This is a genomic window from Chryseobacterium sp. (assembly GCF_045629545.1).
In the GTDB taxonomy this organism is placed as follows: domain Bacteria; phylum Bacteroidota; class Bacteroidia; order Flavobacteriales; family Weeksellaceae; genus Chryseobacterium.
Map to the genome: position 1 here is coordinate 1 of NZ_JAZQRK010000018.1, position 47,501 is coordinate 47,501.

Sequence of the window (47,501 nt, forward strand, 5' to 3'; positions counted from 1 at the left end):
CGTTCAGTAGTAAACTTTATGAGCAATCTTGTAGCTGGAATTATTGCTTATAATTTTCTGCCAAAAAAACCATCACTAAAATATGAAACATTGAAAAATAATCAGTTAGCAATGTTTTATTAATCGAACTCAGGTTAATAATAAAAAAATAAAGCTTAGATATTGATTTTTTTTCATGTAATAAATATTTGGTTATAGAATAAGACAATAAAAATTGCAATTTGTTCATTATAAAACAAAAAAAGACTGATTACGAATAATCAGTCTTTTTAGTATTGAATTTACAAGTCCTTAGAAAGGATACTCATATATTTCAGATTCGTGAAGGTAAGGGTTACCTGTCGGAATTAATTTTAATTTGCTAAGTGCAGACATTACTGTAAAGATAAATAATCCTAATACGAATAATACCGCTCCTAAAATCAGTAATGCAACTTCTAGAGTATTCCAGTAAGGTCCCACAGTTCCTGGCATTACCATATTGAAATAATCTAATAAGTGACCTAAAATCACGATTACTGCCATCGTAGTTACTACTTTATAGTTTCTTTTAATGCTAGAACTTACTAATACTATTAGAGGTAAGAAGAAGTTGAAAATAAGCATTGGTAAGAATGTTGCAGAATAATGTTCGAATCTTCCGAAGAAGTAATTTACTTCTTCCGGAATATTAGCATACCAGTACAACATAAATTGTGCAAACCAAGTATATGTCCATAGTAAACTTGTAGCGAAAAGGAATACACCTAAATCATGCAAGTGGTTATCATTGAACTGAGGTAAATAACCATTTTTCTTTAAATATACACTTAGGATAATTATTACTGCTACACCACTAGACAAACAACTTACCATAGAATACCAGATATACATTGTAGAGTACCAGTGAGGATCAATAGACATCAACCAGTCCCAAGCCCACGCTGCAGATGCAAATCCGAAGAATGCGATATAACCTACCGCCCATCTGTAAAGATATTGATATTCTACTAATGATTTTGTATCATCTACTTTCTTAGACTGAGCTTTCAATTTCCAAGCGAAGAAAGAGGCTCCAATTACATAGATTAATGTTCTGATTGCGTAGAAAGGAATATTTAAGAATATTCTTTTTTCAAATAGAATTACATCAAAATGTGCAGAATTTGGATCTGTCAATTCTGGATCCATCCAGTGAAATAGATGTCCTTGGTGAGTAATATTAAGAATCATAATGATAATTAAAATAGCACCACCATAAGGCATGTACGAAGCAATAGCTTCCATTACTCTTGTGATAATAATAGGCCAACCTGCGTGAGCAGCGTGTTGAATACAATAAAAGAACAATACACAAGCACTGACTCCGAAGAAAAATACCGCAACAAAGTGGATTGAAGCTAAAGGCGAGTTGTGTACTTGCATAGTAGCATGCTCCAAGTGTGCTGCATGATCTTGAGGTCCTACCATTTCACTAGAGTGAGTAGGGGTATGATGACCTGGAGAATGTACTTCTTCCATCATGTGTTCTATTCTCTCAGTGGTAATTCCACTATTCATGAAATAACCAACTGCGAAAAGCACTAAACCTACAACAAGAAGTATTATAGAAGCTGATTTTAATTTTGGTGAAAAACTATACATTTCTTTTCTTATTTTTTAGTTACGGTAGATTCTGTTTGAGCAACTGTTGCTGCAGGGATTGCACCTTTTTTGAATGCACTCATGACGTACATTGCAACTCTCCATCTGTCTCCAGCATCAAGTTGTCCTGCATATGATCCCATCGCATTTCTACCGTTAGTTAATACATAATGAACAGAACCTACAGTGATTTCTCTGTCTGCATAATTGGGTACACCAGAATATGCTCCACTTTGAACAATTGGTCCCTGTCCATCACCTCCCGTACCATGACAAGCTGCACAAGTATGATCATATAAAACCTTACCTCTCTCAATATCTTTCGCTGCATTTGCAGGATTCAAAGGGGTAGAAGAAATAGTTTTCGATGCATCATAACCAGCGTTATACTCATCTGGAGTTCTTGGAAGTTTGTTTTCAGCAAAAACTCCATCTTTATTCTGAGCTACTGACCCTTCTACTGGAGAAAGACCTGTAGCTCCATTATTTTTTACAAATGCTGGGATTTCGTTTTCATGATCCGAATAAGCATCCTGAGCTTTCATCAAAGGATCATATGCTACTGGGAAGTACATATCTGGGAAATATACCAAAGGAGCATTTTCGTTAGGTCCGCAAGAATTAAGTAGAACTGTAGTAATACCTAAAACCGCCGTGATTTTTAATATACTCTTTTTCATTTTAAGCATCTTTAACAGTTATTTCTTCTACTCCTGTATCTACAAGAAGTTGCTTAATAGATTCAACGTCATTGGTAATAAACTCCATCAAGAATTTATCATCAGTAGTTCTAGGATCTGGGTTTTGTGCTGGAGCTCCTGGATACATCTTATTTCTAATAAAGAAAGTAAGAGACATCATGTGAGCTGTACAAAAAACCATCAATTCAAACATAGGATCAATGAATGCTGGGAAGTTATTAATCCATCCAAATGCTGGCTTACCTCCAATATTCTGAGCCCAATCATGATTCATTATATACCAAGTAACCGTGAATCCAATACTTAACCCATAAAGAGCGAAGATAAATGCAGCATCAGAAATTCTTGTTTTCTTCAAGCCTAAAGCTTTATCTAGTCCGTGTACTGGGAATGGAGTATACACTTCGTGAATCTTAATTCCCTTATCGTTGAATGCTTTAACGCCGTTCATTAGATCGTCGTCATCGGCATATAGTCCGTATACAATTTTAGTGGTGCTCATCTCCTTCTTTTACTTTATATGTTTCACCTGAGATTTTCAAGATTGATTTTAATTCTGCTTGTGCAATTACTGGGAAAGTTCTTGCATACAATAAGAATAATACTCCAAAGAATCCAATAGTACCTAAGTAAACTCCAACGTCTATGATAGTTGGCTTAAACATAGTCCAAGATCCAGGTAAGTAATCTCTAGAAAGGTTGATTACAATAATATCAAAACGTTCGAACCACATTCCTATATTAATTACCAATGCAATTAAGAAAGTTGCAATAATATTTGTTCTTACTTTCTTGAACCAGAATAATGCAGGGATTACAAGATTACAGATAATCAATGCCCAGAATGCCCACCAGTAAGGTCCTACTGCAGCACCTGGAGATAAGTAGGTAAAATCTTCATATCTAGAACCAGAATACCATCCGATAAAGTATTCAGTAGCATATGCTACAGTAACCATACCACCAGTAAGTACAATTACGATGTTCATAATTTCAATATGGTACATTGTAATATAGTCTTCTAAGTGACAAACTTTTCTGGCAATCAACAATAGTGTTTGTACCATTGCAAATCCTGAGAAAATTGCTCCAGCTACAAAATATGGAGGATAGATTGTTGAGTGCCATCCTTTAATAACGGAAGTAGCAAAGTCAAAAGATACCGTTGTATGCACAGAGAATACAAGTGGAGTAGCCAAACCAGCTAATACTAAAGATACCTCTTCGAATCTCTGCCAATGTTTTGCTTTACCACCCCATCCAAATGCAAGGAATGTATAGATCTTTTTAGTCCAAGGAGTTTTTGCTCTATCTCTAATCATTGCGAAATCGGGAATCAACCCAATAAACCAGAATACTGTAGATACAGAGAAGTAAGTACAAATTGCAAATACGTCCCAAAGTAGAGGAGAGTTAAAGTTGGTCCAAAGAGAACCAAATTGGTTTGGTAAAGGGAAAACCCAGTATCCTACCCAAACTCTACCCATGTGGATAAGAGGGAAGATTGCTGCCTGTACAACTGCAAAGATTGTCATTGCCTCCGCAGAACGGTTAACAGACATTCTCCATCGTTGTCTAAATAATAATAATACTGCTGAGATTAAGGTTCCGGCGTGACCGATACCTACCCACCATACAAAGTTGGTGATGTCCCAACCCCAGTTTATAGTTCTATTAAGCCCCCATGCTCCAATTCCTGTCCCGATAGTGTATGCAATACAACCAAATCCGTAGATAAAAAGAACTAATGATGCATATAGTGATATCCACCATAATTTTCCTGCTCTTTCTTCTATAGGTCTAGCAATATCTTCTGTGATATCGTGATAAGTTTTGTGACCAATAATCAGAGGTTCCCTTATCGGAGCTTCGTAATGTCCTGACATTTTATACCTATTTATTATTTAAACTTTAATTTTCTACTCTGTTTCTTACTTTTGCGTGATAGAATACATTTGGTTTTGTACCGATCTCCTCAAGTAAATAATATCTTCTGTTACTAGAATACAATTCTCTCACTTTAGATTCTTTGTCGTTCATATCCCCAAATTTCATTGCTCCAGTAGAACATGCAGCAGAACAAGCGGTAGAATTTTGGAATTCTGCATCTGTTACTTTTCTGTTTTCCTTCTTCGCATTCAATATGGTGGCTTGTGTTTGTTGGATACACATAGAACATTTTTCCATAACCCCTCTTGTTCTTACAACAACATCTGGGTTAAGTACCATTCTTCCTAAATCGTTATTTTGATTAAAATCAAACTTATCGTTCATGTTATAAGTAAACCAGTTGAAACGTCTTACTTTGTAAGGACAGTTGTTAGCACAATATCTTGTACCAATACATCTGTTGTACGCCATATGGTTTTGCCCTTGCTTACTGTGAGATGTAGCCGCTACTGGACATACAGTTTCACAAGGTGCATGGTTACAGTGCTGACACATGACAGGTTGGAAGATTACATCTGGATTTTCCGCAGGATTTTCTAGAGAACCTTCTATACCCAGTAATGTACTACCATATAATTCTGGAACAGCCTTACCTTCTTTCAGTCCGTCATATACAGTAAGTTTCTCTGTAGAAGAGTAGTAACGGTCTATTCTCAACCAATACATATCTCTAGACATTCTGATCTCTTCTTTACCTACTACAGGAACGTTATTTTCTGCTTGGCAAGCAATAATACATGCACCACAACCCGTACAAGAGTTTAGATCGATTGATAAGTTAAAGTGAGGTCCATCCGTATCATCGAAAGCATCCCAAAGATCAATCTTACCTGCTGGTAAAGCGCCACTTATTGTATGATACTCCAATGGTTTATTCCATCCTTTTAGTTTATCATCAAATGCTACATTTAAGTAATCTTGTAATGGTACTTCTTTTGCAATTTCATAACGACCCATAAGAGTGTTTTGAAGCTGTACTCCAGCAAATTCGTGCTCTTCACCAGTTTTTTCTATTTTAACATTAGAAACAACTAAGTTTGAACCATCAAATAAAGGATAAGCATTGACTCCTGTTTCAGCTGTAGCACCAGAATCTTTTTTGCCATATCCAAGTGCAAGACCTACTGATCCGTCTGCTTGACCTGGCTGAATAAATACAGGAACGTTTTCTATTACAACTCCGTTTACAGTAAGATTTACTAATGAACCATCTAACTGCATTCTTGCGTTAAGATCGTTGTTAATTTCAAATCTTTCTGCATCTTTTGGAGATATAGTAAGGTAGTTATCCCAAGACATTCTTGTTAATGGATCCGGTAATTCTTGCAACCAAGGGTTGTTTGCCTGAGTACCATCTCCCATAGACGTCTTAGTATATAGTACCAATTCTAAGTCTGAGGCTTTGAAACTTCCAAGTTCTGCAGCAGCTTGTGAAGCATTACCACCTGTATAAGCTAGTGTTGTAGTAGTTGTAGAATTTATAAATCCATTATATAAAGCTTTATTAAATGAAGTTCCTCCTAATAGAGAAGCTGCACTTGCTTTAAGATAATCGTAATAATTGTTAGCTGCGCTATTTTTTCCATTTTTCCAAACTAATAAAGATTCTTCAATCTGTCTAGATTTGTAGATTTTTTGGATGGTAGGCTGCATTAGAGAATATACTCCAGATTGAGGTTGGATATCACCCCAAGATTCTAGCCAGTTTGCTACTGGTATCACAGCTTTTGCTGCTTTGTACATTTCGTTTTTCTTATCTGCAACAGCAATTACATAAGGTACATTAGATAAAGATTTTTTGAAATCTTGTCCTTTGTTGCTTGAGTAGATAGGATCTACGTTGTTTGTAATTAATACACCAACTTGTCCTCCTTTTACCCATCCTAAGAATTCTTCAAATCTTGCTTTGTCAAATTCTTTCAGGAAGTTAGCTTTACCTGTGAACGCTACTGAGCCTAATTTTTGGTTGATTAAGTGTGCTAAAACCTGTGCACCTTTAGAACCATCAGCAAAAACTACTGCTTTACTTCCTTTTGCTAATAAATCTTTAGCAATACCAGAAGCTACTTTATCAGAACTACCTCCACCAACTACTGCGTTGTAAACTTCAACTAAAGTTTTATTAACGGCGCTCGGTTTCAATCTAATTCTAGAGTCAGCATTAGCACCAGTAAGAGACATGTTAGATTCCACTTGGATGTGTCTCAACATGTTTGCACCTGGCTTTCTTGCTGCAGCATAAGAAGTTTCCAGACTTGCTGCATTATAATCTCCTAAGAAATCTGCTTGGAAAGACACTACCAATTCTGACCCTACTAGATCATATACTGGTAAGGCTCTTTGTCCAAAAACCTCTTGCGCTGCATCTAATGAAGCTGCATAAGGGATTGCATCGTAAGTTACTAATTCTGCTGTTGGATATTTTCCTTTAAATTCTGCGAATAACTTTTTGAAAGTAGGAGAGGCAAAAGAGTGTGATAATAACACAATCTTTTTACCAGAAGCTTGCGCCTCATTCAATCCTTTGATAACAAAATCATCTACTTTATCAAAAGTTTCGTCTTTACCGTTTAGCTTTGGCTGTTTTACTTTATCATTATCATAAAGAGAAAGTACACTTGCCTGTGCCCTTGCATTAGTTTTACCTAAATCTCCAGCTACCGGATTCGGCTCAATTTTAATGGGTCTACCTTCACGTGTTTTTACTAAAACACTAGCAAAATCGAAACCATCAAAATAGGTTGAAGCATAGTAATTGGGAACTCCTGGAATAATATCATGTGGTTTTACCACATAAGGAATTGTTTTAATTACCGGTGCTTCACAAGCTGCTAAAGTAACTGCTGCAGTAGAGAAACCTAATAACTTTAAGAAATCTCTTCTTGACGTACTAGATTCATTCTTCTCAGCATCTCCTAGAAAATCTTCTACCGGAATTTCTTCTTGGAACTCTTTAAGCGCCAGCTTACCATTTAAAGCTGGGTCTTTAAGTTCGTGAATACTTCTAAATTGTATTTTATTTGAAGCCATTTTTATACTTCTAATTTTTTAGTTATTAATAATGACATTTACCACATTCTAGACCTCCAATTGCATCTACCGTAATTTTACCTCCGTCTTTAGGATATTGCTTTTTAAGCTTTTCGTGTAGATTCTTGAAGTATTCTTTATTATAACCGTTACCCATGTCGATCTCAGTTGTTCTGTGACATTCTATACACCATCCCATTGTGAAATCATTCGCCATTTGTACTACATTCATAGTATCAATTTTACCGTGACATGCTTTACATACAACATCAATTTTGTTGTCAGGGTTTTTCTTATTAAATGAGCTGATAATCGCTTGTTCGCCCGCTACTACGTGTTGAGAGTGGTTAAAGTACACGAAATCTGGCATATTATGAATTCTTGTCCATTCTACAGGTTGTGTTTTACCAGTATACTGTTGTTTTTCAGGATCCCAACCTGTTGCTTCATAGATTTTTTGGATCTCCCCATCATAGAATGCTTTATCTTTCCCTGGCTCCATATATTTACCATTATATTCAGAGATAGATCTGTGACAGTTCATACAAACATTCATTGAAGGTATTTCCGATACTTTTCCATATTTTGCACTAGAGTGACAAAGCTGACAGTCAATTTTATTTTCTCCAGCGTGAATTTTATGAGAGAAGTAGATAGGTTGTTCTGGTTTGTAGCCTTTATAAACACCAATCCACATTACCCAGTTCCAAATACCGTATGTAGCAAGTAACGCTAAAATTGCTAAAGCGCCTTTTCCAATATAGTGATACTTTTCATAGATTTCACTAAAAGACTTCACTCTGGTCTCATTAAGACCTGCTAAATCTTCCGCTTGTCCCAACTTCACTAGCTGTCTTAGTTTTAATAATATCCACACTAATAAAGCTGCAATTGCAAGCAAAGAAATAATTACAACATTTGTTGTAGTATTACTAGCTGGAGCTACGGTACCTGCAGTTTCTCCAGCTGGAGCTGTAACTGTAACCGGTTCTGGAGCAGGTGGGTTAGTTGTAAATGCTAAAATATCATCAACATCCTTATCTGTAAGATTAGGAAATTGCTGCATTTCAGTTTTATTAAATTTTTCAAAAACTTCAATAGCATACTTATCGCCTGAAGCTCTAAGTGCCTTGTTGTCTTTAATCCATTTGTGAAGCCAAGTTGTATCAAGTCCTTGCTCGGATTTTAATCGTTCTACAACACCTCCTAGTGCTGGTCCAATAATTTGTTTATCCAAAGCGTGACATGCAGTACAATTCGCTTTAAATAGTTTCTCGCCGTTCTTAGGATCGCCGTCTTGCCCGTAAATTGAAGCACTTGTTGACAGCAATAGTCCTATTGCAATCAGCCCTTTTTTATAATGCTTTCTCCAACTAATCATTTAAATTATCTTATGTTAGTAAATATTGAATGTGTAATCAATCCTGCAAAAATAATATTTTTAACACTAATTTAACGGCATAAGCAAAGGGTAAAATATCATTTGTCATTAATTTGTAATTATTCTAAATAGCTAATGGGATTATATTTTTAAATTATTATAAATTTGCAAAAACAAGTTTTAATGAAAAATTTACTTAAAATATTTTCGGTGCTTACAGTATTGGGTTTTTATACAATTGAAGCTCAGCAAGTTGTAAAAAGGGATACGCTTTCTGGAACAGAATTAACGATGACTTTGGATGCTAGAGTGAACGATGCATTGACTACTTTGGAGGCAAAATGTAATAAGGTTGCTTTGGTAAATAATAGTGCTGAAGACAATGTACCGTCTAGACCTGCAAAAATTTATGTTCCAAATAGAGAACTTACAAACGCAGAAGTTTGCAGAAAAAATCCGAGAATTTTGGGATACAAAATCCAAATTACTACTGTGAAAAGTAATGAGGAAGCTAATGATGTAAAAGCATATTTTAGAAAGAGGTTTCCAAACCTAAAAGTAGAGACTGATGCTTCTTTGAGGCCAAATTACAAAATCCTGGCGGGAAGCTATTTTACAAAGCAAAGCGCTGCTAGTGATCTATCTCGTGTGAAAGAATATTTCAAATCTGCGATGCCAATACAATACAGAATTTTCTGTGAAGAGGCAAAATAAAATTTTAATAAAAAAATATTAAAAAAGAGCTGAGAATTAATTTTTCTCAGCTCTTTTTTATTGATAATATAGATCTAGGAAATCTATAAATTCCGACATTCTTAATGCGTTATTCATCAGTAGATAGGTTGTCATTGTGATAAGCAAAAAGGTGATAAAAACAATGATTTTTGGAGAATTTTTGTACGAAAAGAAGAGCCAACCCAACAACATTGGAAATATAAAGATAAAATGGCCTCCATAAATGTAAGAGGTATGCAAACCAAATCTGAAGACACAATGGATAAGGATATCTACCAAGAATGAAATCATTATAATCTGAACCAATTTGTTTTTGAAATTTTTATAATAGCTCCAAATAATCAAACTTAGCAATATACCGATGAAAATATAAGCAATAGGCGTTGAATATACATCCATGAATAAAGCTTTGAAATAAAATCCTTTCATATTGTGTTTTTCTCTAACTATGAAACTAGTTAACAAGATATTCCCTCCAAGAAAGTAAGAATAGATCATGTCCCAAATGGGAGTAGAATTTACATTTGAGAATTTTTCGTATTGTTCGTTGGATTTCGATAGTATATTTTCATATTTAAAATCTATTCTATTTAGGTACAACAAAACAAACGCTACCACAGATATGATAACTCTGAAGACGGCTTTCAAAAATTTTTTCCATTGTGTGAAAAGCCCTTCTTGAAATATTATAGGTATAAATATTTTTACAAAATTAGTTACCGTCAGCCCGCCAATTGTAATACCCGCAAGCATTAAAGCAGAACCTGCTATTTTCTCGTCTTTTTGAAACTTTATCGCAGTATAATAATTATAAATAATCAGTAACAGTAGCGTATAAGTATAGGTTTCCGGCGTGAATGATAAAAGAATGTTAGTTGAAAATAAACTATAGAAAAATACAATAAGAAGGGTGTAAAATAGGGGCAACTGAATGCTGTTTTTTAGATATTTAAAAATATGAACCAAGCTTAAACTAATAACTAAATTACTAATGCCTGCTAAAATTAACCTAAAGCTTTCGTTGTACTTGCCTTCTGTGAAGTACAGGATAGATTCTCTCATCCAATTGAAATAGTAATAGGAAAGTGGATGTCTCTCAAAACTTCCTCCTGTCATCACAATAGCCTTGTTATCAAAACTAAAATAAGCATCCCAAGGAATTCTACTATCGAAAATAATTCTATAATTAAGACCAATGTAGGATCCCAAAAAACCATAAGCTAAAATGAAAAATACAAATACTCCCAGTTCTGTAAATGTAGAAGGAAATACTATTTTGAAAAAGTTGAAAAACTTAGATTTTATAGACACTAATATTATTTTTTGCAAAAGTAAAAATAAAAAACTCACCGATAATGATGAGTTTAAAATTTATATTTAAAAAAGAAGATTACTCTTTAATTACTTTGTCCGTTAAGAAAGTTCCGTCTTCAAAATCAATTTTAATAACATAAATTCCTTTCGCAAGCGAAGAAACGTCAATTTTCGATGTGGCGTTTTGCAACAATACTTTACCAGAGAAATCATATACAGCGGAGGATCTTACTTTTTTATCACCCTTGATGGTAAGTTCTCCTTTTGTAGGATTTGGATAAATATTTGTTTTTACTTTTGAAACTTCATTCGTAGACAAAGCGCCTGATAGTATTTGTACATCATCTATTGCAACAGCATCAGCATCAGTAGCTATATATCTAAATCTTATTTTAACATTAGAATGTCCGAGGTATGGACTTAGATTTATTTGTACAGGTACGGTTTGGTAAGTGTCAGTAGCATCATTATTGTCACCATCGTCAAACCATCCAGGTTGAGTGTCCTCGTTCCAAATGGTGCTCCAATTTACTCCATTATTTACTGATATTTGGACCAACAGATCTCCGGCATTATCACGAATCATATAAACCCATCCTACAACTGCTTTAAAATGTAGAACTGGATTTGTAACGCCATCTAAACTAAAAGATGGAGTTGTAAGGTCTGCTGTATTGGCTTGAGCGAGATAATCGATACCAGCAGATTTTGAACCAGAAATAATAAACCATGGTGACACACTTACAGGAAGTGGTGTTGGTTGCCAAGTTCTACTAGGAGCTGTAGCTGTTGCTGACCAACCAGTAGGAGGAAATGTAATTCCTTCAAAATTTTCGGTTAAGATTTGAGCTTTATACGATATACCAGCCAATAATAATATTAAAAGTAGTTTTGCTTTCATGATATATTATTTTTTAATTTACCTTAAAATTAAATAATATATTACAAATAAAACATTTTTTTTGATAAAGTGTTATTAATAATTTAATCATGAACTACAAGATAGCATAGAACAACCTGCTGTATCATCATATTTTGTCGGCCTTTTTGTTGAAAATTCAGAGTATATATGTTGGTAAGGATTTTCCAAAGCTTTGGTAAGTTTTTCTAAAAGGTCTGTTTTTCCCTCATTTATTTCTTCAATACATTCGAACAATAAATAATTTCTTAAAATAAACTTAGGGTTGTTTTTTTTCATTAAATCTAATGATTCAGTTTTGGAAATGGTATTGCTTTCTAGCCTTTGATGATAAGCATTAAGAAAATGATTTAGCTTTCTATTCTTTTGTTCATCTAATACTAAATACGAAATCTTCTGAAACTCCTCATCGTAGTTTTTTTTAGGTTCAGTTTTTTCCAACAAATTGAAAAACAAACAATAATCGAGTTGTAACTCTTGCATTAGCGCTTGCCAGTTGATAAAGAAGTCATCATCATTTTTATTTAGTGTATCAAACCCGAATTTATTACAAAGCATATGATCATGTTTGACCCAAAAATAATTTCCAAATTCATTTAAAGTCGTTTCAAGAAACTTTTCATCTTTTATTAATGAATATAAGGAGTTAGCAAGTTGCCACAAATTCCATTGTGCTATTTGACCTTGTTTTCCAAATGCATATCTTCTTCCAGGAAGATCGGTAGTATTTGGTGTGAAATTGAGATCATATTCATCCATCATAGAGAAAGGGCCATAGTCTATAGTTAAGCTAAGAATAGACATATTATCTGTATTCATTACACCATGTACAAACCCCACTCTCATCCAATCTACAATAAGTTCTGCAGTCTGATTGCAAATTTCTTTAAAAAAATCTTTATATTTTTGTTCTCCTTGAGATTTTATCTGAGGAAAATAATTTTCTATTGTGAAATCTGTTAATTTTTGTAATGTTGAAGTCTCTTTTTGTGCAGATAAAAGTTCAAAATGTCCAAAACGGAGTAAACTTTCAGCAGTTCTTATAATTACAGCACCTTTTTCGGGCTTAGGATTGCCACTGTACATAATATCTCTCATTACATTTTCTCCTGTAAGGCATAAACTCAGGGCTCGTGTAGTAGGAATTTTAAGATGATACATGGCTTCACTCATTAGATACTCTCTTAAAGATGATCTAAGCACGGCTCTTCCATCTGCATGTCTAGAGTAGGGAGTTGCACCCGCGCCTTTCCATTGAACTTCAGTTTTATTCCCCTTATTATTAGTTATTTCTCCTGCATAGATGGCTCTTCCATCGCCCAATTGTCCTGCCCAATTTCCAAATTGATGTCCAGCATAAGCAGTTGCATAGGATTTTATATTTTCTGGTAAATGGGTTGCTACAAGAAAATTAAGATCTTCTTCTGTAAAAGTACCAAGGCCTATCTCTTCTGCCAAAATATTATTAAAAATTATTTTTTTAGGATGTTCGAATCCTGCTGGTTGTACAATAGAAAATACAACTCCAGGTGTAGATCTTTGCTGTGTATTACCTGAAAAGTCTCCAGGGAAAATGTCTAAATAGGGTTGTCTAATATCTTTAAGGTTCATGATTCAAATATATTAAATTTAAGGCAAGAAAAAGGCCTTCCAATTACTGAAAGGCCATCTTTGTATTGTAATACAATTATCTATTAAAATCTATCTCTTCACTCGAATTCAGATGATCGTTTACATTATCTTCTTTTTTACCTGAATTCGTTTTTGGTGTATTATCTACGGGACGCGGGTTTTTTATTTGATCTATTGTTTGTAGACCTTCATCATCTCCGTATCCTCCTCCCATACCTTGGAGGTTACTGCATCCGTCTTTCCAGTCACTTGGCTTCACGAATTTGTCTTCTTTCGTAATTTTAAGAGATGTGTCAGCCCAAACTTTTTTCATATAGATAGCCCAAATTGGCAGCGCCATCTTTGCTCCTTGTCCTTCACCTGTTCCGAAGAAGTGAGTTGCACGGTCTTCCCATCCTACCCAAGCCCCTGTAGCAAGTTTTGGCGTGATCCCCATAAACCAACCATCAGAGTTGTTCTGTGTAGTACCTGTTTTACCAGCAATTTCTACATCTTTAGAAATTCCTCTTCTGCTTAGTTCCCCTGATGCAGTACCGAACTGTGCTACTCCTTTCATAAGCTCAATCATAGTGTATGCGTAGTTGGGATTCATTACTTCTTTTGGATCAGCATTAATTTCTTTGATAACACGGTTGTTAGCATCTTCAATTCTCCAGATCATCTCTGGTTTATTGTGATTTCCATAGTTAGCAAATGTACTGTATGCACCCAACATTTCAAAAATTGTAATATCGGAAGAACCTAACGCAATGGTGTTGTTACGAGGTATCTCTTCCGTTACTCCAAGATCTCTAGCGGTTTGTATTACCGCATCTGCGCCCGTCATTTCTATTAGTCTAGCTGCAACAGGATTCTGAGAATGAGCTAATGCATCTTTAAGCGTTAACATTCCGCCTCTACCAGGTACTTTCCAACCATTATGGTTATAAGAACCATTAGAAATTGTAGAACATGGTGTAAGCCCCAACTTCATAATAGCTGTTGCATATACGAAGGGCTTAAAAGTTGAGCCTACTTGTCTTTTTCCTTGCTTGATATGGTCATATTGGAAGTGTTGCCAATTGATCCCTCCAACCCAAGCTTTTATTTCTCCAGTTCCAGGAACCATAGACATCAAACCAGCTTGTGCAATTTGTTTATGATATCGGATAGAATCCCAAGGAGACATTTCTACTTCTTCTTCACCTGCCCATGTAAAACGAGATGTTTTAATTGGTTTGTGAAATTCTAGCATAATAGAATCCTCAGATAATCCTGAGTTTTTAAGCAATTTGTAACGTCCAGTTCTTTTTACAGCCTGCATCATTATATTATTAGCTTGTTTATCATTCAGGTAATAGAAAGGTCTATTTTTTCTACCACGCTGCTCTGCGTCAAATCTTTTTTGTAGATCTGTAAGATGCTCTTTTATTGATTCCTCAGCGTATTTTTGCATCTTAGAATCTAGCGTTACATATATTTTCAACCCGTCTTTGAAGAGGTTTACCTTTTTGCCAGTTTCTTTTTCGTAGTCGGCGAGATATTTATCAATTTCCTTTCTTAAGTAAAATTTATAATATGCAGAAAAATCATCATTAATATTTTTAATAGGCTGATAATCTACCGTGATAGGTGTCGCCACCGCTTTATCATAGGTTGCTTCATCTACATAGCCGGTATCCAACATCTGAGACAATACAACGTCTCTTCTTCTTTTGGCTCTTTCAGGATTTCTAAGAGGGTTGTTCGCAATTGGAGCTTCCAACATAGAAACGAAAACTGCTGCTTCTGGAAGTGTTAATTGGGATGCTGACTTATTAAAATAAATTTTAGAAGCCATCTCAATACCGTTTGCGTTGTATGTAAAATCGAACTTATTAAAGTACATGGTTACAATTTCTTCTTTGGTATATCTTTTCTCCAAACTTACCGCCACTACCCATTCTTTAAGCTTTTGTATAGCTCTTTTTACAGGATTTTTAGAGGGTTCTTTAGTAAATAATAATTTGGCAAGCTGCTGTGTAATAGTAGAACCACCGCCACGATCTCCACCAAATCTTACCGCTCTAATAATCGATTTTAGATCAATCCCAGAGTGTTCTTTGAAACGTTCGTCTTCCTTCGCCTGCAATGCATAGATCAAAAAAGGAGGAAGGTCTTTATAGGTAACGGGTTTTGTTTTTTCTTTTTCGAATTTGCCCAAAAGAACTCCATCAGAAGAGATGATTTCTGAAGCTACATAGATGTCTGGATTTTCTAGCTCCTTTACATCAGGCATTTCACCGAGAAATCCTTGTGAAACCGCAAAAAATAGTCCTGAAATACCAAGCACTACCGCCAAAAAGCCGAGCCAAACTAGACGCACCCACTTTTTCCATGAGTTGTCCTTTTTAGGAGGAAGAGGGAAGTTTCTCCCTTTTGTTCCTTTTTTTTGTTTATTTTCTTCCATGTATAATTACGGTTTAGCCGTTTCTACTTTTATACCTATATCTTCAATTCCCGTGAGGATATCATTTCTCATTGCATGCTGCACATCCACCTCATAAGTTCCTTCTTTCGGGAATTTATAATTTAATTTGTATTGAAATAAAGTCTCTTTCGTCTCACCAAAACCTGTACCAAGCCATTCTCCAGAAGGCTTAGCAAGAATGTAGTTGAGGGTATCAATCTGTGATGTTTTCTCTTTTTTATGTTGAAGATTAACAATGAATCTTATATTGCTGTAAGGATAATCATTATTATTTCTTACAACAAATATAATATTTTTAGGATTTTGTGGGTCTTTTATTTCTAGGTTAAATTTTTGCACAGATTTTTTATTCCATTTATTATCAACAGAATGCATGATAACATCTTCACCTGAAGCGTTACATCCGACTAAAAACATAAGCATTACTACTCCTAAAATTTTATGCATTGCTATCTTTATTATCTTTTTTTGGAGGAAACTTCTTTTTAAATTTCTTTTTTGCAGGATTTTGTGGCTTATTTTCTGCCTCTGCACCTGTATTATTTTTTTCTACCTGCGCCTGATTTTGACCTTGGCCTTGGCCTTGTGCTTGTTGCTTTGGCTGGTTTTGCTTCTGCGCTCTAAGTTTAGTATTGGTATTTTCAGGTTTTTCTGTTTTCTCAGGCCTACTATTGTTGCCATTTTCAATTCTTGGCTTTCTTGGTCCTTGATTGCTATTAGCTGGTCTATTTTGGTTTGAATTTTGCCCCTGACTTCTGTTTTTATTAGAACTTCTAGATTTTTTCTCGAAACGGTCTACAGAATTTTCTTGGATAAGATCCACGCTGGGTCTAGAAATTTCAGAGGTTTGCTTCAGGTCCTCTAATGGTGGTGCTTTTTCACCTCTTTTGTTACCTGCAATTAGTTTTTTTACCAAATCGATATCAAAGTCATACCAAGCCATAGAACTATCTACGTATGCAAACCACATTTTCTTTTTGAAAACATCAATTTTTATACAAAAAGCTCTTCCTTTTTCGGTATCCAGCATCGTAGATGAAGGAGGGAAGTGGCTCAGAGAGTCTAGGTAGCTATCCAATTCATAGTTCAGACAACATTTTAGCTTACCACATTGTCCTGCCAATTTCTGAGGATTAATACTTAGTTGCTGATATCTTGCTACATTGGTATTTACTGATCTGAAATCGGTAAGCCAAGTAGAACAGCATAATTCTCTTCCACAAGATCCAATACCTCCAATTTTGGCTGCCTCTTGTCTGAAGCCAATTTGTTTCATATCAATCTTGGTACGGAAAGTACCTGCCAATTCTTTGATAAGCACTCTGAAATCTATTCTGTTATCAGCGGTATAATAAAATGTAACCTTAGAAGCATCTCCTTGATATTCTACATCGGTGATCTTCATCTCGAGACCAATCCTATATGATATTTTTCGGGCTTCTATTTTTACGTTTTCTTCTTTATTTCTCGCTTCCTGCCAAATTTCTAGATCTTTTTGATTGGCCAATCGATAGATTTTATAAGAACCTTCTTCAGAAAATCTTTTCTTTTTCATCTGAATTTTTACCAATTCTCCAGTAAGGCTTACGACACCTACATCATGTCCCGGGCTAGATTCTACTGTGACTACACTCCCTATATGTAACGGTATATTGTTTACATTTTTATAAAACGATTTTCTGTCATTTTTGAATCTAACTTCTACAAAATCGCATCTATTAGATGCTGGGTTTTGTACGTTAGATAACCAATCGAAAACACTTAATTTATAACTATTACCACAGGTATTTACACTTTCACAGCCATTCGCAGACTTCGTTCCGCAAGAATGTCCAGAATCGCCGGATGTTTTGCATCCACAACTCATATATTTTTATATTTTAATTTCACAAATTTATTGATTTTTATCTTTATATGTTTCCAAAAGTGATAAATATTAATTTTTGAATATGTTTAACCTTAAACTAATAAATGTAAAATTTAATTATCCTTACTTAAAAGTCATGTGGATAGGTATTTAGTATTTGCATTGCTTTATATATTATTTTAAACATAGCTTTCTTTTGGTGTATTGTTTAAAATTTTAAGAAAAATTAAGAAGTATAGCCAAATAAATTTTATATTTGAATTAAATAATTACAGTTTATGAAAAAAATATTGGTATCCACTGCTTTATTAGCAGGTGTTTTATCATATGCAGGAGGCTTTAGAGTTTCCTTGCAAGGGGTAAAACAGTTGGCGATGGCACATACAAGCGCACATACAGAAGATGCGAGTGTAGCTTTCTTCAATCCTGCAGGGATGTCATTCATCCCATCGAAGCTGAGTATTGTTGCTGGTGGATTTGGAGCTAGCAATAAAATTACTTTTCAAAACCTAAATACACTACAAAGTTCACAAACAGATAATCCTCTAGGGACCCCCATTTATGCAGCTATAGCATACAAACCAATAGAAAATCTATCCATCGGTTTTAGTTTTTCTACTCCTTTTGGGAGCACAATAAAATGGGCTAATGATTGGGAAGGAAAAGAAATGGTACAGAAAATGGAGCTGAAAAGTTATTATTTTCAACCTATGATTTCAGTAAAGATGGCAGATTGGTTATCATTCGGAGCAAGCTATATCTATGCAAAAGGAAAAGTAGATTGGGATAAAGCAGTAACTCAGTTTGATGGTACTATCAATATCAATGATGAAAAGGCGAGTGGACATGGATACGGTTTTGGTTTTTATTTCAGACCCGATAGTAAAGTTGATGTAAGTATTGCTTATCGTTCTCCTGTAGATATGAAAGCTAAAAACGGAACTGCGACTATCAAAGCTTCTGCACAAAATACAGTAAATGGATTGCTAGGCTTAAACGGTGCTGGGCAAGATGCCTTCACTGCTACACTTCCATTGGTGTCAGAATATACAGTAGGTCTTACTTATAAGGTGAATCCAAAATGGTTAATTTCTGCAGATTTCAACTATCATGGTTGGGAAAGATATAGCAAGCTGACTCTAGATTTTGCTAATGCACCGATAGGGAACCAAGCGGATCCTACAATATTGGTAGCTCCAAAGAAATTTAGAAATACAAAAACTTTTAGATTAGGTACACAATACGAATTTTCTCCGTCTGTTTATGGACGTTTGGGAGCTTACTATGATGAGTCTCCGTATTCTGATGATCATTTTATCCCTGAAACTCCTTCTTTTGATACGTTTGTGATCACTGGAGGATTAGGCTTTAAAGTGAACAAACAATTCGGGGTAGATGTAGCAGGTGGATATGCAATGCCGAAAAGTAGAGATGTGAAAAATGATTACTTAGGCTTCTATGGACAAGCAAAAGCTCAAGCATTCTACTTTGGTTTAGGTTTATCTTATAACCCATTTTAATTTAAAAAAATTTATGAAAAAAATTATTATATCATCGATCGCTGTATCTGCATTATTCTGTACTACAAGTTGCAATACAGAATTTGATACAGATGTGCAAGATATTGTGGTTACAAAAGGTGATGCTGATTTTAGCAAGTACATCTCTTTAGGAAACTCATTAACTTCTGGGTATAGAGATAACGCTTTGTATCAAGATGGGCAAAACGAATCTTTCCCTTCTATGTTAGCTCAACAAATGAAGCTTGCTGGAGGTGGAGAGTTTGTACAGCCAATGATGGCAGATAATAATGGGGGATTACTTTTGGGTACAACCCCTATACAAGCTACCAAATTATACATCAAATCATTTACTAATGGTGCGCCAGATATTACAAACGTTCCAGGAGCGCCTACTACTAATATTTTGAATAAACTTACAGGAACAATCAATAATATGGGAGTTCCAGGAGCTAAGTCTTTCCATCTTATTGCTCCAGGATATGGTAGTGCAGCAGGTGTAGCTGTAGGGACAGCAAACCCTTATTTTGTAAGATTTGCTACTTCTGCTACTACAACTATATTGGCTGATGCTATGGCACAAAAGCCAACTTTCTTCTCACTTTGGATTGGTAATAATGATGTGTTGTCTTATGCCACAAATGGGGGAACTAATTCTACAACAGTAGGAAATGTTACTACTTACACTGCGGCTACTGTACAAACTTCAAATGACCCTTCTACTTATAAGTCTAATGATATTTCTTCTCCAACACTTGTAGCTGGAGCTATAAAAGGAGTCTTAGATGGTCTGAAAAGTGTTGGAAGTACAAAAGGAGTAATCGCAAACATACCTTATGTAACGTCCATTCCTTATTTTACTACAGTACCTTACAATCCCTTGACGCCAACTGCTTTGGGTGCTAATCTTACTACTATTAATACAATTTTGTACGGACCATTAAAACAAGCTTTAACTGCTTTTGGTGCTGGTGATAGAATCAATTTGCTTTCTGCAACATCAGCTAATCCAGTTCTTATCAAAGATGAGTCATTACCTAATCTTAGTGCGCAACTTACTGCGGCTCTTACTCCGTCTTTAGGTGCAGCAACAGCTGCTATTTTCGGGCAGATCTATGGACAAGCAAGACAAACAACAGCAGAGGATTATATCTTACTTACAACTAAAGGGATTATTGGCACTACAGCTGTAGGAGTTCCTACCTCAATTAATATATATGGAATTTCTTATCCGTTACAAAACCAGCATGTGCTTACAAAAGCTGAAGCTACAAAAGTAAAAACTGCGGTAGATAGCTATAATGCTTCTATCAAAAGTTTAGCAGATGCTTATGGTTTGGCTTTCGTAGATGCTAATAAAAAAATGGTAGATCTTAATGCACAATCTGGTATATCATATGATGGTGTGAAATATTCTGCCAAATTCGTTACCGGTGGTACTTTCTCATTAGATGGAGTTCATCTTACGGGTAGAGGGTATGGTATTGTGGCGAACGAATTCATAAAATCTATTAATACTACCTATAAGTCTACATTACCACAGGTTGATGCTAATAAATATTCTGGAGTGAAGTTTCCATAAATAGGGGATATTAATAAAAACTATAAACCACAAGATGATTCTTGTGGTTTTTTTTTAAATTTGCAGAATCTTTTAAAAAGTAAAAATGGCAGATCAGTTAAGTTATCTATTTTCTACAAGAACAAGCAAAGACTTGTCAGAAAAAATTGCTCATTATTATGGGCAAGAACTAGGAAAAATCAACTTTCAGGAGTTTAGCGATGGAGAATTCGAACCTGTTTTAGACCAATCTGTACGAGGAGGACGTGTATTTTTAATAGGATCTACGTTCCCGCCAGCAGACAATCTTCTAGAACTTCTTCTTATGATTGATGCAGCAAAAAGAGCTTCTGCAAAAAGTATTACGGTAGTACTTCCGTATTTCGGGCTAGCAAGACAAGACAGAAAAGACAAGCCAAGAGCACCTATAGGAGCCAAATTGGTAGCAAATCTTCTTACTGCAGCAGGCGCTACAAGAATCATGACGATGGATCTGCATGCAGACCAAATTCAAGGTTTCTTCGAAATTCCAGTGGATCATCTTTATGCTTCTACAGTATTTGTAGATTACATTAGAAATCTAAATTTAGAGAATCTTACTATTGCATCACCTGATATGGGAGGTGCAAAAAGAGCAAAAAACTATGCAGGACATCTTGGTGCTGAGGTAGTAATCGCTTATAAAGAAAGAAAGAAGGCTAACGTCATAGAAGAAATGTTCCTTATTGGAGATGTGGAAGGTAAAAATGTAATCCTTATCGATGATATGATAGATACTGCAGGTACACTTTGTAAAGCTGCAGGTATATTAATGGAAAAAGGAGCAAAATCTGTAAGAGCAATGGCTACTCACGGAGTGCTTTCTGGAAAGGCTTATGAGAATATTGAGAACTCAGCTTTGTTAGAAGTTATTGTAACTGACTCTATTCCTGTGAAAACTCATTTGTCATCTAAAATAAAAGTGCTATCTTGCGCATCTTTATTTGCGGATGTTATGAAGATGGTGCACGAGCATCAATCTATTAGCAATAAGTTTATTATCTAACAGATAATGAGAAGGTTAGCGAATAAAAACAAACAAAAATTAAAATTTTTTATATAATGAAATCAATTACAATTCAAGGTACAAAAAGAGAAAACGTGGGCAAGAAGTCTACAAAAGCTTTACGTGATGCTGAATTAGTTCCTTGTGTTGTTTACGGAGGTGGTGAACTAATCAATTTCTCTGCAGAAGAGAAAGCATTCAAAGGTTTAGTTTATACTCCTGAAGCACACACGGTATCTATTGAAGTAGATGGAAAAACTATTCCAGCAGTTCTTCAAGATATTCAGTTTCATCCACTTACAGACAGAATTCTTCACGCAGATTTCTACCAATTGTCAGCTGACAAACCAGTAGTAATGGAAGTTCCTGTAAGAATTACAGGTCGTTCTAAAGGTGTTGTAGCTGGTGGTGTTTTACGTCAGTCTTTCAGAAAATTGAAAGTAAAAGCTATCCCTGCTAACTTACCAGATGAGGTTGTAGTAGATGTTACTCCACTTAAAATTGGTAACAAATTATATGTTGGAGGTCTAAAACCAGAAGGATACACTTTTGTACACCCAGACAATGCAGTTGTAGTAGCTGTTAAGATGTCTAGAAATGCAATGAAAGGTGGTGCTGCCGCTATGGATGATGAAGACGAAGAAGAAGGAGCTACTCCTGCAACAGAGGAAACTTCTGCAGAATAAGATTATTCTTACTCGATATAAAAATCCTGCTCATTCATATGAGCAGGATTTTTTTTGATAAAATCTATCATGGTATAGGGTGCGTTTCATTCATGAAAATTATCGTAAATTTGAGGTGTTCTAAATAAGAACCATTAATAATAAAAATTGAATCAATGTTTGACATTCAGGAAATAAGAAGTCAGTTTTCTATATTAAACCAAGAAGTGAACGGTAAGCCATTGGTTTACTTAGATAATGCGGCAACCTCACAAAAACCAAATTCTGTAATAGACGTTTGGACCAACTATTATAAAGAATATAACGCTAATGTGCACAGAGGAATACATACTCTAAGTCAAGTTGCGACTGAAGAAATGGAACTTTCTAGGAGAAAGATACAGAAATTCATTAATGCTAAAAATGATTTTGAAGTTATCTTTACCAAAGGAACCACGGAAGGGCTGAATCTTATTGCATATATTCTGACCAAAAAGCTTCAAAAAGATGATGAAATTATTATTTCTTATCTAGAGCATCACTCCAACATCGTTCCTTGGCAAATGCTTTGTGAAAGAACAGGAGCGAAGTTAAGAGTTATACCCATTGATGAAAACGGAATTCTTCAGTTAGATTATTTGGACTCTTACCTTAGCGAAAAAACAAAAGTGGTTTCTGTAAATCAAGTTTCTAACGCTTTGGGAGTTGTAAATCCTATTGAGGAAATTATTTCCAAAACAAGAAAAAATTCGGATGCTTATATTGTAATTGATGGTGCACAATCTTCTCCTCATTTCAAGATAGATGTGCAGGCAATGGATTGCGACTTTTTCGTGTGTTCTGGTCACAAAATGTATGCTCCCATGGGAACAGGTATTCTATATGGGAAACAAGAAGTTTTAGAGTCTTTACCGCCTTTCCATGGAGGCGGAGAAATGATTTCAGTTTGTTCTTTTGAAAAAACTACCTATGCTGGTTTGCCCTTCAAGTATGAAGCGGGTACGCCCAATGTAGGAGGAAATATAGCTTTGGGAGCAGCAGTAGATTTCATGGAGAAAATTGGTCATGAAAATTTACAAAACCACGAAAATAATTTGCTTCAATACGCTCAAAAGCAACTTCTGGAAATTGAAGGTCTTAAAATTTATGCCGAGAAAGCGCACAGAACGGGTGTTGTTTCATTCAATTTAGAAGGAGTAGGGATTTCTTCGGATGTAGGAATGATTTTGGACAAAATGGGTATTGCTGTAAGAACAGGACATCATTGCACTCAACCCATTATGGATTTCTTTAATATTGCAGGAACGGTGAGAGCGAGTTTTGCTATTTATAATACTTTAGAAGAAATAGATGCCTTGGTAGAAGGTGTGAAAAAAGCGCAGAGAATGCTGTCATAGTTTCTTTTTAAATTTAAAATAAAAAACAATCCCTTTCAGAACTACTGAAAGGGATTGTTGATTTATTTAAACCTAACAGGTTTTTAAAACCTGTTAGGTTTAGAGATACTGAAAGGGATTATTGATAGAATTAAATCTTAAATTTGATGTCTAAAATCTAGAGTCTATTAATTAAACTACAGGTTTCCAATCTACAACCGCTCTAATGAAAGCTTCGGCGTTTTCTACTGGAATATTTGGTAGAATACCGTGACCCAAGTTAGCGATGTATCTATCTTTTCCAAAACGGTTAATCATCTCTGTCACCATTTTCTTGATAGTTTCCGGAGTAGAGTGCAATCTTGAAGGATCAAAGTTTCCTTGCAAAGTCATTGTATGATTGGTTAATGTTCTTGCCAATTCTGGTTTTATTGTCCAATCCACACCCAAAGCCGAAACTTTAGACATCGTCATATCTTCCAAAGCAAACCAACATCCTTTCCCGAATACTACAACGTGCGTTAACGGGCTTAAAGCCTCAACAATTTGGTTGATATATTGCCAAGAAAATTCTTGATAGTCTGTCGGCGATAGCATTCCACCCCATGAATCGAAAACTTGTACTGCAGAAACACCTTTTTCTACTTTTCTCTTTAGATAAGCGATGGTAGTATCTGTAATTTTTTGTAACAATTGGTGTGCAGCTTCTGGTTGCAAGAAGCAGAAAGATTTTGCGATATTAAAATCCTTACTTCCTCTTCCTTCTACACAATAACAAAGAATTGTCCATGGAGAACCTGCAAAACCAATTAATGGAATATCATTATCTAATTTTAATAAAGTAAGTTCTATAGCATCAAAAACGTATCCTAAAGTATCATTTACGTCCGGAACAATTACATTTTGCACTTGCTCTGCAGTTCTGATAGGGTTATCTAGCCAAGGTCCAACATTTTCTTTCATTTTAAAATCAATCCCCATTGCTTGAGGAACTACTAAAATATCTGAAAATAATATGGCTGCATCTAAAGGAAATCTACGAATAGGCTGCATCGTGATTTCAGAAGCCAACTCTGGAGTCTGACATCTCGTGAAGAAGTCATACTTGTCGCGCAAAGCAATAAATTCAGGTAAATATCTTCCGGCCTGTCTCATCATCCAAACTGGCGGTCTTTCTACGGTTTCTCCGCGAAGTGCTTTTAAATATAGGTCGTTCTTAATCATAATTAAATTTAAATTTTTATACGAATCAACTCGAATACTGAAGCCAAAGTATTGTCTTTGGAGGTATGTATAGGGCTTGACGTATGTTTTCTTATCTCCTTTGAAGTAGTTTCACCTATAGAAAATAGGATACTTTCGTCAAAAGAATTGTATTTCGCAAAACTACGAACTCCACTTGGGCTAAAAAAAACTAAGGCATGATATTTTTCAATTATCACAGGATTTGTTGCTTCGGTGCGATAGAGTGTTACTTTTTTGTATTGAATGTTTTGTAGGGGAAGTTTTTTATCCAGCACATCTAGGGCAAGATTTCCACAAAAGTGTAAAAAGTCTTCGTTGGGACATTTTTCTATAATAAATTGGGAGAGTGTTTCTGCGTTTTTCAAAACTTTAAAAGTTCCAAAACCATTTTTCTGAAGCTCTCTTTTGGTTTTTACACCTACGCAATAGATTTTGTTGTAGTTTTTTTGCGTAAAATCCTCATTGGGAAGAAACCCGTTTTCAAAAAATGAAATTACACCTTTTGCACTGGTAAATATTAACGATTTGTTTTTTAGATCAAATGGTTCTACCTTGATATTAGATATTTTTATCACTTCCACACAATCAGCCGAAATTGCATTATCTAGTTCTTTAGATAGTATTTTTTCGTCTATTATTTTGGTGAATAAAATGCGCATCAGGGTTTTTCTTTTAAATGTAAATCAGCTACTTGAAGTCTTACTTTTTTCATGAAATCCGTTCCAGGATCTTCTTTTCCAGTGAAATACTGAGGATTGGTCTCTTTCCAAATTTTAGAATTTCTGAAATTTCCATATTCAGAATGTCCAATCAGATATTCAATATTATATTTATTCTTTAGATATCGTATCAATTGTGCGTTTGCGGCCACTTGTAGATCTGTAAGAGGTTGCTTTTTACTTCCAATATTTTCTATCCCAATGGCGCAATAGTTGAGTCCAATGGTATGTCTAGCAAATTTGTTGGGTTCCATCAGTTGGTAGATTGTTCCATCTCTATCTATAATATATTGCGATGAAACATTCAGTGTACTTTGCTTTTTTAAGGTTCCTCTAGCGGTTTCTAGATGCGTATTATTGAAGTATTTGAAATTACTTTCCACCGTTCCTGTAGCTGTATAATGCAACACAATCATTTTTGGGACGATAGTAGGAGAGGTTTGTACCAAGCCATGATGATCTTTAAGATATTCCAAACTCAAATTCACCCTCTCTTGTGTATAGCTTATTGGTTTTTGTATTATTTTAAACTCCGTCTTTTGTGCTTGAACGCCAATATTCATCCAAACAAAAAAAATAAAAATCAGCTTTTTCATGATCTGTATTATTGTTATGGATATTGATAATGTCCTGTAATGGTAAATTTGAAAAGGCAATCCTCTATTACTTGTCCTGCGCCAATATTGTGTACAATCAGATATCTTTTGCCGTCAGCCGATTTTTTATTTACGACAATGCCAATATGCGTTAGGTTTCCAGGTAAAATCCACGTTACAATATCCCCTGGCAAGTAATGGGTAGGATCTTGATCCATTGTTTTTTCTTTTCCGAACTTTGAAAAAAATACTTTTAAATTGGGTACTCTACGATGATCTATATTAGAGTCTGGTTTTTTCAAGCCCCAAATTTTTGGATATTTAGAAAAATTATTCTTCATATCCTCGTGTACTTCTTTCTGTAGATCAATCCCCAATTTTCTATAAGCTCTAATGATAACGTCCGTACAAACGCCTTTGTCTGCTGGGACATCACCATTAGGATATTTTATAGAAAAATAAGCGGGATCGTAGGTTACTCTATCTTTGGTTAAACCCAATGCTGCTTCAGATAGTTGCAATGCAAATTTGCTTTGCGATTTCCCAAGGAAAATACAAAAAAGCAATACCAATATCGAAGCGTATTTTTTCATTTTTAAATTTAAAAAGTTACAATTGAGTTTTTATCTCAGCCATCAATTCTTTGCCACCATTTTCTAAAACAACATTAGCAAATTTTTGTCCGAAATTTTCATTCTCATTATACTCGAAACTTTCGTTGGTTTCTATATAATTTTTTCCATCAAGTGAACATAGTGCTGCTTTGAAAGTAATTAGATTGTCTATTTTCTCTGCAAATGCACCAATAGGCGCTGTACATCCTCCTTCTAGCGTGCTAAGGAAATTCCTTTCCATCTCTACACAAATTTGAGTTTTTGCATGATTGATGGTTGCCAAAATATCGTTTATTTCTTTTTTATCAGAATGTCCAGCTACGCCAATGACTCCCTGAGAAGGTGCAGGAATCATGATGGGAAGCATTTCGTACTCAATCTCCATATTCATTCTTTTGATACCTGCTAACGACAAGATAGTAGCATCAAAATCTTGTTCTTCCAGTTTTTGCAATCTTGTTTGGATATTTCCACGGATATCAAAAAATTCTGTATCAGGATAGGCTTTAGACCAAAATGCTCTTCTTCTCAAGCTGCTTGTTGCCAATTTCAGTTCGTGAAGAGGTTTATCTTTAGCAGATTTTCTTCTGATCAGTACATCTTGAGGGAAATCTCTCTCTAGATAGGCAACCATTTTTATATTTTCTGGAAGGCTTGTAGGAACGTCTTTTAGAGAATGTACTGCAATATCTATCTCATCATTTAGCAGAGCTACATCTAGATCTCTTGTGAAAACTCCAGTAATCCCCATAGAATATAAGGGTTGGTTTAGGTTTTTGTCACCAGAAGATACAATAGGTACAATTTCTGTAAGATAATTGTTGTTTTGAAGTTGTCTTGCTACTTCTCTAGCTTGCCATAATGCGAGTGCCGAATTTCTTGTTCCTATTCTAATGCTTCTCATTAAATTCGTTGTTTGGTTGTTCTACTAAAATTTCGTGCATCAATTTGCTTATTTCATCTGCCTTTAAAGGATTATCGATAATAAATTTTGCAAAACGATTGGTGATTTTCTGTATCATTTTGTCAGAAAGTTCCATATCATTGATGTCTATATATTTGTTTTTTTTATAGAAATGATGCATTTCATTGCGTTCCATGTTTTTCAGAACGGCTTTGAAATGGTGGATGTTCGGAGCTAGTTTTCTCTTCTTTTCCCATTCTATAAAATCTTTGGTCATCTCTTTGATGATTTGTTCTGCCTTAGGAATTTCCTTTTCTCTTTGCTGAATGGTCTCTTGGATTTGTTTAGACAATTCGTCCACATCAATTAAAGTCACATTTTTTATCTCGTCAACTTCCTTATCTACATTATGTGGGATAGAAAGATCGATCACCAAAGTTTCTTTGTTTCCTGTGAAATGAGATTTATTGACGATAGGTTTTTTGGCACCAGTTGCTACAATGAGAATATCAGTATCACTTAGTTCCTTATCAAAATCAGCATAGTCGATATTTGGAATATTATATTTTTCCGAAATTTTAGCTGCTTTTTCTTGGGTTCTGTTGGCAATTTTTATTTTGGGTTGATACACGTGTTTTACTAAGTTTTCCACCGTATTCTGACCAATTTCTCCTACACCCAAAAGTAGAATGTTTTTATCTGCTATTCTATTTTGGTTGTTCAAGATATAATGTACAGCCGCATAAGATACTGAGGCGGCTCCGTTAGAAATTCCTGTTTCATTTTTTATTCTTTTAGAAATCTGGATTGCTGAGTTAATGGCTCTTTCTAAAAATGGATTGGAGTTTTTTCTTTCTTTTTTAAACCTTGCATAGGCTTTCTTAATTTGTCCAATAATTTCAAAATCACCAATAATTTGGCTTTCCAATCCAGCGGCTACTCTGTAGAGATGACAAAGCGCTTCTTCTTTGGTAAGAATATCTGCAAACTGGATGAAATCTGATAGATTAACACCTATGGTTTTACAATATTCTTCTGCTACAAGCAAATAATTGGATGTAGTAGTATAAATTTCGGTTCTGTTGCAGGTAGAAACCACAAAGGCATCGCCCAAATTTTCATCGTGAATTTGGGTGACAAATTTTTTGATATTTTCATCAAAAAAAGCAAATTTACCTCTTGTTTCTACGTCAGCCTTCTCGTAACTTATAGAAAGTACGGCAAAATTCGACGTTTGATGTATATTGGAATACTGTATCATAAGCAATAGCAAATTTACGATTTTTTTGTTTAGTACCTCTTTAATAATATATATGATAATTATCGTAAAAAGCTATGAGCGAATTATCTGTGATGAGAAGTTATGCATTAGTAAAAATTATTATCAATGTAGCATAAAAACACAAATTTTAATAAAATTTTAACCAAATTAAGCAAAACTAACTGTTCGTTAGTATCATTAAATTTATATCTTTGTAAACTTAAATCAACACATAATTATGAGTTTATTCGATTGGTTTACGCAAGAAATTGCGATAGATCTAGGTACTGCAAACACGCTTATCATCCATAATAACAAAATTGTTATCGATCAACCTTCAATTGTCGCAATTGAAAGATCTACCGGCAAACCAATTGCTGTAGGAGAACAAGCAAAACATATGCAGGGTAAAACCCATGAAGATATAAAAACAATTCGCCCTCTAAAAGATGGGGTAATTGCGGATTTTCATGCGTCTGAACACATGATTAAAGAATTCATAAAAAAAATTCCTGGTATTAAGGGAAGATTTATTCAGCCTGCTTTAAGAATCGTTATCTGTATTCCATCTGGTATTACAGAAGTAGAAAAAAGAGCGGTAAGAGATTCTGCTCAGAAAGTAAACGCAAAAGAAGTACGACTAATATACGAACCAATGGCTGCTGCAATAGGAGTTGGTATTGATGTTCAGAAGCCGGAAGGTAATATGATTATCGATATAGGTGGCGGTACTACAGAGATTGCAGTGGTAGCACTAGGTGGTATTGTTTGCGACAAATCTGTGAAGATTGCTGGTGATGTATTTACCAATGATATTGCTTATTTCCTAAGAACGCACCATAATTTGTATATTGGTGAAAGAACTGCTGAAAGAGTAAAAATAGAGGTTGGTTCTGCTGTTGAAGAATTAGATGTAGATATAGATGATATCCCAGTACAAGGGCGTGATTTGATTACCGGAAAACCAAAAGAAATTATGGTAGGGTACAAAGAAATTGCTCGTGCTTTGGACAAATCTATTATTAGAATTGAAGATTCTGTGATGGAAACTCTTTCTCTTACGCCTCCAGAATTGGCTGCGGATATTTACAAAACAGGTATTTACCTTGCAGGTGGTGGAGCTCTACTAAGAGGTTTGGCAGATAGACTGCACAAGAAAACAGGCCTTCCTGTATTTGTTGCTGAAGATCCTTTAAGAGCTGTTGTTAGAGGAACAGGAATTGCACTTAAGAATATGGATAAATTCAATTTCTTAATAAAATAATTTTAACTTTTTTACGACTTTATATCTGAATGGGATTTTTGCTGAGATTATTTTCTAAGAATTCACTTTTTGTATTCTTTATTTTCCTGCAAATTATTGCTCTTGTTTTGATATTTTCTAAAAACGCGATGCAAAGATCTTGGATAGCGGGCCAAACGGCTGCTTTCAACTCTTGGATGTCGGGTTATATTGACGAAGGTGTCTCTTACCTAAAGCTAAAACAGATTAACGAAGATTTAGTTTCACAAAACAAATCTCTTATGCTGGAACTTTATGGTAAACAAGGTGCTAATAATCCTATATTTAGAAAGGTACATGATACTTTGGGCGGTGGACAAATCTATACTTTTGTAGATGGAGAAATTGTTTTTAATAGTATTAATAGAAGAAACAATTACTTCACGATCAATCGTGGAAAGCGTGATGGCGTACTTCCTCAGATGGGCGTAATGGCTCCCAAAGGAATTGCTGGCATCGTTATCAATTCTACCGATAGCTATGCTTTGGTACAATCTGTATTGAGTGTGAATAGAATCCGAATCAACGCTGCACTCAAAAATTCTGGATATTTCGGTACTTTAACATGGCAAGGGGATAATTCTAGAGTAATGCACTTGTCTGATGTTCCTAAATATGTTTCCCTAAAAATTGGGGATACCATTGTTACCGACGGTAAATCCGCAATCTTCCCAAAAGGTGTAATGATTGGTACTATCGCGGGATATACGGTGGATAATAAAACTGGTTTTTGGGATATATCAGTAGAGCTGAGTGAAAAACTAGGTGCGCTAAATAAAATCTATGTTGTGAAAAACTTGAAAAAGGCAGAAGTGCAAAAAATTCAGGATACCTTGCAAGCCGTAATAAAAAAAGAAAATGATTAGTAGAACCTTATTTACCGATCTCCTGATCATGATTTTTCTTGTGGCATTACAGATTTTTGTATTGAACAGAATTACGCTATTTGGTAAATTTACGCCAGTGCTTTATCCTGTATTCGTGATGTTTTATCCTTTTTTTAGAAATAAATATCAATTTTTATTCTTAAGTTTTTTAATTGGGTTAGCGATAGATATTTTATTGTATTCAGGTGGTATTAATGCGTTTGCAACCACGCTTATAGCTTATTTTAGAACATTGATTTTTAGGTCTTCTACAGATACTTCTACAGATTTCTTTTCATTTCAGTCCCTACAATGGACTCAGTTTTTACTATTTCTATTTTCGAGTATATTCTTGCATCAGCTCTTCGTACAGTATATAGAATTTTTTAAATTCGAAAGAATTTTTGAAATTTTGCTCAATGTGTTGGTAACTAGTGTAATTTCCTTTATATTTATCATAGTATATGCTCTAATTTTTAAAATCAAACAGAAAGTTTGAACACACGTTATCTAAAAATTTTTTCCGCATTGGTCATCATTGCTACTATTTTTGTGGCAAGGCTTTCGTATTTACAGCTATTCACAGATCGTTATGCGCTGAATGCCGCAAATACGTCCATCAAAACTGAATATGTAATTCCACAGCGAGGGGTTATTTTCGATAGAAATGGAAAAATTATGGTGGGAAATCAGCCTGCTTACGAAATTTCTTTCACTCAAGCTTTGATGAAACCCGATTTTGATACGCTGGCTTTTTGTAATTTAATGAAAATCAGTAAAAGCGATTTCATTACTAAAATCAATAAACTTAAAACAGAAAAATATTACTCCAAACTCACTCCAATGACATTTATAAAGGATTTGAGTAGGGAAGAGATTGCAAGAGTTCAAGAAATTATATTCAAATACCCTGCATTTAGTATTGTACAAAGACCTCAACGTCAATATGAAGTTTCTACATCCGGTAATCTTTTAGGCTATACTAGTGAGGTTAATGATCGAGAAATCAAAAAAGATTCTACTTATTATCTACCAGGTGATCTTATCGGAAAAACGGGAGTAGAAAAGTCCTACGAAAAGGAACTTAGAGGCATAAAGGGAATCAAATATATTCAAAAAGATATAAAGCTTAGAAATGTAGGTCCATATAAAAATGGAACTTTAGATAGAGATGTTGTAACGGGTAAAGATATTACTCTTACGATAGACTATGATCTTCAACGTATGGCAGAAGAAATGCTTGTGAATAAACATGGTGCAGTAGTAGCTATAGATCCTAATAATGGCGAAGTTTTGGTAGCTGCTACAGGGCCAGATATCGATCCTAATCTTTTTACAGGCCCTAACAAATCTAAAAACTTATACGCACTTTCTAAAGATACCATCTACGAAAATAAACCTACCTTCGATAGATCACTACAAGCGGGCTATCCTCCAGGTTCTACCTTCAAATTGCTTACAGCGCTAGCTGCAATGCAAATGGGTGTGATGGATGAGAAAACCATTTTCCCGTGTGGAGGAGGTTTTTATTATAAAGGGAAAAGAATAAAAGGACATGGTGGAGCAGATCCACTGATACCGTCTATTCAAGTATCTAGTAACTGTTTCTTTACTTATGCTTTCATCGCAATTATTAAAAAATATCCAGGAAATCCTTCTAAAGGTGTAGACGAATGGAAAAAAATAATGAGTAGCTTCGGTGTTGGAGAATTCTTGAATAACGATTTTGCAGTAGGTGCAAAGGGAAGAATTCCATCTGGAGATTTCTACGAAAGAAGATTTAAAGCAATTATCAAAGCAAATGGTTCTACAAAAAGTGATTATAAAAATTGGGACGAAATGTCTACGGGTGCTATCTATAATGGGATGGGGCAAGGTGATGTGATGTTGACTCCTTTGCAAATGGCCAATTTTGTATCAGCAATTGCAAATAGAGGTTGGTATTATACGCCTCACATAGTAAAAGCAATTGATGGTAAACCTAATCCTGATCCAAGATTTAAAGTTAGACATCAAACTTTAGTTGATCCTAAACATTTTGGACCTGTATTGAAGGGGATGGAAGCCGTTGTCCTAAATGGAACTGCACGAGGGTTAAAATCTAGCGATTTCACACAACTGGCAAAAACAGGCACTGCACAAGTACCACAAGGGAAGGATAATTCTATTTTTGTGTTGATTGCGCCTGCCGACAAACCCAAAATTGTAGTAGTTGCCGTGATGGAACATGCTGGATTTGGAGCCACTTGGGCAGGACCAGCATGTACACTAATTGCAGAGAAATATATTACTGGAGAGCTGAAGAGAGAAAGTCTTTATAAAAAAATGATTACTTCAAGCTTTATGCCAGAGTACCAAAGACAATGGGTTGCAGATCTGAAGAGAAAAGGGTTATATAAAGAACCAAAACCCGATTCTATTAGGTTAAAAAAAATACAAGATAGTCTGAACACTATTAAAAAAGCAAAAGAAAAACTGAAAAATTCCGTAAAAGTACAAACGCCAAAACCTAAGAAACCATGAAGTGGACAGAAGGAATAGATAGATTGGGTCTGGGATTGTATTTCGTGTTATGTGTTTTTGCAATAGCCAATATTTACAGTGTGGACGAAGGATTGGGAAAGAAGCAGTTGATTTTTTTCGGAATTTCTTTATTTGTTGGCTTAATAATATTTTTTAGTAGAAGCAAATTTTTTGAGAATATGTCTGCTATCATCTATATTGGTGGTATTTTATTGTTAGTAGGATTGTTTCCTTTCGGTACTGAGATTCTCGGACAAAAAAACTGGTACAAGTTTGGAGGCTTTACTATGCAACCAGTAGAATTTGCAAAAATTGGAGTTTCTTTAATGCTTGCTAATTACGTCTCTGGACCAGATTTTAATCTTAAATATAGAAAGTCACTTCTCACCACTTTAGCTATCGTTGGAGTTCCTGCCATTGTAGTTTTGGCAATACCAGATGTGGGTTCGTTACTGGTTTTTACAGCGTATATGATCGCATTATACAGAGAAGGTCTCAGCGGATGGGTTTTCGGAGTTGGCTTTTTGTTGGCTTCAGTATTTTTAATTTCTTTAGCCATCAATCCTCTTTACGTGGTCATCGCAATTATTGTAATAGCCGCCTTTCTGATTTTTAAAAACTACAGAAGAATGACTTGGGATATTATTACTTTTTCTAGTATTTCAGGTTCTATACTTTTACTATGCGGCTTAGCTTTTGGTACTCCATTTTTATTGGAAAAACTTCCTAAGCACCAACGAGAAAGGATAGAAGTACTCTATAAAGGAGAAAAAGCATTTAGAGATACTTCAGGATATAACTTATTGTATTCTAAAACTGCAATAGGATCTGGAGGTGTATTTGGCAAAGGATACCGTGAAGGCTCTGTAACACAAGGAAAATTTGTGCCAGAACAAGAGACCGATTATATTTTTTGTACTGTCGGAGAAGAATGGGGATTTGTAGGAAGTTCGCTTTTGGTAATTTGCTATATGGTTTTCATAGGTAGAATATACTATCTTGCCGAAGAACAGAAATCCACTTTTAATAGGGTGTTTGGTCTTAGTTTTGCCTCGATATTACTTATGCACTTTACGATCAATATTGGGATGGTAATGGGACTATTTCCTACGGTTGGGATTCCATTGCCTTATTTTAGTTATGGGGGAAGTTCGCTATTGGCATTTTCTATGATGACTTTTATTTTCTTTAAACTCAATTATGCTGATAAAAATAGCTTAGTATAATTAAAAATTTTAAAGCATTTGTAAATTTCCGAAACTTTCTACGAGAAGTTTTTAAGATTTATATCTACATATGTAAAGCTACATATTCTTTTAATTATAATTAATAATGACAAACTCCCTTTATATCTTAGACGAAAATTACCAAAATACAGATTTCTCCAAAGTCATTTTGCTAAAAGGTGAATACGAGAATTGCAGTTTTCAAAATTGTAATTTTGAGTATGTAGATTTATCTGAAATAAAATTTACAGATTGTGATTTTGTAGAATGTAATCTAAGTATGTCAAAATTGGCTGGTACGGCTTTTAGAAATGCTGTTTTTAACGGTTGCAAGATGATTGGGTTATCTTTTTCAGAATGCAATGAATTTGGTTTGACATTTAGGTTTTCAGATTGCACGCTTAATAATGCTTCTTTTTATAAAACCATTTTAAAGAAAACCTATTTTACCAATTCAAAACTAATAGAAGTAGATTTTACATCATGCGATCTTTCTAATTCTGTTGTTACCAACTGCGATTTATCGGGAGCGATATTCGAAAATACAATTTTAGAAAAAGTAGACCTTAGAGAATCTTATAACTATACCATCAATCCTGAGATTAATAGGCTAAAGAAAACGAAATTTTCACTTTCTTCCGTGGAAGGGCTCTTGCGTAAGTATTCTATAGAAATTGACAAAAATAGCTAGCTTATGCTATCATTCTATAAAAAAAAGAATAGCCATCAAAATTTTGATGGCTATTCTTTTATATAAATCAATTATTTAAGCTTAAAAATTTTTAGCAAGATTATCGGTGTTACCTACAACTTCGCCGTTTTCGTTGATTACTCTTTTTGCAAACCTGAATTTTGGTCCCCAATAAGAATCATTTAATGATGAGATAGAGACACCTTTAGAAGTTGCCGAGTGGATAAATCTTACTTCACCATCTTCAGTTACTTCTTCCACAATAGCAACGTGAGATATTCTTTTACCGTGAGAGAAGAAAATTAAATCTCCTTTCTGAAGATCTTCTTTTGCTACTCTATCTCCCTCCTGAGCTTGTGATGCAGCTACTCTTGGTAAAGAAAGACCTGCTGCAGCGCCAAAAACAGAAAGTACAAAAGCAGAACAGTCTATTCCGTTTCTAGTAGTCCCTCCATATCTGTAAGGAGTTCCTAGGTACGTTTGTGCTTCTGTAAGGATGTTGTCTATTGTTTTGTTGTATTTAATCGCATTTGCGATTTTAGTATTTTTTAAAGAATTTTTTGCGTTTGCTTCTGCCACTGCTTTTTCAGATACGAAAGAGTTGATTAATAAGTTTTTATCTTTCTCAATTTTTGTATCGATGCTTGCAAGTTTGGCATCTATTTTGTATTCTTTAGTGTACGTTGCCGGTTTAGAAACTACATAATTTGTAACGCATGATTGAAGTGATATTGTAGATACAAATGCAACTAAATATACCAAAACTCTTTTCTTCATATTTTTATTTATCCGGGTTAAACTGGAGTATTTATTTCTCTAAAGCCTTACAAAAGTAGAGATTTCAAGGAGAAGGGCATGAGTATGATAATTATCAGTTTCTTTATTTAACAAATTTTAACATCTTCTGGGCTTATGTTAATGAAAAATATGGCATTATATAGCAATTTTTGCCATAACTCATCTTATTTTATTAAGGTTTATTAACATTTTTCTTATTTTGTCAATTGTTATAGGGTTTTATATCTACTTTATAACCGTATATTTACTATTAATATTTCATAAAAAAAGCTCCCCAAAAAATGAGGAACTTGCTTTCTAGATAAGATTTTCTATTATTTTGTGAATAATAGCTCTCTGTATTTAGTCATTGGCCACAATTCGTCATCTACCATCATTTCTAGATCATCTGATGCATTACGGATAACATCAAATAACGGAATCACTTTTGTGCAATATTGCTCAGCCTGACTTTGACTATCTGGATTAGATTTTGCTGCCTCTCTTGCTATAATAAGTTGTTCTACACCCAATTTAATGGTAGAAACATTTTCAGAAATATGAGTAATCAAACTCATTTGTTCTTTTGCTAATCTTCTGAATTCTTTATCTTCGAAGATATCTTTCAGCCCTTTTACGTTCTCAATCAATCTGTTTTGATATTTCAATGCAGAAGGAATGATATGGTTTCTAGCAATATCACTCAATACTCTAGCTTCAATATCAATTACAGTAGAATATTTTTCTAGTTTGATTTCATTTCTTGCCTCAACTTCTCTATGAGTAAAAATTCCTACCTCTTCATATAAATCTACAAACTTTTGGTCCATCTCTTGTTTTAGAGCTTCTGGAGTCGTTTTAAGGTTATTCAAGCCTCTTTTTTCAGCTTCTATGGCCCAATCATCAGAATATCCATCACCTTCAAACATAATGTTTTTACATTGTTTGATGTATTCTCTTAGTACATTAAAGATGGCTTCGTCTTTCTTCAATCCAGATTCGATAAGAGTATCTACTTCCTTTTTGAAATCGTTAAGCTGTTTTGCAGCAATCGTGTTCATTACCGTCATAGATTCTGCACAGTTTGCAGACGAACCTACTGCTCTGATTTCGAATTTGTTTCCTGTGAAGGCAAATGGAGAAGTTCTGTTTCTGTCAGTATTATCCAACAAGATTTCAGGTATTTTACCAACAACATTTAGTTTAAGGTCAGTTTTCTCATCTGGAGAAAGCTTTCCTTCGGTTACTTTTTCTAGCTCTTCAAGAACTCTAAATAATTGACTTCCGATAAATACAGAAATAATTGCCGGCGGCGCTTCGTTTGCTCCCAATCTGTGATCATTACTGGCAGAAGCAATACTTGCTCTTAGAAGATCTGCATACTCGTGTACTGCTTTAATGGCATTCACAAAAAATGTAAGGAACTGTAAGTTTTTCTTAGGGTTTTTTCCTGGGCTTAGTAAGTTTTCCCCTGTATCTGTAGCAAGAGACCAGTTGTTGTGTTTCCCAGATCCGTTAACGCCTGCGAATGGTTTTTCGTGAAATAAAATGTGGAAATGGTGTCTGTGTGCAATTCTTGCCATTACATCCATCAACAATGAGTTGTGGTCTACAGCAACGTTTACTTCCTCAAACATGGGTGCTAGCTCAAATTGGTTGGGTGCAACCTCATTGTGTCTTGTAGTAACAGGAATTCCCAATTTCATACATTCTATTTCCAACTCTTTCATGAAATTCATTACTCTTGTTGGGATAGAACCGAAATAATGGTCATCCAATTGTTGTCCTTTTGCTGGAGAATGTCCTAATAATGTTTTCCCAGTAAGTACTAAGTCTGGACGAGATTGGTATAAAGCAGAATCTACCAAGAAATATTCTTGTTCCCATCCTAAGGTAGGCGTTACTTTGGTTACGTTTTTATCAAAATATTGCATTACGCTTGTAGCAGCTTCGTCCACCGCATTCAATGCTCTTAGTAATGGTGCTTTATAATCTAAAGTTTCTCCTGTATAAGAGATAAAAATAGAAGGGATACATAATGTAGTACCCATGATGAAAGCAGGAGATGTAGGATCCCAAGCTGTATATCCTCTAGCTTCGAATGTATTTCTGATTCCACCATTGGGGAAAGAAGAAGCATCTGGCTCTTGCTGAATTAATAAATTTCCACTGAATCTTTCAATCGCTCTACCACCTTCTATAGGAGTGAAAAACGAATCGTGTTTTTCTGCAGTAGTACCTGTAAGAGGCTGAAACCAGTGCGTGTAATGGGTAACACCTTTGCTCATTGCCCAATCTTTCATAGCTACTGCTACCTGATCTGCAATTAATCTTTGGATTTTAGTTCCTTTTTTAATTGCATCCATAATAGATTGGAATGCTTCTTTTGTTAAATATTCTCTCATTGTATTTTCTGAGAATACATTAGAACAAAATAATTCTGACAATTTAGCAGGAATTTCTACTGAATTATCTTTTCTAAAATCCTTAAATGGTAAGGTTTCTAAAGCTTTGAATCTTAAAGTTGACATATTGGTGTGTAATTTATGGGGCAAATTTACAAAAAAATCGATTATAAAAGCTTTTAACCCTAAAATTTATAGGGGTAAATTGATTTATTATTAAATTTTACAAAAAAATAGTCTCAGGTATTATAAACGAAATGTGAATGGAAGATTCAGCGAATTAAAGTTGTTGTAAAATAAATATGGCTGAAGAATTGTATATTTGTGTGAAATTTATTTTATGACAAATTCTAGAGCAAGAGAAACTACCGAAGCAATTGAAAGATTATACATCTCTATGAGACATCTGTTTTACAGAGGATTTTTCAAGCCAGGCGGAGTTTCGGGAGAAAGCATCAGAAACTTGTTGAAAATCATTGACCCAGAAATCTACGGTACCATGAATGTACCAAGCAAATTGGAGCTAGACGGTTTAATGTATGTATTAGATAGACTTCCAGAAGGTATCGAAGAGTGTGCATTCATCCATCTTACCTCAGATGAAGGGTTTGATAAAGGAAGTTTCGAACCTATTGTTCCCAAAAAGAGAAGAAGAAACTGTTACAGGATAGATGAGCACCAGATGAATATAGAGGTTCTTCTAGGACGTTCTGAAATCTATGATATTCTTACTCACCTTACCTTCTTATTAATAGAAGCAGATAAAATTCGCAATTTAGCATTTATCCAAAATAGCGATTGGAAACCAACACGTGCCTTCAAGATTATTGAAGAAGTAGTGAAGGGCGAAAAGAAATTTAGCAGAAAAGAAAAAGAAGTTGCATTAATACATTTATCCTCTCTAATTGGAAGAACGTTTGATGAAACTCTTAATGCTTATAATACTTTCGGGGACGATGAAAACCCAGATCGTTTATTCAAAATTATCTACAATCTTGGTAGAATAAGCTTGGACGATGCCCAAGGAAAACGCGAAAGAGAAATCCACTTCAGTTCTATCCTTAGAGAAAGAGTAGGACACCATTATTTTGGTGAAAAATGGGCGAACAAAGTGAAAGAAGTTTTATTTGAAAATAATCTTCACATGCGTCCGTTACACATTATTTCGGCTAACATGCACTCTGTAAAGAATATGTTGTACGCTAATGATGCACTAAAGAAAAAACAAAGCAAAGATGTAGATTACAAACTATACGAGGAGATTTCTAATAAAAAAGACCTTCGTGATAAAGTGTTGAAATATGCTTTGGAAGAGGGATTAATCTATATTGATGATAAAAGTGGTAGTAATATAGATGTACAAATCATCGATCTAAGCAAAATTGATCTTAAAAACACACCTTTCAGTGGAGCAAAATTCACGGGAGATGATGTGGTATTGGTATTCGATTATGCATTTGGAGAACAAGCTTTCGAGGTGATGGACGAACTTCTAAGACCTTTTGAGCAAAATGGTGAAGTCTATATGATGAAGGTAAAATCTGTGTCTATTATGGGTAAAGCCGGAATTCTTACAGGCGGAAAAGGTGATATTATGATTCCTACTTCGCATATTTTTGAAGGTACTGCAGATAATTATCCATTCGAAAACGCTTTAAAACTTGAAGATTTCACAGATGATGAGTTAAAAGCTTTTGAAGGTTCTATGATTACGGTGTTGGGAACATCGCTACAAAACAGAGATATTCTATCTTACTTTATGAATACGTCTTGGAAAGCGATTGGACTAGAAATGGAAGGTGCGCACTACCAAAAAGCAATACAAGTTGCTTCTAAAATAAGACACCATATTTCTCCAGATTTATTCGTGATGTATGCGTATTATGCATCAGATAATCCTTTGGAAACGGGTTCTACGCTTTCATCAGGAGGCCTAGGACTTACAGGTGTGAAACCAACGTACTTGATTACTTTAAGAATTTTAGAAAAAATATTAAAGAGTTCGGTAGAGAAAAAATCTGCTGAATAATTATTTTTAATTAAATATAAAATCCCTCATCAACTTCAGTTTTGGGGGATTTTTTTTGTCCTATATACGAGCATTCTACTAAGGTTTTTCCTTGTTTGTAAAAATGATTACCTTTAAGAAAAATAAAAATTTAAATGAAGAAATCGGTTGCAATACTGTTTGCGTTTATATTTTCACAATTTCAAGCGCAACAAAATGCTTATTATCAGCAATCTGCAAAATACAAGATGGATATCGACGTAAATGCAGAAAAATTCACCTACCAAGGGAATCAAACGCTTACTTACACCAATAATTCTCCTGATGAACTAAATGTGGTGTATTTTCATCTGTATTGGAATGCTTTTAAGCCCAATTCTATGATGGATCAAAGGGTAGCAGGACAAGGAAAAAATGGAGATTCTCGTTTGCAAAAAGACGGTATTTCTCGTTTGGCAGCTATCCCGAAAGATCAGGAAGGCGCACAAAATATACATTGGATTAAACAAAATGGTAAAGACCTGAAATTTGAAATTCAGGAAACGGTGATGAAAGTTTATCTTTCTGAAGCCATAAAACCTAGCTCATCTACAACTTTCACCATGAATTGGGATGCTGTAATCCCTCAACAAATAAGACGTAGTGGTAGAAACAACAGAGAAGGTGTAGATATGACGATGACGCAGTGGTACCCAAAAATTGCGGAGTACGACTATGATGGTTGGGCTACATTCGACTATGTGGGTAGAGAGTTTCATGCACCTTTCGCTGATTTTGATGTAACTATTAAAATTAATAAAGATTATATAGTTGGAGCTGGTGGAACATTGATGAATCCTACAGAAGTGAAGGGCTATGACGGTAATGCAAAAGTGAAAGCCGACAAAAATAAAGCGACTTGGAGATGGACGGCTAGCAACATGCTAGATTTTGCGTGGAGTGCAGATAAAGATTATACGGTGGAAAGCTTTGATGTAGCTGATGGCCCTAAAGTATATTTGGTTTACATATCTAGCGAAAAAACAAAATTTTGGGGTGAAACAAAACCCTATCTTGCCAAGTTTTTTCAAACGATGAATGCTAAATTCGGGAAGTATGCTTACCCATCTTACGCTTTTATACAAGGTGGCGATGGTGGTATGGAATATGGGATGTGTACGATGATTTTGGGTGAAGCCAAAAGTTTGAAAGATCTTATGGGACTTATGGTACACGAAGGTGCACACTCTTGGTATCAGCAGATGATTGCTACCAACGAGCCTATTTATCCTTGGATGGACGAAGGTTTCACCAGTTATGCAGAAAACACGGTGATGAGCCAACTTTTTCCTGCTAAAGAGGCAGAACCTAATGCATTTGTGGGTAGTATAAATGCTTATAGAAATTTCGTTAAAAGAGGTATAGAAGAGCCTGCAGTTTGGCTTGGAGACCACCATGACAACGGAAGTGCTTATAGTTTTGCAACGTATGTAAAAGGAGAATTATACCTAGTACAATTAGGATATATTGTAGGGGAAGAAAATCTAGCCAAAATAATGCAAGAATATTTCAAGCAATGGAGTATGAAACATCCTACGGATAGAGATTTTCTACATATCGCTCAGCAAGTTTCTGGGATGGATCTGAAGTGGTTTCACCATTACTGGATCAATACCACAAAAACGATTGACTATGGTATCAAAGATGTAAAATATGACGCGAAATCTACTACTATTACTTTGGTAAACAACAGCCAAGTACCAATGCCTATAGATTTTGGAGTAATGACGAATGATAATAAAATGGTTACTTACCAAATTCCTCTTAATATGACGCGTACTTGGAAGTCTAAAGATGCCTACGGACCTTTTACCACATTGCCTTACTGGCCTTGGACACAAAAGGAATATACTTTTACAATTCCTTATACAAAAGCTCAGTTGAAGGTTTTAGGAATAGATTTTTCTTACCGTTTGGCTGATGTAAACCTTGAAGATAATTTTGTTGAGGTAAAATAATTTTAATTTCCTGAAAAAATAACAATCCCCGAAGATCTATTTCTTGGGGGATTTTTTATGTTAATAATTTAAGTTTAAACGAGAATCATCTTTAAGTTTAATTCAAATAAAAATATTCAGAAAAAAGCTTAGTTTTATACACACATAAATTATGAAAATGAAATTACTAGTAGGCATTCTAATGCTATTATCATTGGTATCATACGATGAAATTTTAGAACAATAGAGAGAAAGAAAGCAAATAGAAAACTACGTCACGCCGTACAAAGGAAAATATATAGGAACTATAAATGGCGATATGTCGGGTAATCTAACGGTAGATATTTCCAAAAGTCGTACTTTGGAAGTAAAAAGGGAAATTGGTGGACAGCAAGTTACTACCTATCAATTTTTACAAAGTGGAGCAAGTGGAGTGATTAGCAGTCCAACGTCAAATACAGAATTTACGCTTATCGGAAATTTCGAAACCAAATCTGGCACTTGGAAAATGGGAGCCAATCAGGGAAGTTGGACGGTGAAAAAAGTGGAGTAATTTAATCAAATATCAATATTCTTTGGAATATGCTTTCTTTTCGGTAAGAAATTCCGCATAATAAATTGCTGAATCTTGCTTTGCGCCATAGTACACCTTTGCACTTTTTTGAGAGAACAAAAGCGTTATATGACTTAGTAATAATAAGGTTATACTATTTTTCATAAGAACATCTTTTGGTGTACTTTTTAGGTAAAAGTATAGATAATTTTTGTAAATACAGAAAGCTATTCTTCACGAAAAGTATTATTTTTACACCCGAAAAGCAATTAAATGAATTCTATCGTAATCAATATAGGAAATAGTAATATTAGATTTGGTCTTTTTGATGATGACAATTGTGATATTTCTTGGGTAATTAATACCAAACCATACAGAACCACTGATGAGCTGTATGCACAAATGCTGATGCTCTACCAAAGTTATAAGATAGAACCTCTTGATATTAAAAAAATTATTATAGGATCTGTAGTACCTCAGTTGACGAAAGTGGTAAGCGCAGCCATCAAGAAAATTCATAATATTGCTCCTATCATTGTAGATAGAACTACTATTTCTGATGTTGTAGCGCAATCCAAACAAATGGGTACAGACATCTATGCCAACCTGGTAGCGGCACACCAAATGTATCCTAATAGAAAGAAAATTGTGCTAGATTTCGGGACGGCTCTTACCGCAAGCTGTGTAGACGAACAAGGTGAAACACTTGGCGTTATCATTGCTCCTGGTATTGTAACTTCACTTAATTCTCTAATTGCTCAAACAGCACAACTTCCCGAAATAGAACTGAAAAAGCCGAAAACTGTATTGGGGCTAGATACGGTATCTTGTATGCAAAGTGGTATGGTCTACGGATTTTTGGGTATGGTAGAAGGTTTTATAGATCGCATCAACGAGGAAGTACAAGATGATTGTTTTGTAATTGCCACTGGTGGTGTTTCTCATGTCTACAAACCTCTTACCGACAAAATACACATCGCAGATCGACTTCATACCCTAAAGGGATTATACTTTTTGGGAATGAGCATGAATGAATAAGGGTTGTAGAGTTAAAGTGTTTTAGGGTTGTAGAGTTATAGAGTTTTTTGGGTTATAGAGTTGGAGAGTACTAGTGTTTAAAATTATTATTTTCAAATAACCGACAACTAAGAACTATCAACCAATAACTAAAATCCCAGCTTATCTTTTAGATTTAAAAAAAGCTTTTACAATAGAAGAACATTCTTCTTCCATTATTCCAGTTACAACTTCTGTTTTTGGGTGTAGCGTTAGGTTTTTATTGATAAATCCTCGCTGTGGATCTCTAGCGCCTATTACTACTTTTGAAATCTGAGACCACGCCAATCCTCCAGAACACATCACGCAAGGTTCCATGGTTACATACAAAGTACAATTGATGAGGTATTTTCCGCCCAAAGTATTGGCTGCAGCAGTTATGGCTTGCATTTCTGCATGGGCAGTTACGTCATTTAAGGTTTCAGTAAGGTTGTGTGCTCTTGCAATGACACGATTATTGCAAACCACAATACATCCAATAGGAACTTCATCTTTTTCCAATGCAGCTTCCGCTTCTTGGAGCGCCATTTTCATATAATATTCATCAGTAAACATATTTTATTCGAAATTTAAAGTAAGGGGAAGCGTGAATCTGTACCTCACAAGGGTCCCTTTGATGGTAGCTGGAGAAAATTGTTTGGAAATGCTGTATAATGCAATCTCAGCTTGTCTATTGAAGGTGAAATTATCTCCTTCTGCATTTACATTACTTATTTTCCCATCACATTCTACCACAAATACTACTTTAGAAGTTACTTTTTTCGCTTCAGAATATACGGCTTCACCATAAAACAAATCAGCTATTTCTTGTTTTAGTACATTGGTGCCTCCAGGGTATGCTGCTGAAACTTCTTCGTTGGATCTGTTTTCTGTTATTGTAGCAATAGGTGAATTTGGAGTTTTGGGCTGTATTTTGGATAAATCTTCTAGGTTTTTTACTTTTACCAAAGCGCCAATCAGGGCTACATTTTCAATGCTATCCATTTTTTTCATAAAAAGTAAAAAATCTTGTTGGATAGCTAGTTGAGCTGATGCCTTTTTTTCTGCGTGATATTTCTTTTTAAATTCTGTGCCTAACATATTTCTATGCTGGTTGTAGTAATTTTTTACCTGTACAAATTCTTCTGTCTGCTGTGATAAACAAAATAGAGAGGAACAACAAAAAATAAATACGAAGAATGCTTTCAATAGGATGATATTTGTGTAAATGTAGCTTAAAAAAAGAAACATTTCTCAATATTTTTATTTCTGAGTATAGTTATTTATAGAGATTTGTAATTGTTCCAATATATCGTTTACCAAAGTTTGAGGTTCTATGACAGTAACTTCTTTTCCAAAAGATAATATTTCTTGCATAAAATCATACGTAGGATGTAGAAAAAATTCAAAAAATTGTTCCGTTTCTGTCTCCTCCGTTTGTTTTTGTGATTGGTGTAGTGGGAAACTTTTTATATATTCTCCTTGATGTTTGGTGCATTTTATAACAATTTTTTTTGGATTTTGCTCACTTAAATTCATCACCCCAAATGCGTTTTTGAAATGCTCTTTAAAGTTATATTTGTACTTTTCTTTAAATTTTGTATTGCTAACCTGCAACTCATTCACTCGGTCTAGTCCGAAAGATTTTTGTATTTTATCTTTGGTGTCAATCCCGATGAGGTACCATCGTCCTTTAGATTCTTTTAGGGCGAGAGGATGTACTTTGCGGGAAGTCATCATTTTATATTTAAAATTATAATGTTGGAAGGTGACGATTCTTTTATTCCGAATGGCAAAAAAGAGATCATAGAAATGTTCTACACCGGTAGGTTTTCTAGTTTCAAAAAAAATAAAATCAGAAAAATCAGGATGAAGATTCAGCGCATTACTTACTTGGAAGGATTCTAGCAATTTTTGGTTATACTCATCTACTTCCATCATCGGTCTAGTTTCGATATAATATCTATTGTCGCCTTTTTTTTTATTATGAATAGAAAGATTGAAAAGATTGGATATTTCTCTGATGTCTCTTTGCAAAGTGCGTATAGAATAACTTTTGATATTAGCATCCTGAAATTCAAAAGAATTCAAAAGATAATTTTCAATTTGTAGATACGTAGAGGGTGAGTTTTCTAATTTTTTAATGATTAAAGCATATCTCGTTAAGTAAAAATCTTTTTTCATATATCCTATATTTCTAAAGACAAATATAATGTGTTATTCTAATGAGTGATAAATATCTATGCTTTAATACGGATATTTATATCCACATAAAAAATTGTACCTAAAAAAAATTTTGATAAAGCCAAATAAAATCTCAATTCAAATTTACCAAAAAAATTAACAATCAAAAAGCCTACTGAAATGAAAACAATATTTAGAATGACATTATAAACAAATAATCGCCACAATTACATTTCCCTTTAACTTATCTTTATCCACCCAATCACCAATTACTATCTTACGACATGCATCAACCAATTTCATAGCTACTTCCGGCTTTCACTACTCGCTTTTTTGTGTCCACGGCAAATCCTCGCCACAAAAAGAGCTCAAATCTACCGAAGTGATTGGACGAAGTCAAACACGCCGTTCAATCCGGGCTAATCAACTCCTCATCACATCAATTCTGGCAAACACCCAAACCTTATCGTTTTCAAAAACCTTTGAGGTTTGAAAATAATACAAACACAATATCAAATAAAAAAACTACCAATCCCCACTCACAGTCAGACAGACAGACACGAAATCGAAGATTTCCCAATCTAATATGTTCTTCTTCGAACATAGAATCACACCTCTCAAATGACTAATGTGTCTAAAACTTCTCATTCCAAATAAGCCTTTTGTTCCCTTTGAGGTTTAAAGACATTCTAACAATAAAAACTTCAAAATCCGAATTTAAACTTTTGTATCCATTTTTACTTTCTGATTTACAGTAAATTAAAATAAAATAGAGAATTAAGTAGGAATAAGTTTGGTAGGTTGGTATAAAATATCTACTTTTGCACCACTGAAAACGAGAGTAGACAGTAGCGCAGAAGCTTATATA

40 protein-coding genes are annotated in these 47,501 nt (G+C 34.7%); 16 read left to right on the forward strand and 24 right to left on the reverse strand.

Annotation, left to right across the window (positions count from 1 at the left end):
* Positions 1–291 precede the first annotated feature (291 nt).
* The 6 genes from ACKI42_RS04215 to ACKI42_RS04240 are packed head-to-tail and all read right to left on the reverse strand — an operon-like array spanning position 292 to position 8,685.
* The gene (locus tag ACKI42_RS04215; RefSeq protein WP_407402773.1) at positions 292–1,623 is read right to left on the reverse strand and encodes a quinol:cytochrome C oxidoreductase; all 1,332 of its coding nucleotides are present in this window, start codon (positions 1,621–1,623) and stop codon (positions 292–294) included.
* An 8-nt stretch (positions 1,624–1,631) separates the two neighbouring features.
* The gene (locus ACKI42_RS04220) at positions 1,632–2,312 is read right to left on the reverse strand and encodes a c-type cytochrome (RefSeq protein ID WP_407402775.1); all 681 of its coding nucleotides are present in this window, start codon (positions 2,310–2,312) and stop codon (positions 1,632–1,634) included.
* Positions 2,305–2,826 (reverse strand): DUF3341 domain-containing protein, encoded by a 522-nt coding sequence (locus ACKI42_RS04225; protein ID WP_407402777.1) that lies wholly within the window; start codon positions 2,824–2,826, stop codon positions 2,305–2,307. The genes ACKI42_RS04220 and ACKI42_RS04225 overlap by 8 nt, the downstream gene beginning before the upstream one ends.
* Positions 2,813–4,210 (reverse strand): NrfD/PsrC family molybdoenzyme membrane anchor subunit, encoded by a 1,398-nt coding sequence (gene nrfD, locus ACKI42_RS04230; protein ID WP_407402779.1) that lies wholly within the window; start codon positions 4,208–4,210, stop codon positions 2,813–2,815. Before nrfD ends, ACKI42_RS04225 begins: the two co-directional genes overlap by 14 nt.
* A gap of 25 nt (positions 4,211–4,235) precedes the next feature.
* Positions 4,236–7,304 (reverse strand): TAT-variant-translocated molybdopterin oxidoreductase, encoded by a 3,069-nt coding sequence (locus ACKI42_RS04235; protein ID WP_407402781.1) that lies wholly within the window; start codon positions 7,302–7,304, stop codon positions 4,236–4,238.
* A 25-nt stretch (positions 7,305–7,329) separates the two neighbouring features.
* On the reverse strand, positions 7,330–8,685 hold the full coding sequence (locus ACKI42_RS04240) for a c-type cytochrome (protein WP_407402783.1): 1,356 nt from the start codon (positions 8,683–8,685) through the stop codon (positions 7,330–7,332).
* A 183-nt stretch (positions 8,686–8,868) separates the two neighbouring features.
* Here ACKI42_RS04240 and ACKI42_RS04245 point away from each other — a divergent pair, with 183 nt between their 5' ends.
* Complete coding sequence (locus ACKI42_RS04245; protein WP_407402785.1) at positions 8,869–9,399, forward strand: SPOR domain-containing protein; 531 nt, start codon at positions 8,869–8,871, stop codon at positions 9,397–9,399.
* A gap of 57 nt (positions 9,400–9,456) precedes the next feature.
* Here the strand turns inward: ACKI42_RS04245 and ACKI42_RS04250 are convergent, their stop codons facing one another.
* The 6 genes from ACKI42_RS04250 to ACKI42_RS04275 form a co-directional block, all read right to left on the reverse strand.
* Entirely contained in the window at positions 9,457–10,731 is a 1,275-nt protein-coding gene (locus ACKI42_RS04250; protein ID WP_407402787.1) for a DUF6080 domain-containing protein, read from the reverse strand.
* Between the two features lie 79 nt (positions 10,732–10,810).
* Complete coding sequence (locus tag ACKI42_RS04255) at positions 10,811–11,635, reverse strand: T9SS type A sorting domain-containing protein (RefSeq protein ID WP_407402789.1); 825 nt, start codon at positions 11,633–11,635, stop codon at positions 10,811–10,813.
* Positions 11,636–11,722: 87 nt separating this feature from the next.
* On the reverse strand, positions 11,723–13,264 hold the full coding sequence (locus tag ACKI42_RS04260; RefSeq protein WP_407402791.1) for a protein adenylyltransferase SelO: 1,542 nt from the start codon (positions 13,262–13,264) through the stop codon (positions 11,723–11,725).
* A gap of 76 nt (positions 13,265–13,340) precedes the next feature.
* Entirely contained in the window at positions 13,341–15,713 is a 2,373-nt protein-coding gene (locus ACKI42_RS04265) for a transglycosylase domain-containing protein (protein ID WP_407402793.1), read from the reverse strand.
* A gap of 6 nt (positions 15,714–15,719) precedes the next feature.
* Positions 15,720–16,181, reverse strand: a complete 462-nt coding sequence (locus tag ACKI42_RS04270) for a gliding motility lipoprotein GldH (RefSeq protein WP_407402795.1) — start codon at positions 16,179–16,181, stop codon at positions 15,720–15,722.
* Complete coding sequence (locus ACKI42_RS04275) at positions 16,174–17,601, reverse strand: stage 0 sporulation family protein (RefSeq protein WP_407402797.1); 1,428 nt, start codon at positions 17,599–17,601, stop codon at positions 16,174–16,176. The genes ACKI42_RS04270 and ACKI42_RS04275 overlap by 8 nt, the downstream gene beginning before the upstream one ends.
* A gap of 278 nt (positions 17,602–17,879) precedes the next feature.
* On the opposite strand from ACKI42_RS04275, the gene ACKI42_RS04280 reads away from it, so the two are divergent.
* From ACKI42_RS04280 to ACKI42_RS04300, 5 genes are all read left to right on the forward strand, one after another.
* The gene (locus ACKI42_RS04280; protein ID WP_407402799.1) at positions 17,880–19,121 is read left to right on the forward strand and encodes an OmpP1/FadL family transporter; all 1,242 of its coding nucleotides are present in this window, start codon (positions 17,880–17,882) and stop codon (positions 19,119–19,121) included.
* Positions 19,122–19,134: 13 nt separating this feature from the next.
* Complete coding sequence (locus ACKI42_RS04285; RefSeq protein ID WP_407402801.1) at positions 19,135–20,703, forward strand: G-D-S-L family lipolytic protein; 1,569 nt, start codon at positions 19,135–19,137, stop codon at positions 20,701–20,703.
* A gap of 85 nt (positions 20,704–20,788) precedes the next feature.
* Positions 20,789–21,727, forward strand: a complete 939-nt coding sequence (locus ACKI42_RS04290) for a ribose-phosphate pyrophosphokinase (RefSeq protein ID WP_407402803.1) — start codon at positions 20,789–20,791, stop codon at positions 21,725–21,727.
* A 56-nt stretch (positions 21,728–21,783) separates the two neighbouring features.
* On the forward strand, positions 21,784–22,413 hold the full coding sequence (locus ACKI42_RS04295) for a 50S ribosomal protein L25/general stress protein Ctc (protein ID WP_407402805.1): 630 nt from the start codon (positions 21,784–21,786) through the stop codon (positions 22,411–22,413).
* Positions 22,414–22,568: 155 nt separating this feature from the next.
* Positions 22,569–23,789 carry an aminotransferase class V-fold PLP-dependent enzyme gene (locus tag ACKI42_RS04300; RefSeq protein ID WP_407402807.1) on the forward strand — a complete coding sequence of 407 codons (1,221 nt, stop codon included), beginning with the start codon at positions 22,569–22,571 and terminating at the stop codon, positions 23,787–23,789.
* A 171-nt stretch (positions 23,790–23,960) separates the two neighbouring features.
* On the opposite strand, the gene hemE is transcribed toward ACKI42_RS04300, so the two are convergent.
* The 6 genes from hemE to hemA are packed head-to-tail and all read right to left on the reverse strand — an operon-like array spanning position 23,961 to position 29,107.
* Positions 23,961–24,992, reverse strand: a complete 1,032-nt coding sequence (hemE, locus tag ACKI42_RS04305) for a uroporphyrinogen decarboxylase (protein WP_407402809.1) — start codon at positions 24,990–24,992, stop codon at positions 23,961–23,963.
* 8 nt (positions 24,993–25,000) lie between these two features.
* Complete coding sequence (locus ACKI42_RS04310; protein ID WP_407402811.1) at positions 25,001–25,672, reverse strand: uroporphyrinogen-III synthase; 672 nt, start codon at positions 25,670–25,672, stop codon at positions 25,001–25,003.
* Positions 25,672–26,328, reverse strand: coding sequence for a peptidoglycan recognition family protein (locus tag ACKI42_RS04315; RefSeq protein ID WP_407402813.1), 657 nt, complete (start codon positions 26,326–26,328; stop codon positions 25,672–25,674). Before ACKI42_RS04315 ends, ACKI42_RS04310 begins: the two co-directional genes overlap by 1 nt.
* Before the next feature lie 14 nt (positions 26,329–26,342).
* Positions 26,343–26,921, reverse strand: coding sequence for a DUF1287 domain-containing protein (locus ACKI42_RS04320; protein WP_407402815.1), 579 nt, complete (start codon positions 26,919–26,921; stop codon positions 26,343–26,345).
* A gap of 16 nt (positions 26,922–26,937) precedes the next feature.
* Positions 26,938–27,846, reverse strand: coding sequence for a hydroxymethylbilane synthase (hemC, locus tag ACKI42_RS04325; RefSeq protein ID WP_407402817.1), 909 nt, complete (start codon positions 27,844–27,846; stop codon positions 26,938–26,940).
* Entirely contained in the window at positions 27,833–29,107 is a 1,275-nt protein-coding gene (gene hemA, locus ACKI42_RS04330; protein WP_407402819.1) for a glutamyl-tRNA reductase, read from the reverse strand. The genes hemC and hemA overlap by 14 nt, the downstream gene beginning before the upstream one ends.
* Positions 29,108–29,345: 238 nt before the next feature.
* On the opposite strand from hemA, the gene ACKI42_RS04335 reads away from it, so the two are divergent.
* The 6 genes from ACKI42_RS04335 to ACKI42_RS04360 all read left to right on the forward strand — a co-directional run bounded on the left by ACKI42_RS04335 (position 29,346) and on the right by ACKI42_RS04360 (position 35,695).
* Positions 29,346–30,371: a rod shape-determining protein gene (locus ACKI42_RS04335; protein ID WP_407402821.1), complete on the forward strand. Its 1,026-nt coding sequence runs from the start codon at positions 29,346–29,348 to the stop codon at positions 30,369–30,371.
* Positions 30,372–30,400: 29 nt separating this feature from the next.
* The gene (gene mreC, locus ACKI42_RS04340) at positions 30,401–31,255 is read left to right on the forward strand and encodes a rod shape-determining protein MreC (RefSeq protein WP_407402823.1); all 855 of its coding nucleotides are present in this window, start codon (positions 30,401–30,403) and stop codon (positions 31,253–31,255) included.
* Positions 31,248–31,754 carry a rod shape-determining protein MreD gene (gene mreD, locus ACKI42_RS04345; protein ID WP_407402825.1) on the forward strand — a complete coding sequence of 169 codons (507 nt, stop codon included), beginning with the start codon at positions 31,248–31,250 and terminating at the stop codon, positions 31,752–31,754. The genes mreC and mreD overlap by 8 nt, the downstream gene beginning before the upstream one ends.
* The gene (locus ACKI42_RS04350; protein ID WP_407402827.1) at positions 31,751–33,778 is read left to right on the forward strand and encodes a peptidoglycan D,D-transpeptidase FtsI family protein; all 2,028 of its coding nucleotides are present in this window, start codon (positions 31,751–31,753) and stop codon (positions 33,776–33,778) included. The genes mreD and ACKI42_RS04350 overlap by 4 nt, the downstream gene beginning before the upstream one ends.
* Positions 33,775–35,004 carry a rod shape-determining protein RodA gene (gene rodA, locus ACKI42_RS04355; protein ID WP_407402829.1) on the forward strand — a complete coding sequence of 410 codons (1,230 nt, stop codon included), beginning with the start codon at positions 33,775–33,777 and terminating at the stop codon, positions 35,002–35,004. Before ACKI42_RS04350 ends, rodA begins: the two co-directional genes overlap by 4 nt.
* A 106-nt stretch (positions 35,005–35,110) precedes the next feature.
* Positions 35,111–35,695 carry a pentapeptide repeat-containing protein gene (locus ACKI42_RS04360; RefSeq protein WP_407402831.1) on the forward strand — a complete coding sequence of 195 codons (585 nt, stop codon included), beginning with the start codon at positions 35,111–35,113 and terminating at the stop codon, positions 35,693–35,695.
* Positions 35,696–35,776: 81 nt separating this feature from the next.
* Here ACKI42_RS04360 and ACKI42_RS04365 read toward each other — a convergent pair whose 3' ends face one another.
* Complete coding sequence (locus ACKI42_RS04365; RefSeq protein WP_407402833.1) at positions 35,777–36,472, reverse strand: C40 family peptidase; 696 nt, start codon at positions 36,470–36,472, stop codon at positions 35,777–35,779.
* A gap of 335 nt (positions 36,473–36,807) precedes the next feature.
* Positions 36,808–39,003, reverse strand: coding sequence for a glutamine synthetase III (locus ACKI42_RS04370; RefSeq protein ID WP_407402835.1), 2,196 nt, complete (start codon positions 39,001–39,003; stop codon positions 36,808–36,810).
* Between the two features lie 214 nt (positions 39,004–39,217).
* On the opposite strand from ACKI42_RS04370, the gene ACKI42_RS04375 reads away from it, so the two are divergent.
* The 3 genes from ACKI42_RS04375 to ACKI42_RS04385 all read left to right on the forward strand — a co-directional run bounded on the left by ACKI42_RS04375 (position 39,218) and on the right by ACKI42_RS04385 (position 43,414).
* A complete protein-coding gene (locus ACKI42_RS04375; RefSeq protein WP_407402837.1) occupies positions 39,218–40,906 on the forward strand; it encodes a DUF6909 family protein in 1,689 nt (562 codons plus the stop codon).
* A gap of 134 nt (positions 40,907–41,040) precedes the next feature.
* Entirely contained in the window at positions 41,041–42,882 is a 1,842-nt protein-coding gene (locus ACKI42_RS04380; RefSeq protein ID WP_407402839.1) for a M1 family metallopeptidase, read from the forward strand.
* A gap of 298 nt (positions 42,883–43,180) precedes the next feature.
* The gene (locus ACKI42_RS04385) at positions 43,181–43,414 is read left to right on the forward strand and encodes a hypothetical protein (protein WP_407402841.1); all 234 of its coding nucleotides are present in this window, start codon (positions 43,181–43,183) and stop codon (positions 43,412–43,414) included.
* A gap of 12 nt (positions 43,415–43,426) precedes the next feature.
* Here ACKI42_RS04385 and ACKI42_RS04390 read toward each other — a convergent pair whose 3' ends face one another.
* Positions 43,427–43,579 (reverse strand): hypothetical protein, encoded by a 153-nt coding sequence (locus ACKI42_RS04390; RefSeq protein ID WP_407402843.1) that lies wholly within the window; start codon positions 43,577–43,579, stop codon positions 43,427–43,429.
* Positions 43,580–43,687: 108 nt separating this feature from the next.
* Here ACKI42_RS04390 and ACKI42_RS04395 point away from each other — a divergent pair, with 108 nt between their 5' ends.
* Complete coding sequence (locus ACKI42_RS04395) at positions 43,688–44,452, forward strand: type III pantothenate kinase (RefSeq protein WP_407402845.1); 765 nt, start codon at positions 43,688–43,690, stop codon at positions 44,450–44,452.
* A gap of 141 nt (positions 44,453–44,593) precedes the next feature.
* Here ACKI42_RS04395 and ACKI42_RS04400 read toward each other — a convergent pair whose 3' ends face one another.
* From ACKI42_RS04400 to ACKI42_RS04410, 3 genes are read right to left on the reverse strand one after another with little or no spacing between them, the layout of a single operon-like run.
* Complete coding sequence (locus tag ACKI42_RS04400) at positions 44,594–45,025, reverse strand: nucleoside deaminase (protein ID WP_407402847.1); 432 nt, start codon at positions 45,023–45,025, stop codon at positions 44,594–44,596.
* A 3-nt stretch (positions 45,026–45,028) separates the two neighbouring features.
* Positions 45,029–45,700 (reverse strand): hypothetical protein, encoded by a 672-nt coding sequence (locus ACKI42_RS04405; protein ID WP_407402849.1) that lies wholly within the window; start codon positions 45,698–45,700, stop codon positions 45,029–45,031.
* Positions 45,701–45,712: 12 nt separating this feature from the next.
* Complete coding sequence (locus ACKI42_RS04410; protein WP_407402851.1) at positions 45,713–46,633, reverse strand: helix-turn-helix transcriptional regulator; 921 nt, start codon at positions 46,631–46,633, stop codon at positions 45,713–45,715.
* Positions 46,634–47,501: the final 868 nt, after the last annotated feature.

Excerpts from the sequence above, each read along its gene's own strand:
- ACKI42_RS04360 (WP_407402831.1), top strand. The coding sequence starts at position 35,111 with ATGACAAACTCCCTTTATATCTTAGACGAAAATTACCAAAATACAGAT.
- ACKI42_RS04235 (WP_407402781.1), bottom strand. The coding sequence starts at position 7,304 with ATGGCTTCAAATAAAATACAATTTAGAAGTATTCACGAACTTAAAGAC.
- ACKI42_RS04260 (WP_407402791.1), bottom strand. The coding sequence starts at position 13,264 with ATGAACCTTAAAGATATTAGACAACCCTATTTAGACATTTTCCCTGGA.
- ACKI42_RS04405 (WP_407402849.1), bottom strand. The coding sequence starts at position 45,700 with ATGTTTCTTTTTTTAAGCTACATTTACACAAATATCATCCTATTGAAA.
- ACKI42_RS04290 (WP_407402803.1), top strand. The coding sequence starts at position 20,789 with ATGGCAGATCAGTTAAGTTATCTATTTTCTACAAGAACAAGCAAAGAC.
- ACKI42_RS04245 (WP_407402785.1), top strand. The coding sequence starts at position 8,869 with ATGAAAAATTTACTTAAAATATTTTCGGTGCTTACAGTATTGGGTTTT.
- ACKI42_RS04225 (WP_407402777.1), bottom strand. The coding sequence starts at position 2,826 with ATGAGCACCACTAAAATTGTATACGGACTATATGCCGATGACGACGAT.
- ACKI42_RS04380 (WP_407402839.1), top strand. The coding sequence starts at position 41,041 with ATGAAGAAATCGGTTGCAATACTGTTTGCGTTTATATTTTCACAATTT.
- ACKI42_RS04395 (WP_407402845.1), top strand. The coding sequence starts at position 43,688 with ATGAATTCTATCGTAATCAATATAGGAAATAGTAATATTAGATTTGGT.
- nrfD (WP_407402779.1), bottom strand. The coding sequence starts at position 4,210 with ATGTCAGGACATTACGAAGCTCCGATAAGGGAACCTCTGATTATTGGT.
- mreD (WP_407402825.1), top strand. The coding sequence starts at position 31,248 with ATGATTAGTAGAACCTTATTTACCGATCTCCTGATCATGATTTTTCTT.
- hemA (WP_407402819.1), bottom strand. The coding sequence starts at position 29,107 with ATGATACAGTATTCCAATATACATCAAACGTCGAATTTTGCCGTACTT.
- ACKI42_RS04255 (WP_407402789.1), bottom strand. The coding sequence starts at position 11,635 with ATGAAAGCAAAACTACTTTTAATATTATTATTGGCTGGTATATCGTAT.
- ACKI42_RS04300 (WP_407402807.1), top strand. The coding sequence starts at position 22,569 with ATGTTTGACATTCAGGAAATAAGAAGTCAGTTTTCTATATTAAACCAA.
- ACKI42_RS04220 (WP_407402775.1), bottom strand. The coding sequence starts at position 2,312 with ATGCTTAAAATGAAAAAGAGTATATTAAAAATCACGGCGGTTTTAGGT.
- ACKI42_RS04265 (WP_407402793.1), bottom strand. The coding sequence starts at position 15,713 with ATGGAAGAAAATAAACAAAAAAAAGGAACAAAAGGGAGAAACTTCCCT.
- hemC (WP_407402817.1), bottom strand. The coding sequence starts at position 27,846 with ATGAGAAGCATTAGAATAGGAACAAGAAATTCGGCACTCGCATTATGG.
- ACKI42_RS04270 (WP_407402795.1), bottom strand. The coding sequence starts at position 16,181 with ATGCATAAAATTTTAGGAGTAGTAATGCTTATGTTTTTAGTCGGATGT.
- ACKI42_RS04365 (WP_407402833.1), bottom strand. The coding sequence starts at position 36,472 with ATGAAGAAAAGAGTTTTGGTATATTTAGTTGCATTTGTATCTACAATA.
- ACKI42_RS04310 (WP_407402811.1), bottom strand. The coding sequence starts at position 25,672 with ATGCGCATTTTATTCACCAAAATAATAGACGAAAAAATACTATCTAAA.
- rodA (WP_407402829.1), top strand. The coding sequence starts at position 33,775 with ATGAAGTGGACAGAAGGAATAGATAGATTGGGTCTGGGATTGTATTTC.
- mreC (WP_407402823.1), top strand. The coding sequence starts at position 30,401 with ATGGGATTTTTGCTGAGATTATTTTCTAAGAATTCACTTTTTGTATTC.
- ACKI42_RS04280 (WP_407402799.1), top strand. The coding sequence starts at position 17,880 with ATGAAAAAAATATTGGTATCCACTGCTTTATTAGCAGGTGTTTTATCA.
- ACKI42_RS04400 (WP_407402847.1), bottom strand. The coding sequence starts at position 45,025 with ATGTTTACTGATGAATATTATATGAAAATGGCGCTCCAAGAAGCGGAA.
- ACKI42_RS04320 (WP_407402815.1), bottom strand. The coding sequence starts at position 26,921 with ATGAAAAAATACGCTTCGATATTGGTATTGCTTTTTTGTATTTTCCTT.
- ACKI42_RS04315 (WP_407402813.1), bottom strand. The coding sequence starts at position 26,328 with ATGAAAAAGCTGATTTTTATTTTTTTTGTTTGGATGAATATTGGCGTT.
- ACKI42_RS04335 (WP_407402821.1), top strand. The coding sequence starts at position 29,346 with ATGAGTTTATTCGATTGGTTTACGCAAGAAATTGCGATAGATCTAGGT.
- ACKI42_RS04390 (WP_407402843.1), bottom strand. The coding sequence starts at position 43,579 with ATGAAAAATAGTATAACCTTATTATTACTAAGTCATATAACGCTTTTG.
- ACKI42_RS04215 (WP_407402773.1), bottom strand. The coding sequence starts at position 1,623 with ATGTATAGTTTTTCACCAAAATTAAAATCAGCTTCTATAATACTTCTT.
- hemE (WP_407402809.1), bottom strand. The coding sequence starts at position 24,992 with ATGATTAAGAACGACCTATATTTAAAAGCACTTCGCGGAGAAACCGTA.
- ACKI42_RS04295 (WP_407402805.1), top strand. The coding sequence starts at position 21,784 with ATGAAATCAATTACAATTCAAGGTACAAAAAGAGAAAACGTGGGCAAG.
- ACKI42_RS04240 (WP_407402783.1), bottom strand. The coding sequence starts at position 8,685 with ATGATTAGTTGGAGAAAGCATTATAAAAAAGGGCTGATTGCAATAGGA.
- ACKI42_RS04370 (WP_407402835.1), bottom strand. The coding sequence starts at position 39,003 with ATGTCAACTTTAAGATTCAAAGCTTTAGAAACCTTACCATTTAAGGAT.
- ACKI42_RS04410 (WP_407402851.1), bottom strand. The coding sequence starts at position 46,633 with ATGAAAAAAGATTTTTACTTAACGAGATATGCTTTAATCATTAAAAAA.
- ACKI42_RS04375 (WP_407402837.1), top strand. The coding sequence starts at position 39,218 with ATGACAAATTCTAGAGCAAGAGAAACTACCGAAGCAATTGAAAGATTA.
- ACKI42_RS04385 (WP_407402841.1), top strand. The coding sequence starts at position 43,181 with ATGTCGGGTAATCTAACGGTAGATATTTCCAAAAGTCGTACTTTGGAA.
- ACKI42_RS04285 (WP_407402801.1), top strand. The coding sequence starts at position 19,135 with ATGAAAAAAATTATTATATCATCGATCGCTGTATCTGCATTATTCTGT.
- ACKI42_RS04275 (WP_407402797.1), bottom strand. The coding sequence starts at position 17,601 with ATGAGTTGTGGATGCAAAACATCCGGCGATTCTGGACATTCTTGCGGA.